Origin of the sequence: Dyadobacter sp. OTU695, from assembly GCF_038440355.1 — a bacterium.
Lineage (GTDB): Bacteria > Bacteroidota > Bacteroidia > Cytophagales > Spirosomataceae > Dyadobacter.
The window spans coordinates 57,672-115,342 of the sequence record NZ_JASATN010000005.1 but is presented as its reverse complement, the minus strand read 5'-3'; the positions used below and the strand labels follow the sequence as shown (position 1 = coordinate 115,342).

Below are 57,671 nucleotides of genomic sequence, written 5' to 3'. Positions count from 1 at the left end.
ATAAAGATCCCCACCTGACGCACGTCGTGATCCGTGAAGTGGAACTGGACGACTGGGGTTATGCGGGGGAACAGGTATCGGTACTCCGTGAAAAAGGCATTACAGCAACAAGAAAACAATAACAGACCTGACATATCATCATGAAAACGCAAACGATCATTGTAACCGGTGCTTCCACCGGCATTGGGAAAGCAGTAGCAAGCTTGTTCCTGGAACACGGCCATAATGTGGTCATCAATTCGGCCAACGAAGACAACCTGGCGGCAACGTATAACGAACTGGGTAACCACGACCGGCTCGTTATGGTAACGGGCGATATCAGCAAAAAAGCTACGGGCCAGTTACTGGTCGACACGGCGGTAAGTAAATTCGGCGGGGTCGATGTACTGGTAAACAACGCAGGGGTGTTTGAGCCGCGCGGTTTTCTCGAAGTAGACGAGGAGCATCTGGACTATTTTCTGGACATCAACCTGAAAGGGACCTATTTCACGAGCCAGTCGGCGATCAGACAGATGTTGCAGCAAGGCGAAGGGGCGATCATTAACATAGGTACTGTGCTGGTCGATCACGCGATTGGCGGTTTCCCTGCCACCGCGCCCATTTCGAGCAAAGGGGGCATTCACGCATTGACCCGCCAGCTTGCCGCGGAATTTGGCAAGAACAATATCCGTGTCAACGCCATCGCACCGGGCATTATCCGCAGCCCGCTTCAGGCGAAAACGGGCATTAGCGACGCCGACAGCCTAGCAGGCCTGCACCTGGTTGACCGTATCGGAGAAACAGAGGACGTTGCACAGCTCGCATTGTACCTGGCTGGCAGCAATTTTATCACCGGCGAGGTGATCAATCTTGATGGTGGGCACGTTGCGGGGCACCATATTGGTTAACAACCATGGATGTGAATGTAATTCAGGCATGCTGGCTTTGCTCCGGCATGCCTGATTTTTTTGGCACGAAATTTGCTATGTCTTCACCTGATTTGAATTATACCTTACCCATTCATGCACCTAAACTCCGACCTGATTTTCCGCAACCTTCCCGAAGGTATTTTTATGTTGGACAAAGCGGGCAGAATAACGACTTGTAATGCAGCCGCAAGCGCCATCACGGGTTATGAAGATACCGAAATAGAAACAAAGCCATTTTATACGATTGGCGACGGCCAGGACGATCCCATTAAATACCGGCATGAGCTGGCCCTGGTGCAGAAAAAGAAGAGGCTGGTGGTGGAAGGCTGGAAGCTGAGGAAAGACAGCACCAGGTATTGGGCAGAAACGTCCTATTCTGCCGTTTTTGACGAATCGGAACGGCTCACCGGTTACTGCGTACTGCTGCGCGACATCACCGAACAAAAGAAAAAGCAGCTTGATCTCCTCGAAAGCGAAGAGCGCTACCGGCTGATGGTCGAAGCGATAAGAGATTATTCGATATTCATGCTGGACCCGGATGGCTATGTCGTTACCTGGAACGACGGCGGAACATTCATTCACGGCTACACCGAAAGCGAAATTCTGGGCAAACATTTTTCGGTGTTCTACCCGTCCGCCGACCTGCTCGAAGATAAGCCTAAAAAGAAGTTGCAGATTGCCCGCGACAGCGGTTCGTACCGCGAGGAAGGATGGCGGGTTAAAAAGGATGGTTCCTTGTTTTGGGCAAGCGTTGTCCTAACGGCGTTATTCAACGACCGGAATCAGCTTGTCGGGTATTCAAAAGTAACCCGTGACCTGACCCAACGGTTGAAAGACGAAGAATTCCTGCGGCAGAGCGAAGCCCGCTACCGCTCGCTGGTGGAGCAGGTCGGCGACTATGGGATATTCATGCTCGATACGAAAGGCCGTATCGTCAGCTGGAACGAAGGGGCCAGACGCATCAAAGGTTACAGCGCCGATGAAGTGATCGGAAAGTACTTCTCCATTTTTTACCCGGAAGAGGATATTCTGAACGGCAAGCCTGCTTGGGAGCTGAAAATCGCCCGGTCGACGGGAAAGTATGAAGAGGAAGGCTGGCGTTTGCGGAAAGACGGCACCCGTTTTTGGGCAAATATCGTCATTACCGCAACATATGACGCCGAGGGCCGGCTGAGTGGCTTTTCCAAAGTGACCCGCGACCTTACGGAGCGTAAAATGAGCGAGCAGGCCTTACAGGACAGTTCTGACAAGTACCGGCAGCTGGCAGAAGAACTTTCGGTTACCAACAGCGAGCTGTCTTCCGTAAACCGGGAGTTGGAGCAATTTACAGCCATCGTTTCCCACGATTTAAAAGAACCCCTGCGGACGGTACGGAGCTTTTTGCAACTGATGGATCGCCACCTTGACCAGCAGAGGTTTGACCTCATGAAGCCGAGCATTGGAAAAGGCATCCTGGCGGCCCAGCGCATGCACGATCTTATCGATAACCTGCTGCATTATTCCCAGATTAGTAAAATAGGGTTGCAACGCCAGAAACTGAAAGTCGGGGATGTGATCGGTGAGGCGATCCAGAACCTGAATGACGCGGTCGAGCAGTCGGGCGCGCAGATTCGTGTGAATAGCGACGTGCCATTTATCTACGGCGACCGTGTACAGTTGGTACAGCTTTTTCAAAACCTGCTCGCGAATGCCCTGAAATTTACCAACGGGAGCAAACCGGAAGTAGTAGTGAAGTCCTGGATGGAAAACGGCAGCGTGCGGTTTGTGGTGGAGGATAACGGTATCGGTATTTCACCAGATAATCTGGAAAAGATATTCGAGATTTTCAGGAGGCTGCATTTTGCGAATCAATATGCCGGGAATGGCGTCGGCCTGGCTGTTTGTAAGAAGGTCGTCGAGCGGCATCGGGGCAAAATCTGGGCCGAATCGGTGCCGGGAAGCGGCGCCAGTTTTCATATTGTTTTACCCAAGATATAAGTCCGGAGTATGAGAACATTCAGACTTGCCATTGTTGAAAATGATGAAGACGAGCGTTTCTTTATGTCCGAAGCGTTCAGGGCTTCCGGGGAATTCGAAATACTCGGGGAATTCGGGAACGGCGACCAGCTGACCGAATGGCTGCACGGCTCGCCGCGGGTGCTTCCCGAACTTGTTCTGTCGGATCTGAATATGCCCGGCAAAAACGGCTATGACATTATCGATGAGCTAAAAGCGACTTATCCGGATATTGCCGTTTTCGCGACCTCGACTTCTTCCGTCATGTCCACGCGCGAGAAGTGCGTACGCGCAGGCGCAAAGGACTTTATCGCCAAGCCCGATATATTCATCGCCTACGATTCCTTCGTTACCGAGTTTTACGAGCTGGCTTGCCAGCACCTGGGCGGTTAATCGCTATTGGATGATCTTATTATTGACTTTCACGTTCGTGAGCTCAAAGCCGTCGACCACAGATTTATCGTAGGCGGCGTTTTTTGCCGTAATATCGAGGTTTTCAAAATTGAACTTCGATAATTTGTCGTATTCACCCGGGCTCACGTCGAAAAATACCTCACATTTCAGTTTGATGTTTTTCAGACTGATATGGTCGGAGTAGGAGAGCGGGACGTCCTTTCTGCCTTTCAGGTCGAAGAACTGTTTCCAGGGTTTTACATAAATGAGGCTGTAAGCGTTACCATCCACGTTTTCAACACTTATAAATTCGTATTTCTGAGGGGTATCCGGGCGCATTTTCAACCAGAGGACCCGCATGGCGTTCTCGATATGACAGTTCCGCATCACGACATTTTTGTTGTGAATTGCCTCGCTACCACACGTTAGCGCCGCGTGGCAAAAGCCGAAGCGGGTGTCCTCGATGATGATATTGGTGTTGGCACCGTTACCGGGGTCCTGATCGGCATAGGGGCCTTTTCCGCCTTTCAGCGCGATCGCATCGTCGTTCACAGCGAGGTAGCAGCCTTTCACGAGCACGTTATTGCACACATCGAGGTCGATGGCATCCGTACTCGGTGCCTTAACGGGCTCGTGGGGCGCGGTGATTCTTACATTCAGAATTTTGATGTTGTTGCACTGATAATAATGGCTCGTCCAGAACCCCGAGTTTTGCAGCGTCACATCCTGGACCTGCACGTCGTTGCTTTTCCAGATGAAAACCAGCCGCGGGCGCGACACTTCCAGATTGGTACAATTCGGATTTTCCTTGCGTCGCTGCCAGAACGCCTTCCAGTAATTGAGCCCGTTGCCGTCGATCGTTCCCTTACCCGAAATCGAAAAGCCGTTCACGCCGTAGGCATTCACCAATGCAGGGAAATAATCCAGGTTTTGTCCTTCCATGCGGGACGGCATGATCGGATAATCGGCGATCTTGTCGGACCCTTTCAATACGGCGCCTTCTGCCAGGTAAAGGTGTGTTTTGGGTTTGAAAAACAATGCCCCACTGAGAAAAGTACCTTTCGGGACAACTATGACCCCTCCGCCCTGTGCACTCGCCTGGTCGATTACCCGCTGGATTTGGACGGTCTGAACAATATTGCTATCCGTAGAGATGCCGTGCCGGGTGATCACATACTGCTTGCCCAAGTTTTTTAGAACAATTTTGGATGTATCTGAAAACCAGGAAGGTATTTTCGTTCCGTCGGGAAAATCAGGCGATTTTCCGGATTGAGCACAAGCAACCGCTGCAAGTAGTTGTAGCTGAAAGAAAAGAAAGCAGTACTTTTTCATACCCCCTTGAAGGCGCGCCCCGCCTTCTTTTACTCTCCTTTGAATGTGGGAAAATCAAAACCGCTGTCCGCCCGATTCGATCGCCACCATGGATTGTTCTTAAAGATCCCGAAAGCCGAAAAAAACCGCCGGTAATCCAGCGGCCGTCCGGCAGTTTTTAAAAGGAAAGTATTATATGTTTAGTACTTTTTAAAAGTGTTATTTAAACCCGAAAATCAGCGGGAAGAGGAAGATAACAATAGCACTCCATATGCTGTACAGCGGAAGGAAAACCGTCAGCGACGCGCCAACTGCCGGCAGACCCGTCTTTTTGCTTAGTACTGCGAAAAGTTTGAGCCCTACATAAAACAAATGGGCGAGCATCAGCACATTGGCGCCCAGTACCGCGGCGCGGTTCGGCGTCAGCCCCCATTCCGAAATCCGGAAGAGAACCGCCGACAATGCAATGCTATTCACCAGCAGTGTTACCGCCGATAGCAGGAAGAGCAATACAATCTGAGCACGATTACCGCCCGATTGGTCGGTTTCGGCTATCGAAAAGAATATCAGGGCCATTACACCAACCAGCAGGCCATTGAAAAGTACCAGGAACTCACGGTCGTGATAAGGACTTTTGCCGGCAACAAGTGTGGCAACGAGGTACACGACCAGCATAACCAATGCCACAGGGCTGAACAGTTTTGCAATAATCGGTGGTATCTTGCTCACGAGCGTCGGCTGCACCCGGGTGATGAATGTGGCGACAATGGGTACGGCAGCAAGTCCGCATATGACGATATATTTAAAGTAGAATTCCTGAATATTCCAGCCGATCAGTCCGAAAAGCCCGATGGTGATGGCGGTAGTCAGGCCGCCTGACAATACGAGTAGTCCCGACATCACGACAAGCTCGCCGGTGTAGCGAAGGAATTCCAGCCAGTTTGCACCGTTTCTCCACTTGCCACCGTTGTACGCCGCACCCACCAGCGACCACAACCACAGCGGCAGGTGAATGCACGACAGGATCAGCGTGTCGCTCTTTTCATTTTGGGGGAGCCAATTGATATACACGGCCGACGCTGCCAGAAGCAGGATTACTATACCCCGTGTTTTCCACGAAATCGCATTTTTCCAGGCAAAATAGGCCATGAGTACCGGCGCGACGATGAAGCCGATGTTGCGGGGATAGAAAAAGTCGTCGCTGATCGAAAACATTTCGGGCAACTTGGCGATCAGCGCGGCGAATAGCGAAGCGGCGACCACAAAGGTACGCTCGGCGGGGGTGCCCCACCCTGTGGTGCCCAGGGAAAGGTCGTCCTGGCTGAAATTAAGCCGCTGGTACCATCCTTCCGCAAGCAGATTGCCGGGTAATTCGGGGTATAATGCATTAAAAGCGGCTTTAAAGCCCGGTTTGTTGCCCCGATACAACCTTTCCAGTTGGCGGGCATTGTTTTGATTCAACAGGATTTCTTCGCGCATACAACAAGAATTGAAAGTTGTGACTAGCTTTTTTCAGTGGTGATCGGGTGTTATTTGTGGTGTTAAAAAGTACTTTGTATTTCAAAGTTAAAAATGAATTCAATTTCTGCAATGCGGTCGGGGTAAATTTTTTTCAATATTCCGATTTTTGGCCGTTTACTAAATTGGATAACCGGTTAATTGATAACACTTTAATACCAGGCCCGGTCGTTTTTAATTTGTGTTGAAAATTAAATCGATACAAAAATGGAATGGACGATAAGCATGTGGGCAGGACTGGTCCAGCTCGGGATTGCGGTAACAATTGCCGGCATAGGCATCAGGATCGTACTCGAACTGCGGAAGGCCGAAATAGCCGACCACGCCTCCAAGTAGGCAGAACCCGTCGAACTTGAACTGACATTGGGGCGGGAGCCCTTTTAAGACGCTGAATACGTAAGTAAGGTCTGTAAGCCAAAGTGCTTACGGGCCTTATTTTTTTATTCTACTCCTGAACGTCTGCGAAGTAACGGTTGGTTTTTACCGTGCGTTTAATCATACTTCATTTCAACCGCTTTGATTTCGCTTTTCCCATTCTGCATACCCGTCACGCTGATACCCACTCTCGGTGCCCGGTCCCAGCGGGGCAGCCAGGGGGCTTCCAATTGCACAGAACTGGTCAGCGAGTCGATTTTCTGGCCTTTTACAGCCCAGCTGAATTCGTAGAAGCGGCCGTAGCGGCTTCGCAGTTCCAGCCGGATGTTCCGGTATTTATCAGGAATGTCCTGCGTGTTGAGGATTTCCCGTTTGCCGTCCTTCACTTGCCATAGCTCCACGCGGTTCTGGCCCGCACCATAGCCTATGGCGTTTTGCGCATCCCCGTACAGGACAATATTCTGGAAAAGATCGTCTTTGATCACGAACTCCGTCGCAAAGGTATAGCTGCCATTTTTAATAGTGTGACCCAGAAAGTTGCCCGTCGCGGCCGGATTCTCGCATTTGATTTCCAAAGCTGCCGCCCGGATATTAAAATTAGGCTTCGGCTGACTGGCGTCGAACACCCAGGGCAATCGCAGCGTATCACGCTCATAGTTAACTAAAAAGCTGAAACCCTGTTGCGGTACGGTCCCCGCACCGGTAGGCGACTCGGCCTGCGCGGGCGTTGTCTTACCATATCTGAATGCCGGCCAGCGGGTAGTTTCGTCCCAAACCAGCTCGCTCAGCACACCCTGCCGGCCGGCGAATGTGAAGTCGATGCCGTTATAAGCGTGGTGGAGGTAAAAATAGCGGCGATCGGGTGTTACTACCACGGTACCATGGCCGGGGCATTTCCACGCATTATCCCCAAAAAGCACGGGGTTTCCTGCATATTTGATCCAGGGGCCTTGTAGCTTTTCGGCCCTTGCCAGTCCCACCTGGTAGTCACAACGGTCGCCGCAGCAGGCATTGCCGGAATAGAGCATATACCAATAGTTGCCTCTTTTAAATATAGCCTGCCCCTCGGCCCCGCCGGCTTCCCAACCTGTGGGATCAGCTTTGATGAGGCTAAATTCCTTTCCGGTCACTTTCAGGCCATCCGCCGACAACTCGGCGCCAAGCAGCTCAATGCTGCGGTCTTTGTCCAGGCCATAGGCTTTCCAGGTAATGAACAGTTTTCCCTTATCCTCTATCACAAAAGCGTCGATGGCCTCTTTGGTCCACTCGATGATTATGCCGTGGTCTTTGAATCCCTTTGTGATATCCTTTGTACTGGCTACTCCGATCACCGATTGCTTGTCGGATTTCCGTCGTGCGGTATAATAAACGTAAAATGTACCGTTCCGGAAAAACAGCTCCGGCGCCCAGTAGCTTCCCATTGTCCATTTGGGTAGTTCGGTGAAAACCGGACCGACATATTCCCAGTTCACAAGGTCTTTGGAACTATAAATAGGATAGGCGGGCCCCCATTCCGAAGAAGTTCCGGCCGCATAGTACGTATCGCCCACGCGGATGACGGAGGGATCTGCAAAGTCACCCGCAATGACGGGATTCCGGTACGTGACTACCCGCGTGGGGGAGGGCTTCTGGGCTATGACCTGAGCTGCAAAGAACCACATAAAAAGGAGTAAGCCAGGCAGCAATTTCATGATGGCATGGATTGGTGAAGATGCGAATAAAGGGATTTATTTCCGGATAAGAAACCTGCCGAAGGGCAAAGAAGTAGCAGATGCTTCATGCAAATGTTGATATGATGCGGAATAATTGAAATATTGCAGTTCTTACCTGACCTGAACGATGCACTATTTCAAAACCTTTCTGGAAGTCGCCGGCACGCTGATCGTATTGATGTCGCTCATCCCTTTGATCCGTAGCGACTACTGGACATTCCGGGTTTTCGAATATCCCAGGTTGCAAAAACTCGTTCTGAGTGTGGCCGTTGCAGGTGTGTACATCAGCCTGTATTTTTCCGCCGAATTACAGACGTTGCTACTTTCCGGGGCATTCGTTTTGAACAGTATTTACCTTGGCTACTTGATTTACCCTTTTACACCCTTGGCGGGAAAGGTGATCCTCACGGCTGAGAAACATCTGCCGGAAAGCCGGGTATCGATCCTGTCGTCCAATGTTTTTCAGGACAACAGGAACACTGCCGGCTGCCTGAACCTGATCAGGAAACACGATCCTGACATCGTGCTTTTGCTGGAAACCGACAGCTATTGGCATACAAATACGCTGGCATTGCGTGATAACTATCCCTATGAGGTGCCGGTACCGCTGGAAAACACCTACGGCATGCTGCTTTATTCGAAACTGGCGCTTTCGGAAATACAGGTGCGCTACCTTGTGGATGATGAAATACCGTCGATAAAAACGTTGGTTACATTACCTTCCGGCAAGAAAGTGCAGCTATTTTGCGTACATCCCACGCCACCGGTACCCGGCGAAAATCTGCATTCCACCGAACGGGACAAGGAGCTTTTGCTGGTGGCGAAGGAAGTGAAGGCCAGTCGTTTGCCGTGCATTGTCGTAGGTGACCTCAACGATGTGGCCTGGTCGTACACAACCGATCTTTTTACAAAAATCAGCGGGCTGCTGGACCCACGGGTAGGCCGGGGCTTTTACAACACTTTCCATGCGAAAATGCCGGTTTTGCGCTTTCCGCTCGATCATGTGTTCTGTTCGACGGATTTTAAGCTGGTAGAACTGGCGCGGCTGGAAAACTTTTCATCGGATCATTTCCCCATCCTGCTCTCCCTGCAGTATGAGCCGGCGGCGAGCATTGAGCAGGAGGAGCCCGAGGCCGAACCGGAGGACATTGCGCTGGCCAACGAAAAAATCGCTAAGGAGCCCCCTTTATCCCCCGGAAAACACCTGTTTTTATATTCAGGTGTTTACACGCTTACACGCCGGCCCTGCTTTGCGGAACTTTGACATGTCAATCAGGAGGGGTGCTGAAAAATAACCCTGATTGGCTCTTGCGTCTGAAAATCATCAAACTAAATCACCGGTGGCGATAACGATTCGGGGAGCCTATGGTTCTCCGAATCCAGCTTCCGGGACCGCGCTTCCGCAGGACATCATTGATAGTAAACCCAACCGATAAATCGAATTAATTCTAATTTTTTAACGAATTAGTTACATCACTACCTGACCCTTAGGTATATTGCTTTCCATTGTCCGGACGCGGGTTGCTCCGGATGATCGGAAAGCAAATGCCTTTTTAAACCACTAAATCTCAGCGAGCATGCCGAAGTTCATCAGTGACGAAGTTTTTGCAAAATGGACTGCCCAGTGGCAGGCATTGGAACACAGCCAGGAGCCCTTTGGTTTTTTTAATTTGGGGAGCAAACTCCTTTTAGGTGATTTTTTCGACGGTAACGATTTTGAAACACTCGTTTCTACGCCGGGTATTTCCGTTATAAAAGTCAGGTTTGGTTTTGATACGGAGGAGACGGCGTTCAAACTCGTGCTTTTCGGTGTCGACAATGCCGGACAAATCATTACGCCGTACTATGCACATGCACCGGGTGATTTCCGTGAAGCGGGGGATGGTCCGGGCGGAAATGTCCCCGATGTTCTGGCGAAACAGTGGATCAGGTACTGGGAAGAAAAAGGGCATGCGGGCGAGATTGCCAGTCCGCTGTTCCGTACGCAATATGGGTTTCTGAATGGCTATAATTATCCTGTGAAAGAACTCCTCGCCGCGCTTTTCAGGTTTGAGAAAATGCCGAAGATCTACATTCGTTTTGTGTTGCACCGGTATTTCCCTGCGGCCGGCGAAGCGGTTCAGAAGGAACTGACGGGTTCGTATGCCTTCGGACTGCTGTTCCAGGGCATCGCCAACCGGGAAGGCGACGTTAGCGGCATGACCGACGACGAAGAAAGCGGCTACTACGACCTGAGCGCTCCTTGTCCGAGGACTTGTTAACGGTATGGTCAGGTATGGTCAGGAATTGTCCAGTGTTGACAAGACTTGACTACACTTGACTACTCCTGACCACACTTGACTACTCGTGCCCCCGTCATTTAACCGGCGTTGCCGCAATCAGTTTAACCGGACCGAGCAAGCCGCTGGGCAGCAGTGGCGCATCGGCCTTGTAAAATGGCATTGTTGTGTAAGTAATTTTGTTTGTCACGCCGGGTTGTGCGTCGCCGATGAGCCGGTTCACCCAGGTGTTGGTAACCTTCACCTGAATGCTGTTGGGGCCCTGCTTCAAGGCATCCGTCACATCCAGACGGAATGGTTTTTTCCAGGTAATACCTACGTTTTTGCCGTTAACGATTACTTCCGCCAGGTTTCTTACATCACCCAGGTCCAGCCTGTACCGCGCATTTTTGCTAATAGCGGGCACATTTAAGGTATTTTCGTAGGTGGCAGTTCCCGAGAAATATTTAACACCCGCATCGGCATTCTCCGAAAGCGAAGTCAAGGCATTCAGTCGTGCCTGCGCAGGAGCGCCCAGGCCTGCCTGGAAGCGGACGGTCCACGCGCCGGTAACGCCCGCGACTTCCGATTCGGCCAGGGCCGGTTCCGTATAGGAATTTGTCGTCGATTTACCGCTAAAAACAATGAAATAGGCCTGCCATGAATCAAATTTCAGGGGAATCGTCGTGCGACCATCGGCGATCTGGTAGGAGACTTTGCTGGTTTTGCCAGTTTCGGGGTTCCAGATAAGCGGGACTTTGCCGCTTACCCGGAAGCTTGCCTGCGCTTCGTTCGCGTCATTGCTGCGGTTATCGAGCCAGTAAATATCGGTATCGGCGGTCTGGCGGTGTACATACAGGATTTTGGCCTTCTCACCGGTGATGATTACATCTTTGGGAACGATGCTTTTCAAAACGGTTTCCAGCGGTTGCGTGGAAACATTGGCATTATTCCAGATCTGGTTTACCAGCGCTCCAAATGCCTTAGCATCGTCGCTCAGGCTGGGCGATCGCTCCGGTTTCACGCCCGCGATTTTCATGCCCGAAGCTACCAGTTCGCCGATCTTTTGAAGTACCGGCAAAGTCATATTGCGTGCCGTCGAGTCGAGTACAAGCAACCGGTACTGCTGGCCGGATGGCGTCACAATCATCCCTTTTTCCACTTTCAGCATGTTCCTGACTACGCTTGAATTAGCAAAATCGAATGCATAACCTGCCGGGATAGCTGGCAGTTTTTGGGTAGAAATCTGCGTGATATTGGAATTTTCTCCATAATAATACAGCACGTCCACCACCGGTTTGCCCTGTTGGAGCATAAAGCAGCTTCTGCCAAGGTAATTCATCCAGGCGCTAGCCGGCTCGGCCCAGGTCTCCTGGCGGGTAAAATACTGCCCGAACGGCCCCAGCGAAAAGCCGGGCTTTTTGTCGTCGAGTGGTTGGTGGACCGAGGTGTGGATCACGAACCGGTTCAGTCCGGAGGCCATTTCAAGGTCGGCAGTGCGTTTGAGTTTTTCGGGATACCAGGTAAATGCATTGCCGACGGAGGTCATTGATTCCGCCGCAACGAGGTTTTGTCCGTAAATATGTGCCACCGACGCCGATTCGCGGATATCGGCCTCACTACGGACTTCTTCGTCGGTACCACCGGCCAGGCTGCCGGGCGTCCACATGGCCGCCATCGGGATGTCAGCCTTACGCTTCACATCCATGCCGTCGGCCAGGTAAATGCGCCCACCCTCGTGTGACTCGGTGTAACGTTTCATTCCGCGCGCCTTCAGTGCATCACCGATTACCTCGTAATGATTTTCGACGATCAGTTCGCCGATTGTTTTGCGGAAATCCCACAAAAACCGGTCACTTTCGGCCGCACTTTTCACAATTATGCCCGTGAGTACGGGAATCCAGGGTGTAATGTCATAACCGCGCCGTTTTTTAAACTCGGCAGGCATGGTTTTCGTCCAGGTCATATGCCCTGCCTCGTAGCTGTCGAGTACCATATATTGCAGCCCTTTGGCACCCATTTGGCCGCCCGTAGCGTCTTTGTACATATCGAGGTAGGTATTCATGTATTTGGTAACAGCTTCCCTGTCCAGCTTGTCCACTTCCAGGCCGGTCGCTTCCGGCGACGCGGGGTGGTTTTTACGGCCGGTGAGCGAGTATCCCAGCCGTAACACCACCCAGTTACCGGCCGGCGGCGTCCAGTTAAGGATGCCATCGGCATTCATTTTAGAGGTTAGGTCGATCACATCGGTGAGCGGCACAGCATCGGCATTGGTTTGCACAAAAGACGCGGTATTCTCTCTCCACGGGCTGAAACCGGCTTTTTCTTCAAATTGATCCATCCGGTCGGTGTTATGGAACACAATTTCGGCTACTTGCACGCCCTCCGGCTTGGCCGGCTCTGTGTTCCCGCCTCCAAACATCGACGCAAAGGGATTAAATGGCGGCGGTAATGTCTTGAATGCGATGCGATAGAATCGGGCTGTTACGGGTGCAAATGCCAGCGTGTTTTGAGGAACGGTACTGCCTTTAATTGGCGCCACATCCCGGAAGTTCACGCCGTCGTCGCTGACTTTCAAAGTCCGGTTATTAGGTGCGCCATTGAATTCCGCCAATGCCCCGCCCGAGCTCGCGCCCACAATCGTCAGTGCCTTGAAGGTCTGCGGGCTGTCAAATTCATATTGGATCCACATATCCTGGCCCACTTCCATAGGTGGCAGCAAGCTGGTTTTGCCCAAATCGCCATCCGTCAGGTCGGTGACGGAGAATGTGCCGCCGCTGGCAGTGACTTTCGGGTTGAGGAAGGTCATCAGTTTGTCGGTTGCCGGCAGACGGTAAGCGATCACTGCCGCGTCGGCGTAATAATCGGGTACTTCGCCCGTCGGGCCGGTAATGCCACCTTCGGCGGGGAGGGGAACATTCTGAAACTTACCTGCTACGGGTTTGGGCTGAGGCAATTTGCCTGTAAAAGCCTGACCGCCCGAGACACGGGTTTCCGTCCAGACGTATTTCTTCATCGCATCGGCTGCCGGCACCCACGGGCCACCCGTCACGCTCCACCCGGGTGAACCTGCAATGGCCATTTCAAGGCCCAATTTTTCGGCAAGATCGGTGGTGTGTTTGAATGCGTCCTTCCATTCGGGCGTCATGAACACGAGTTTCTTTGGGGTGACGTTAGGCGTAAAAAGGCTTGCGTCAAAATTCTGGAAACCGCCTATGCCTACGCGTTTCATCCATTCCAGATCTTTGGTAATACCTTCTTTGGTGATATTGCCGTTCATCCAGTGCCACCATACACGCGGTTTGGCTGCGTCGGGCGGGGTTTGGAAGCCTTGTTGTAAGCTGGTAGTTTGTCCGAATGCGAGCGCAGGAAGCGCCCACGCGAGTAGCGCGAGTTTTTTCATAGTAATGGCCTGATTTACTGCCGGGAAACCGGTCTGTCCGGATGGTGAAGCGGCATTTGGGTAATATCTACTTATGAAATTTAACCGGGAAATTTTTAGATATTGCTAATAGAATCGATTTCACTCAACATTCCTTTTCAATGGAAATGTTTTATATTTGAACTTAACTTATAAGTGAATCGTATTTATTTTGAATTGTATTCCAGGTCTAGTAAAGTAACCGTCTATTCGATCAGATTTGAAGGTAAGCTGGCCTCCGAAACCGACGTGTTTGTAAAAGAATATCTGGAAAAAGGCTACGTCGAGGAGATTCAAGTTATTAAAAGGTGGCTACACAATATCGAAGTTCGTGGGGCAAGCGAGGGCTATTTTCGTCCTGAAAATAACGTAAGCGCCGGACCTGTAACCTTCTCGAAACTGCGGATCTATTGCATCCGATGCAGTCATAAGGTGATCATTCTGGACGGTGGGGGAGAGAAGAAAGGACAGAAAACGCAGGATGGCGCCGAAACATGGAAGGCCATGAAGCTAATGATGGCGATTGACAAGAAATTGATAGAAAAAATCAGGGACGGGGCAATTTACTATTCTCCTGACCTGACACAACTCGAAGGTGAACTATTTGTAGACATAGCATGATGAACGAGCTGGACAAAATTATTCCCGACCCCGCCATCGACAGATTTGTGGACGCAAGTTTCGATATCGCGGACCGAATTCATGAGATTCTTGAAATAAGAGGCATATCGCAAAAGGAACTTGCAGAAATGCTGGGCAAGAAGGAGTCACAGGTAAGCAAATGGATGACGGGTACACATAACTTCACGATCAAGACGCTGGCATTGCTCGAAGCGAGACTTGGTGTACCTATTTTTAAGGTGTCGAACGAAAAAATTGAGGCGAAGAAAACGGCGGAAGTATGCGCTAGTGTGCCTGCTTAGTGTCGGTGTCCTGTTTTTGATTCTATACACCAAAAAAAATCAGGACGCCCCCAACAGGAGCGCCCCGACCAATAGTGTTATAATATTCGTATTTCTTTGAAATGCTAGAACGAGTAACGCAATGTTACGCCGTAGGTGCGTTGGTCGCCTACGATACCGGCGTACTGGCCGTAGCTGCCGGGGGCTGCAAGAAGCAGTTCGTAGTAGTCTTTGTTGAACACGTTTCTTGCCCAGACAAAGAATGAAATACCGTTGGAACCTCTGAAACCGAGGCGGCCGTTGCTCAGCGAGTAGCCGTCTATGTTCAGGTATTTCGATGGCGACGGGCTGGATGAGAAGCCTGAACGCGCAAACACGTCGACGCCCAGGAAGTAATTTCCTTTCAAGCCCAGGAACGTGCCTTTCACCGTTCCTTCACCACCTGCGGAGCCCGACCATTTCGAAATCCCCGGCAGCGCACCGCCTGAAATATCCTTGAAAGCCTGCTCGCCGCCTACTTCTTCCAAAGGCACAGGTGCGTTTTTGAATTTCACATATTTACCATCGGTATAGACCACCGCCGCGTTGAACGACAGGTTGCTGAAACGGATGTTTCCGTCCACTTCCACACCTTGTACCCGAACTTTCTCGGCATTGGCAAGGTATCCGCGGTTTACGCCGGGCTCGGGCGTTTGAACTTGTGTCTGGAAATCGTTGATATCCGAACGGTACAAGGTCAGGTTAAGGACCGAGTTTGCGGTAGGTTTGGTTTTGATACCCAGTTCTTTGTGGTCAACATGCTCCGGTTTTACATTAGCCAGGTCGAGCAATACCGCCCCATTGGCAGTTGGCAAACCGCCCACATTCACACCGATAGGCTTGTAACCGATCGAGTAGGTAGCATAAGCATTGAAACGGCTGCTGGCTTTGTATTGGAGCGACAATTGCCCCGAGAAGTTACCCTGATCGTAATTGGTATTGAATGCCTGGTCGGTATACACGAGCCTTTTCAATGCGAGCAATGCAGGGTCGGTCGTTTGAAGGCCGCCATAGGTCTTTCTTTCATAGTCTACCACTTTCTTGTCGTAGTTGTAACGTACGCCCGGCAGCACATGCAGCTTGTCAGTGATAGCCCAGTCGGCCTGCGCGAACACCGCCAAACTGGTGCTCTTAATGCGGTTAGTGGTGCGGATGCCGAAGTTATCGAACAAGCCGGGTGTTTTCCAAAGCTCGCTGGTGGTGCTCTGCGCAAAGCGCCATTGTGCCGAACCTGCTTCTTCTGTTTGGACAGGATCCGATTTCAGGTCTTGCCAAAGGCCGAACAAGCCAACTACGCCGCTCAGTTTCGGAGAGATTTTACCTGAATAGCGGATCTCCTGTGACCATTGGTCGTGTGCCGAATTTCCGGAAGAAATCGTGAATACCGGCAATCCGATGTAATCGCGGTCATTAAGTGGGGTCCATTTCCAAAAGCGCCATGCCGAGGTAGCGGTAAGCGTTCCGTTTCCGATTTTGATATCCGCGTTGGCAGAAACACCGCCCAATCTGTTATCGGCTTTGGAAGGCGTGTCGAGGTCTAGTTTACGTTCGAAAGCGCTTGTATAGGGGAGTTTGTAGCCCAGATCAGCGATAATGGCGTCGAACTGGCGGTATGCTGCACGTTTGGTGGGCACTACGCCCGCCACCGGCCAGCCGTAGCCATTAGGTTTCTGGTCCGAAACGTCACCGATCACAGTGATATTTACTTTGCTGCTGGGTTGATAAAGAATCTGTCCGCGAACGCCAATATTGTTGATGTCGTTGATCGGTTGTTGCGTATGCTCGTTGAAGAACAGGCCATTGCGCTGTGTTCCGGTGAACGAAAGACGTGCAGCTAATTTCTTGTTGATCGGGCCGGTGAAAGATCCCTTCGCCTGAATATACCCGAAGTTTCCATAGCTCAATTCGAAGCTGCCGCCCGGATCGAAGCTTGCGGCGCGGGTGGTGATATTGAATGCACCGGCCGTGGTGTTTTTGCCAAAAAGCGTTCCCTGCGGCCCACGGAGTACTTCAATGCGTTCGATGTCAATGAAATCAAGGGCGGTAGCGGCCGGACGTGCATAGTAAACGCCGTCGACATAAAAGCCGACACCCGGGTCGATACCGTCGTTGGTCAGACCGTAGGTAGACCCCAGACCGCGAATGTTCAATGTGGTGTTACGTGCGTTGGAAACATAGAGCTGCACCGTAGGCACCAATTCTTTCAAACGGTTTACATTGAACGCACCGGCATCTTCCGCTGTCGACCCGCGGATGACAGAAATCGGGATAGGCACTTCCTGTGCCGATTCCTGGCGGCGACGCGACGAAATGATCACGTCGTCAAGATTCCCGGCCGAAGGGTCCAGTTTGATAGTTACTCCGCTGCCGTCGATCACGGTCTCTTTTTTGATATAACCTAGGAATGAAACGACCAGTGTAAATGGAAGTTTCTGACCTGTTACAAGCTGGAACTGCCCGTTTGCATCTGTTGCCGCTCCGTTGGTCGTTCCCTTGATGGTCACGGTCGCGCCGATGAGGGGCGAATCGGTAGCAGCATCGAGAACCGTTCCCGAAACCGTGGCATTCACGATCGGCGGGTTCTGGGCATGGGCAACAAATGAGATGAGTAGAATTGCTGAACTGAACAGGGCCTTTAAAATTGTCTTCATAAACGAGGAATTGCTTTACTGTTTTCGATGGTGTTTTTGAGTGGTGGTTACTGCGAAACAGCCTGTCCTAGTGCTGCTTTCGGGGCGTCGGACAACAACAGCAAGGTATAATCGGTGGTTTCATAAGCAGGGATTATAAGTTCGGGGACAAAGCTACTGATATTATTTAGTATATAGAAATAGTAGAGTAATATTTTTTTGATTTTATAAATAAAAGGGGTCGGAACATCGTCCCGGCCCGCCATTGAGAGGCTGTATTGCATTATTATTTTAAATCGGCGATCGATGCGCCGAAGTTGATATGTAATACATTGCCATTGGGGGTAAGCAATGCAGGAATATTTTTGAGTGATTGATGACACAAAACTGGCCTGAAACCAGAAGCTGTGCAGGAGCAATCGTGCCCAAGTGGACACATCGGGCCGCGGACTGGACGGCGTACGTGGTGACATTGGCAAAGTAACGAGCCCTTTTGGAATGGTTTTTTTAATTACAACGGGCAAAAAAACAGCTCAGGCTTATGTTGAGAGAAGGGAACCCGATCATCCGCAACCATTATACTGCCGATCCAACGGTGCTCGTCCATGAGGGAACGGCCTATTTGTACACCGGTCACGATGAGCCGCCCGCAGGTATTGACGATTACCGGATGCACGATTGGCTGTGTTTTTCATCCACCGACCTGGTTCATTGGACCGAACATCCCTCGCCGTTGAAAGCGACGGACTTCCAATGGGCCAGCGGCGACGCATATGCTTCGAAAGTGGTGGAGTACAAGGGCAAATTTTACTGGTTCGTGTCTGTAACGCATGCGGGTGGGCCTTATAAGGCAATAGGCGTGGCCGTCTCGGATACCCCGACCGGCCGGTTCAGAGATGCAAAGGGCTCGGCACTCGTCACACACGACATGCTACCCGCTACGGACAACAACAAGGCCAACCTCGACCCGACTGTGCTCATCGATCATGACGGTGAGGCATATCTGTTCTGGGGGAACGGACAATGCTATTTCGCCAAACTGAAAAGCAATCTCCTGGAACTCGACGGTCAAATTACCGTGCTGGACCTACCGGGCTTTGCAGAAGGAGCGCATATCCACAAAAGGAACGGTATGTATTACCTTTCCTACGGCTATGGCTATCCCGAAAAAGTCGCTTATGCGATGAGTACGCAGATCATGGGCCCCTGGGAGTTCAAGGGAATATTGAATGAAATTGCTGGGAATTGCGCTACCAACCGTCCGGCGATCATCGAGTTTAACGATTCCGCCTATTTTTTCTATCACAACGGCGCATTGCCGGAAGGCGGCAGTCATCGCAGATCGGTATGTGTGGATAGGCTGTATTATAACGACGACGGCACGTTACGCAGGGTAATTATGACCTCGGAAGGGATTCAGACTTGGGATTAGTGGTTGTGTAGTGTGTTGCCGTCGTCGCTGCGGTTGCCGTTGTTGTTACATGCCTAACGGCATTTGCGGATTTTGATTCCGGGAGGCGTTACTACCAATATTTCATCGCTAACGCGATTTTTCGGCCTGATTTTATGATTTTGATACTCATATCGCTGTTCGAGTGCCACATCCCTGAGCGCGATTTTTAGACTAATACCTTGCCGGATTGCGCAACCCGGCAAGCAAATCCAAGTGCCGCTAGGCACGTAACATCGGTAGCAGATGAGCCGTAGTCGGACAATTCTCAATGCCGTAGGCATGTAACGACATCTCTGATTGACCATCACGGCCCAATACATACCGGATTTCACAACCGACCAGAAAGCCAAGTGCCGCTAGGCACGTAATATTGGTAGCAAAAAAGCCATTGTCGGACAATTCTCAATGCCGTAGGCATGCAACAACATCTACTATCATTGATTTAAATAGGACAAAGCATCACCAGAAACAAGTTTTTTTAATTACTATATAAAATACATAGAATAAATATATTTTTGTGCCAGACATCGCATTGTATACCTTTTTTCAAAATCATGAAAACCTCTGCATTCTTCGTACTGGCACTGATGACTTTCTCCGGTGTAGTGGCCCAAAAGAAATCCGCGCCGAAAGGCCCTGACCAGCGTCCGAATATCATATTGATCATGGTCGACGATCTGGGCTATTCCGACATCGGTGCTTATGGCTCCGAAATCAAAACCCCCAATATCGACCAGCTCGCCGGCGAGGGCATCCGCTTTCGCGAGTTTTACAACAACTCCATTTGCGCCCCCACACGTGCATCGCTCATTACGGGCCAGTACCCGCATAAAGCAGGAGTAGGGTATTTTAATGTGAACCTGGGCTTGCCTGCCTACCAGGGTTATCTCAATAGGGAGTCGCTGACATTCGGCGAGGTGTTGCGGAATGCCGGTTACAGCACATTACTATGCGGCAAATGGCACGTCGGTAACGATAGCATTGCCTGGCCTAACCAGCGGGGGTTTGACCGTTTCTATGGTTTTATCAATGGCGCGAGCAATTATTACGATATCGGTCAATACGGCAAAGGCCCAGCTGTGGAGCTGGTTGAAAACAACAAACGCATTAACCTGCCGCCCGACAAATACCTGACCGACGAGATCACCGACCACGCGCTCGGCTTCCTCGACGAGCAAAGCAAAACTGCCAAGCCATTTTTCCTGTACCTGGCCTATAATGCGCCCCACTGGCCGCTGCAAGCGCCCGAATCGGACATTGCCAAATACAAGGGGCGGTACAGCATAGGCTGGGATTCGCTGCGCCAGGAACGGATCCAGCGGCAGAAGTCGCTTGGTATCGCCGATCCGAAACAGGCCGTAGCTGTTCGTGATAAGGATGTAACGCCTTGGGATAATGTTCCTTATGATGAAAAATTGCTTTGGGAAAGGAAAATGGAGATCTATGCGGCGATGGTCGACCGGGTGGACCAGAACATCGGCAAGCTCCGCGAGAAACTGAAAGCATTGGACAAGGATGATAACACATTGATCGTATTCATTTCCGACAATGGCGCGCAGGGCGGTTACGCGGGCGCATCCCCACGCAGGCCGCAACGTAACGCAGGTCCCGCAGGAACGGCAGGCTCGTACGTGTATCAGGATCAACCCTGGGCGTACGTTTCGAACACGCCGCACGCAGCATATAAGAACAATATGCATGAAGGAGGTATCTCCGCTCCATTCATTGCATGGTTTCCAAAACAGATCAAAGCCGGACAGATCGTGAAAGGTACCGGGCACCTCATCGACCTCGCGCCTACTTTTTATGACCTGGCAAAAGCGGTCTATCCAGCCACTGAAAAAGGCGTTAATATCAACCCGCTTCCCGGTAAGAGCCTCGTACCTGTGCTCACGGGCAAAGCAGGCGAGGTGGATCGCGGCGGCGAACCGATTTTCTGGGAACGCGCCGGTAACCGGGCAGTGAGAAAGGGCAAATGGAAGATCGTTTCGACCTACCCGTCTTACAAATGGGAACTGTACGACCTTGAAACCGATCGTGGCGAAACGACGGATGTGGCTTCGGCGAATCCGAATGTTGTAGACCAACTTTCTGCCGATTATTTCCGCTGGGCTGAAAAGACCGGCGTTGTAGACTACGATAAAATCAAGCCGGCTACGCCGATCGGTGCTCCGGCAGAGCGGCCCAAACGCACACCGCCTACTTTTTGAAACTCGATAGCATGATCGTGTAAATCTCATGATTTGCACACACTATTCGCAGGCCTACGGCCGGTCTTTACCGCAAAACTATTGCATATCGGACCGGCCGGAGGCCTGCGGATAACTGGTCACGAAGGCAGACCTTCGCGTCATTTACATGCGCATTCACTCCGTCGGCTCGTAGCCGAAATGCCTCTTGAATGCATACCTGAAATGCGAGAGATTTTCAAACCCGGCTTCGAGATAAATTGGTATTTCAGGGTCTGTGAATGCACCTGCCATCTCTGCATCGGCGAGATGAAGCAGACGTTAAAGCTGGTGGTAGGGGGCAGATTTTTGACGGATGATAACCGGGGCGTTGCCGCCTGGTAAATGGATTCTGCAGGGGTCATCGAGGTGAATAAATTGGGTTTTCATCCTAACTCTACCTCCCATGCTTGCAGTAGTTATAATCCTGATTATCATTACATTAATCGTCCTGTTTTTACGGGCCGGAAGGAAACGCACTGTAATTTATAGAAAAAAGGTCGCGCCGACTGAGCGTGGCTGTTCGATAACTGACCATCCCGGCGTTTTTAGTGCGTCCCAGTATTCCGGTCACAGTTTCACAACTGCTACTGAACCCGATGCAGCCATTTATAATGCCCTGGCATTTGATGGCGGCGAGTTTGGCGGTGGTGGTTCGGGCGACTCCTACGATTCCGGAAGTGGCTTCGAAAACGACTCGGGAAGCGGGGAGTCGGGTGGTGGGATAGATTCCGGCGGGAACGACTCTTCGATTTTTTCGGGTGAATAAACTTGCCCTGCTGCTCAATCCATCCAATACTTTCCCAATAATGAAGGTCACAGTAGCAGTAGAATTGGGGCTAGAAGCGAAGCTAAGACGTCCCGGTTGCCGGTTGCGACCGGTCTCCGAATGCCAGCAACACCGATATCAGCCCAAAAACAAAAAAGCAGAGGACAAGCGGAAATACACTATGGGCCATCAAATGGCTCGTGACTGACCCCAGCGACGCGCCTACAAAAAAGAAACAGGTACCATAAATTGCCGAGGCCATTCCAGCCATATCGCCCATCGGTTCCAGGGCAAGTGCGCTGCTGTTGGGTTCAACGGCCAGATTAATGGCGAGCATCATGGTTACTGCGATGAAAAATAACGGCATTTGAGGAGGATCGCCCAATGCCCAGGTAAGTACCAGAAGAGCCGTTCCGATGGCCGTGTAAGCCGCGAGAAGCCATTTGATAGTCCGCCGGGCACCAAACAGCGAGGAAAGCCGCGAGTTCAGCAATGCGCAAAGTGACATGGTTGCGCCCATACCCGCGAAAATCCAGGCAAATAGCTCCGGTTTGCCGTATATCTCACCGACAATATGTTCTGAACTGGACACATAGGAACTCAAAGCCGTAAAAAGTAAGGTAGTGACAGCCGTATAGCGCAAAAATGTGCGGTTGCTAATCACGCGCATCACCGAGCGTCCCACGTGGGCGCGGCTGAGCGGCGTGCGCTGTGCAGCCGGGAGCGATTCTTCCAGTCGTAGTGACCATAAGAACACGACTACCGCGAACAGCGGCGGTGCGAGGAATACCATTTTCCAGGTCCCAACCGACATGATAGCCAGCCCCAGAAACGGTGCAACGACGGGTGTGAAAAGAAATATCGTGAAGATCAGCGACAGGATGCGCGCCATTTCGTCACCTACGAAACGGTCGCGAACACCTGCGATCGTCGTCATAAATACCGCCGAGGCGCCCATTCCGGCGACAAAGCGTGCAGCGAGCATGGCAGGCAGGTTGGGCGCCATGGCCGCGACAATGCCACCGATGATGTACAGGGGAAATCCGACACGCAGGATGGCAATGCGCCCGAAGCGGTCGGAAAGTGCGCCGAATATGATCTGCGCCACCTGGCCCATGAAAAAGAAAGAAATGATCTGCGCCGTATCGGTGGAAGCTGGGCTGAGACCAAAATGCTTCCGTACTTCACCAAAGGCCGGTAGCATGATATCGATCCCTAGCGCGGTAAGCGTCATGGTGCAGGCCGAGAGGGCGATAAACTCGCCGGTTTTCATCTTCATGGTGGGAATGTTTTGACAAAGTTACCTCTTCGAGTGGCTGCGTCTGGTGTGTGGAATGGACTTTTACGAGGGGGAATCCGGACAAAATCATCGGCCTGAGTCCTTGAATTCGCTTGTATTAAATAAATAAGTAATAGGAAAAATATTATTGTCTTAAATATAGACAATAAATAAACTTCTTCTTTACATTTGTGTTATGGCGACAGCGGGCGCGTGTAGTGCTGCGGCCGGAAGGTTTCATTTCTTCACCAAAAAACAGATTGACTATGAGAAGGATTAGCTCTATGCTGATGATCCTGTGCCTGCTGGGCGCAGTTTGCACGAGCATTGCCCAGACAACGGCCCCGGCCGACTTCTTCGCCGGCAAATGGGAGATTACAGTGGTCGGAACGCCTAACGGCGATGCCAAACTCGTTGCGGACCTCGCACGGACCGACGGCAAGCTGACCGGCCAGATCACCAATGCAACCGATCCCAGCGCCGAAAAAATCGCGATTACCAGTGTCGACGAAGCGGCCGATAAGATCACAATCGGCTTTTCGGCGCAAGGCTACGACGTTACCCTCGACCTATCGAAGGTTGACGACGATAATCTGAAAGGCAACATGATGAGTATGTTTGACGCCACTGCCAAGAGAGTGAAGTAAGTACAGGACTGCCGGCAGCCGTTATTTTATCTTAGGCATGTAGTAGTTCGCTATTGATCCGGCACGATATTCAAATAGTCGCGGCATCCAAATTGATCATCAACAGTTTAACTGTTTCGGCGGTGAGCCTGTTGGCGGCGCTGCTAAGGCGTAAATAAGAAATGCGGCCGGCCTCAATTCCAGGCCGGCCGCATTACTTATTTTTAGTTAATTCAACATCACCTGCACGGCAGGCTGGAATTGCATCATTGCCCGGAAAACCGGCTGTCCGGAATTGGTACGAAAGCCGTCCCCATCGAATTTATAGACCTGGTAACGGTCGGTAAAAACACCGTTCCCGGCGTAACTGAAAGTATCTATGTCGGCAACGCGGTAACTCTTGCCGTTTACAAAAACCTTGCTTTGATCTTTGTAGAAGGAGGTTTTTTGCCATTTGCCAATATATCTGAAATGGCTGGCGTCCTCGGAAATCACCTGGTCGTCGAAATAGACGCGGTGACTGTCCTTGCTCAGACGCTCGTCAAGGCATTTGAAGTTCCGGGCATCGGAGGAGATCAATTGGTATGCTTTGAAAACATGCCGGTCGTCGCGGGCGAGGTCGGCTCCCAGAATTTGGAAATAGACCGGATTGGCGCCAGGGATGTTTTTACCACGAAAATAGACATGCTCAAAATCGCGGGCGTAGAGCGATGGTATCGGCTGAGTTACAGCTCCGACCGTCAGTACTTGGAAGGTTTTCGCGTGTGCATCGGGTATGGCTGATCTGTGGCCGCCGTTTTCAATGTAATAAACTACTTTGTTTTCAATCTCATACGTGTCAAATGACGGAGAAGGCGCGGAAGATTCGGCAGCAGGCCGGAGTAGGAAAGCGCTTGCAAAGACCAGGGTGACGCAAACGCTGGTGATGAGAAGCAGGATGAGCATGAGAGTATAGGATGAGGTTGAGTGTGATCAAGATTATTTTTCATGGGCAGGGATTCGAGCCGCAAAAGTGCATACCTGGACAAGCAACGTCTACTTAAAATGATGTAACGGCAGGTATTGACTATTTACCGGTAAATCAATGATTATACGGTGCCTTAAAAAACCGCATTTCAGCCATTCTGAGGGGGTTGCGGGTTTTTACCGATAAATAAATGAGGTAGTACAGTTGTATAGAATTGACGTATTTGGTCTTCAGATTGCGCATCGTCAATGAAATCCTGTAAGCAGTGATGTTTTTCTTTAAAAGGCTGGGCTTTGTATTATCCGTTGTAGTTCTCTGTTTATCCGGCGAACCACTTTCGGCGCAGACGCTTTTTCAGAACATCAGATGGCAGGACGGATTGAGTGCCAAGCAGGTGAGATGTCTGTACAAAGATTCTTCCGGTTTCCTCTGGATAGGTACCTCGGCAGGGCTTGACCGTTACGACGGGGCTGTCGTAGAGCGTTTTCACGATACTAATGGTGGGCAGAAACACTTTGTGAATGCTATTTTGCCCTTTCGGGGTGAAGATACGCTCATGATCGGGCTGCGCAAGGGAGTCCTGCTGTTCGATAAAAAGTCAGGAAGGTTCCTGCGCGATCCCAGGTTCGCAGAACTGGCGCAGAAATACATCGTGCGCATACGTGCTGACGACCAGGGGCGCATCTGGATAGGTACGTACGACGCACTATACATGTATGACGGCCAGAGATTGCGACCATTGACGGCCCTTTTTCCCGAAGCCAGGAGGTTCGACTTTTCGCGTTTTCAGCTCACTTTCATGACCTACGACACGCTCAGGCGCGGGTTGTGGGTAGGAGGGAGCAGACCTTTCTTTGTGGATTGCAAAGCCAACCGGCTCTATTTTAAAGGCAATAACCCGCTGAATAGCCCCCTGCTGGAATCGGAACATGTGAACGCCATTGCACTCGACCGGCGCGGTAATGTGTGGTATGGCTGTGATAAGGATCAAACGCTCAACTACTGGGATTATCGCACCGGCAAGCTCGACAAATATTACGAGCTGGACGGTAAGCTGATCGGGGAGGGGTGTAATTTTGTTTTTATAGACCGGCAGGACAGACTCTGGGTTTCTACCTGGTTGTTTGCCGCGTTCCTGAAAGAGCCCGGGCAGGTATTTCGTAAGGTGGAATATAGCCAGGATCAGGCGTATACGATTGGGTACGGGCATTTTCGGGATGCGATTTCCGACCCGCAGGGCAATGTCTGGCTGGGTACGATCAACGGCGTGAGCAAAACGCTGCCCAAAAATCCCATCGAGGCTATTTACAAATTACCCAGTTTTCATTTTTTCCTGGAAACCAATTTCGCCCATGCCAACTCGATCTCCGTAGAAGATAAAATAATCATCGCTTGCAAAGAGGACGGCGTCGTGTTTTATAATACGGTCGATCGCACCTATCGCAAATATCTCACCCCAAGCAAAAGACTGAGGAATAACCGCTTTGTGATGGTCGCCAAAGCAGGCGAGAACTGGTGGTTTGCAGGATTCGACGGCATCTATTCACTTTCTCCCGGGCAATCCGTTTTGCAGCGTTTCGATCAGATGAAGAAGGGGTTGTCGTCTTACCAGGCACCATTCGTTTTCCTGGATAAACAGGGTAATATCTGGTTCGAGATCGATGGTGATGCATTTTACCGCTATAATCCCACGACCAAAATCTGCACCCGCTTCGATGGTACCGATCCGAAATATGGGTTGTTTGAATACGCCGATGCGCAGGCGTTTGCTCTGCTGGCCAATGGAGACATCCTCTTTGCCATGCACGGAAAGGGATTATTGCGCTACGATTACAATACCGGGCGTTTCATTCCACTGGCAGCTCCCGCCCTCGCAGAAGAGCGTCTGTATGCAATGCGCCAGAGCAAAACGGGCGATATCTGGGCCGCGTCCACAGCCAACGGCCTGATGAAAATCAATGCCAACGGCCACATACTCCGGAGCATCAGTACCAAAAATGGCTTGCCGTATGATCAGGTTTCTTCGCTGGATATTGACGACAATGGCGTGGTTTGGGCAGCTACCCGCGAGGGGCTAGCCGCTTACGATCCCGTCAGCAACACCGTCAGCAAGGTGGAGCTCGATCTGGGTAAAACTTTACAAGACTACTGGAACTGGGTAACTGTCGCCGGAGGTAAAATTTATACGGTAATGCTCGATCACGTAGTGGTGATCAACCCGCAGCATTTTGCCTCTGTTCCCGTTCAGAAGCCGCCGGCCATCACTTCCATCAAGGTTTTCGGGCAGGAGCGGATCAGGGAGTTGAAAGGCGATTTGCTGGAACTAAAACCCGACGAATCCTTCGTCGCATTTCAATATGCTTCGCTGAGCCACCGGGATATTCCTTCACTTCAATACAGTTACCAGCTCGTCGGGCTGGACGCCGACTGGGTGATGGCGGGCCGGAATATCAGGGCGTCCTATACCAACCTGCTTCCCGCCGAGTATGTTTTCAAGGTGAGAAGCACTGACGAGAACGGCCGGTGGATGAAAACCGCCCAAACACTTCGGATCCGGGTGTTGCCGCATTGGTGGCAGACATGGTGGTTTATCGTCGCTTGCGCACTGGCCGTCATGGCTATCTTGTATTGGTTTTATACGCTTTATACGAAAAGACTCCGGAAGAAGGACCTCGACGACACGATCGAGTATTTTGCCAACAGCGTATACGGCGACAACTCTGTTAATGAAATATGTTGGGATATCGCCCGTAACTGTATTTCCAAGCTGCATTTTGAAGATTGTGTCGTTTATCTTCTCGACAAAGAAAGCGGTAAGCTAATTCAGAAGGCCGCCTATGGGCCGAAAAGTCCGAAGGAGTATGAAATCCTCAACCCCATCGAAATTCCGGTGGGAGAGGGCATTGTGGGAACCGCTGCGGCGACCGGAACACCCCAGATCATCAGCGACACTTCGAAAGATCCCCGTTATATTGTCGACGATCAGGCACGGTCATCCGAACTGGCGGTACCTATCCTGCATGAAGGGCAGGTGATCGGGGTTATCGACTCGGAGCATCCCCGTAAGAATTTTTATACCCACGACCACATCCGCGTGATCTCGACGATCGCGGCGATCAGCGCCAATAAGATTACCGAAGCCATGGCCCGCGCGCAGGCGGAAAGGCAGGAGATTATGTTGCTGCGGATCAATAAAATGCTTGCCGAGAGCCAGCTGATGGCCCTGCGTGCGCAGATGAACCCGCATTTTATTTTCAACTGTCTCAACAGCATTCAGGAATGCATAGTCACCCGGAAATACACCGAGGCGAGCAAGTACCTCAATAAATTCGCCAAGCTGTTCAGGCTGGTGTTGAACAACTCGGGCAGAAACCTGGTGACGATCGCCGAAGAGCGGGATGTCCTCGAACTCTATCTCGAACTTGAACTGATGCGTTTCGGACAGGGATTTACCTATTCCATCGAATTGGATCCCGAGCTGGAAGACGATTACGTGCGGTTGCCGTCGATGCTCCTTCAACCTTTTGTGGAGAACGGTTTGTGGCACGGATTGATGCACAAGCAAGGAGAAAGGCATATGAGTATCAGGTTTTTACTTATCGGGCCGGAGTTGTTCGCCTGTGAAATCGAAGACAATGGTATTGGCCGGAAAAAGTCTGCGGAAATCAGGCAAAATTCCTCCCGGACGCGGGAACACGAATCGCGGGGAATACGTATTTGTGAAGACCGGATCGACGTCCTCGCACGCCAGGGTAACCATGCCTCCCTGGAAGTGATAGACCGGTACGATGCCGCCGGGAACGCGACCGGAACGCTTGTCAGAATAGAATTATCTACCTATTTATATCAGACTTAGACAATGATCAAAGCACTAATTGTTGACGACGAGCCTAAATCAAGAAACGTGCTGGCGCATTACATTGAAACTTATGTTGAAGAGATCCGTGAAGTAAAGCAAGCAGAATCAGTGGATATTGCGCTTGAAACCCTGAAAACGTTCCGTCCGAACATCGTTTTTCTCGATGTGGAAATGCCCGGTAAGAATGGTTTCGATTTCCTGAGGGCCTTGAAAGAGCCTGCCTTTGAGGTGATATTTACCACCGCCTACAATCAATATGCGGTGCAGGCGATCCGGTTCAGTGCGCTGGATTATCTGCTCAAACCCGTCGATCCGGACGAGTTGCGTGCGGCGGTGGACCGTTTTCTGAAAAAGCAGACCGTGCATCAGAACCCCGTACTCTTCGACAACCTTGTACGCAACATCGCCCACAAACGGGCGAGCGAATTCCGGCTGGCGGTGCCCTTTCAGGATGGCGTTTCCTTTTTTACGCTGGACCAGATCATCCGTTTACAGGGAGAGGGAAATTATACCAACATCTTTATCAAAAGCCGCAAACCTGTTCTGGCCAGCAAAACGCTGAAATATTATGAGGAAATGCTGACAGAATTCGGGTTTATCAGGACGCACAAATCACATTTGGTTAACCCGAAATTTATTGCAAAACTCATGGCTGACCACGATCTGGTAGAACTGCTTGATGGTAGCCGCGTAGAAATATCAAGAAGGAAAAAAGAAGAAGTGCTTTTACAATTGCCACTCGGAAACCAGCCACTTGATAAGTGATAATGTCCGTTAAATCACTATTGTCGCACTTTGGAACATTGCGTCTTTTCTTTGAAGCCATCGAATTCTATTGGCTATGGAGATATTGGCGATACGTGCAGGGCAATTGTTGCTCATTTTATTACTGGCATTTCTGATCATTGGGGGACTTTGGTTTGCGCTGAGGTTTCGTCGCGCGATGTTGTTACTCGGCGGCACCACTATCCGGGACGGGCAGGTTGCCGACGCAGTAGTACTGCTTTCGGAGGAGCATCCAGGCTCTTATCTCCAGGGAGAAACCTACTACACGTTCCAGGTGCATGTGAAGCCGGCGAGGGGCCGCAATTTTGTAACGGAGGTCCACGTGTTGCGTGAACAACTCACCCGCATACCCCAGGCCGGCGACCGTATTTCGGTCAAATACAACTACTCGGGTCGCAAACCTATGGTATCGTTGAACCTGGACAGTATTCAATCAGCCTAGCATTTTCCGGTTATCGGGTAATCCTAAACCAATCATAACGGCATATACGGAATCGTTCGTCTGGATATCACGGGTGCAAAAAATTCCTGTTTTGGCACCGATCCATCTTCCTGGTTAGGTCTGGAAAAATTCACCGGTCCTTCTGTGCAAATGCAGCCGCCGCCAGCAGTGCGCCGGCGACCCAGTAATACTTATTTACTTTCATGAATAACCAGGCTTTTCTCCTGCGCCCCCTTTGAAAATTCCTTTATTTTTTGCGCCTTCGAGGCGTCGGTATGCGTGATGCTGATGTTCTGGCTGCGTTCGCCGTTGACCGAGATCAGCGTTTCGCTATGGTCGTTGTATTGGAGGTTATCGAAAGTGATATTAGTGGCATTATCAGTGAAAATAACTGGTTTGGAATGTTTGGTGATCAGTTTTACATTCTTGAAACTAATCTTGTCCGCATCGGTGAGTTCGACACCTGTTTCAGCTGAAAGTACGATATTTTCCATCACAATATTCCTGACCGGCATTTCCGGCAAGCCGCGCACAAAAACACCTTTGGTAGCGCCATTGCATACAATATTTTCGAAATGCATGTCTTTGAAAACCGGGGTACCCTCGTTTACGACCGGACGCATATCCCGCTCGCCGTCGGTAGCGAATTTGACGAAATAATAGAGATCGAAGAAGATTGCTTCCTGACGAATGTCCTTCATATTAATATTCCTTGCGTAAATTTTCTCCACCACACCGCCACGTCCGCGCACCGATTTGAAACGCAGGCCCTTATCGGTTCCCATAAACGTGCATTGCTCCACGAAAATATTCCGGGCGCCGCCGCTCATTTCGCTTCCCACAACAAACCCGCCATGCCCCTGGTACACGATATTGTTACGGATCACGCCGTTCTCGGTTGGTATTCCGCGTTTGCGGCCTTCCTCGTCCTTGCCGGATTTAATGCAAATCGCATCGTCGCCCACATCGAGCACGCAACCTTCGATGAGGAAGTTTTTGCAGGATTCGATGTCCATGCCGTCGCCATTATGTGCGTACTCGGGGTTTTTCACGCGCACATTGCGGATGGTGAGGTCCTGGACCATCAGCGGGTGAAGGCACCAGGCGGCAGAGTTCTGGAATGTGACGCCTTCCAGCAAAACCTTTTTACAGTTATTAAAAACCACCAGATTAGGCCTGAGAAAATCTTTCATTTCTGCGAAATCCGCCGGCTTTTTGCCGCCCGTCAGCAGCATACTTTTGTTCTCGACGCTGGCCTTTTTAAATTGCTCGCTCGGGTACCAAACTTTTCCATCGTCTTTCAGCACTCCGCCTGAGGCTATCTTTTCCTTCCATTGCGGCTCGGTAAGCTGGTTTTTATTGACAGCCCGCCATACATCGCCGTTTCCGTCGACAATGCCTTTTCCGGTAATAGCCACGTTTTCAAGATCTTTCCCTGAAATCGGAGACTCATTCCGGGCCGCGGCTTTGCCTTCGTAAAACCCTTCTGTAATGGCATACTGCGACTTGTCCGTCGTAAAAAGCAACAGGGAGCCCTCGCTCAAATGCAGGTTTACGTTGCTTTTCATCACCACCGGCCCCGTGATCCAAAGCCCGGCAGGTACCAGCACTACGCCGCCGCCTTTTTTGCTGCAACTTTCAATGGCCTGGTTAATGGCCCCGGTGTTGAGCGTGTGGCCGTCCGCTACGGCGCCGAATGCGGAAATACGAACTGTGTCCTGACGGAAAACCGGCTGCTGGATCTTCGGCAGGTTCGACCAGCTGTATGCTTCCTGTGCCGATGCGTCCGGTGTGGACGCACCCAGGCATGTCAATGCGATGGTAAACGCTGCAATTTGTATTGTGTAGGTCATAGCAAAAGCGTCTTCCTGCTTTTCGGGCAGGGAAGACATTTAAAATGAATTATTGATAACCGGCATTCTGTTTGAACTCGTTTTTGTTCACCACCGCATCCAGCTGCGTTTGGGGGATTGGGCGGACGGCATGGTGTTCCTGGATATTACCATTTTTTGAAATTGTATTTTTCCTATAAAGGGCCGATGCCCTGGTTATAGCCCGGACTTAATTTGAACCCGTTTTTAATCGTGACCAATGCAAGCGGCCGATTTTTTTACGCAGACGTTGCCGGGAACGTTGTCATCCGGGATTTTTATAGGGAAAGCCATACTTTTTCCCGGCAATACCAAATTGTACCGCCACATTTGTCAAACTGCCATTTGAAATATTACAAGAATAGTTTGTCCAAAATCGGCGGTAAAAGTCCACGAAAACCTGCTTTGGTTTGCGTTAATCATCACTTTGATAGGTCATGACTATTTCCAGAAGAAAATTCATCCATACCGCGACGGCCGCTGCCGGCGGCGCAGCCTTTTCTCCCATCATCACCGACTTTGCGCATGCAAGCCGACTGGTCCGTTCGGCGGCCGACAAGATCCGCGTCGCGGCGATCGGCATTAACAGCATGGGGTGGGCGGACGTCAACGCGGTGATTAAAAACCCGGGCGTGGAATGTGTGGCGCTTTGCGACGCGGACCGCAATGTGCTGGACAAGCGGGCGGCCGAATTCGCCTCGAAAGGAATTCAGGTGAAAACCGTCGGCGATTACCGGAGGATTCTGGACGACAAAGAGATAGACGCGGTCGTGATCGGAACGCCCGACCACTGGCATTGCCTGATGATGGCCGAGGCATGTGAAGCGGGCAAGGACGTTTACGTAGAAAAGCCCATCGGAAACTCCATTGCAGAATGCAGGGCCATGGTAGCGGCCCAGGGGCGGTACCAGCGCGTGGTGCAGGTGGGGCAATGGCAACGCAGCCAGAAGCATTTCCGTGATGCGGTGGATTTTGTGTATTCCGGGAAACTCGGGAGAATCGGGCTGGTGAAAGTCTGGGGGTATTTTAATTATGGTAACCCTATTTTAAAACAGCCCGACAGCACAGCCCCGGCCGGTGTAAATTATGATATGTGGCTCGGCCCGGCCAGCAAGCGGCCATTCAATCCAAACCGTTTCCATGGCTCGTTCCGTTGGTATTGGGATTATGCGGGTGGTATTATGACCGATTGGGGCGTGCATTTACTCGACTATGCGCTGCTGGGTATGAAAACGGCCGGTACCGCGCCCATACGTGTGAGCGCCAGCGGGGCAATGCTGCGTAACCCCGGCGCGGAAACACCCGATACGCTCACAGCACTCTTTGAATACGACGGTTTTAACATACAATGGGAACATGTGATCGGCTATGGTGCGGGTATCTACAACCGCCAGCACGGCATCGCGTTCCTCGGTGAGAATGGTACGTTGATCGTCGACAGGCAGGGATGGGAAGTGGTACCGTACGAAAAACGTATGCAGGTCGTCCCATTGCAGCCTTCGGTAGACAATGGTCTCGATGAACATGCTAAAAACTTTGTGGAAGTGATCCGTTCGCGGCGTATGGACGACCTGCATGCACCCATAAGCGTAGGTGCGGGGGCGGCAATCCTTTCCCAAATGGGCAATATCGCATATCGCACGGGCAGCTCACTAAAATGGGATGCACAGAAAGGCGAATTCGATAATCCGGCCGCCAACAGGTTGATGGTTAACGAATATCACAACGGTTATAAAATGCCACGAGCCTGATTTTCAATGGTGTGCGTTTTTTTTAGGCCGATGGCGTTACCGGTGCTGCTTTACTTATCAGCCAGCCAAATATCACGCACCCGAAAATCCCGACACCGGGATAGAGGAAGAAATGTACCCAGCCATTAGCCTGAACGAAATACAGTAGCACGGCACTCAGGAAGAAGCCGGCGAGAATGCCGGTACTGTTAATGGAAGGAACGAATATTCCGGCCACGAACATCCCGGCCAGGCATCCGCCGAATATCCCGATCAGTTTCAGGTATTGATCCCAGATGCTGTTGTTTTCCATAAAAACAAGCCCGATGGCAATGCCGATTCCGGCTGCGCCTAATACGAGCGTCGTGTAACGTGCAAAGCGGAAACGTTGCAGATCGGTGGATTTTGGCACGAAATGCTGGAAAAAATCCGTAGTGACTACGGTTGCAATGGAATTCATGGAGGAACTGATAGTCGACATGGTAGCAGCGAACAGCCCGGCAATTACCAATCCGCGCAGCCCAGCGGGAAGTTGTGTGGAGATAAACCAGGGGAAAATATCGTCGGTGCGTGCCATCGGGTTCAGCAGGTGAGGTGCTTGTTTGAAATACACCCATAATGCGGTCCCGACAAGGAAGAATATCAGTGTAGCCGGAATAACGAGAAAGGCATTGGTCCAGATCGAACGCCGTGCCTCCGCTTCCGTTGAAGTCGTAAGATACCGTTGCACCACCACCTGATCGGATGTATAAGTGACGATTTGCGTTAGAAAATTTCCCACTAAAACTACCCAGAGTACTGGTTCGGTAATGGCCCAGCCGCTGTTCACCATGTGGAATTTACCCGCGTCGCCCGCCTGTGTCAGCAGTGAATTAAACCCGCCAGAGGCATTTGCAATGAAAAACAAGCTGAGAAATGCCCCGCCAAGCAATACGCCAACTTGCATGACTTCCGTCCAGACCACCGCTTCGATCCCGCCGGAAATGGTATAGGCGGTGGTAATGAGACTGGTAAGGATAATGCAGAGCATGAGGTTCATGCCCGTCACGGTACTTAGCACCAAAGCGGGCAGGTAAATGACGATCCCTAATCTCCCTACCTGGAAAATGACAAATGTAAGACTACCGACCAGCTTGACCGTTTGGTTGAACCGGAACGCGAGGTATTCATATACACTCGTGATTTTCAGCTTGCGGAAATAGGGCAGGAAAAACCAGATCACAATCGGAGCGACGACGACGATCATCGCATTGGCAAAGATATAGACCCAATCGGTAGCGTAGGTTTTCGCGGGAATGGCGATGAAGGTGAGCGCGCTGAGCTTGCTTCCGAAAATGCTCAGCCCGGCCGCCCACCAGGGAATGTTCTGGCCGCCGAGGAAAAAATCGTCGGTACTGGCGCTCATTTTGCGGGAAACGTAAATGCTGATGCCGAGCACAAGCAAAAAGTACACCGACACCACTCCCCAATCGATGCCATTGAATGTACCTGTGCTCACCACCGGACTACCTGCGACCACCCGCGGCGTGCGGATACCGGGCCGGACCTCGCCCGAAGGAATTACCACCAGCCCATTCCAGTTCACAAGTGGTGTAGTAACCGCGGCGAGCGCCGCTTTACCTTCTGAAAATGTGCCAAGAGCCGCCCAGCTATCGGTAATGCTGTGGTAAGCCATGATTTCGTTGCGGAAACCGGGATGGTTTTCTTTAAGCTCCATCACCTGCTGCGCATTTGCCCCATCATCCCCACCGACGACGAGCAGGTGCGATTGTCCTGCCGTATAGGCCGGGGAAGGTGCGGCAGCTACCGGATGCGGCAGATCAGTAATGCGTTTCCAGGTTTTTGACACCGGATTATACGCGAGACACTCTTTTAGATAAGTGCGCCGGACGCCACCCGTAGCATTATCGTGTAACGCAACGCCGCTGAACAGGAAAAAACGGCCATCCTGCGCACCGGCAACAGCCAGCATCCTGCCATTTCCGGGGACCGGTGGCAGTTCGTTCCATTGTTTTCGTTGTAAATCAAATTCCCAAAAACGGTTCAATGCATTGGTGTCGGACGGCGTAGAAGTGCCACCTGCTACATAAATTTTGTCGCCCAGCAGCGCGCCCGAAGCATAGGCAAGAGGAATGGGCAGGTCGGGCAGGGGCGTGGTAGCAATGCGGCCATTTTGCCATTTGATATAAAATGCCTGACTATAATGTCGGGTCCCATCGGCGCCCCCCAGGCAGAATATACCTTCAGGGGTAGTGAGTGAAACGCCGTAACCCATCGCATGGGGCAATTTGCCTGCTTTTTTCCAACTTCCGGATATATTTTCCAGCACAAAAATGTCGTCATACCAGGTCTTGGGCGAAGTACCCCACGGCCCTGTGTTACCCGGGAAGTTGGCGCCGCCCGCGACGACCAGCGCATCGTTGCTGACGCCGGCATAAGCGCCTGCAAACCCGACGGCATCGGGAAGGGGCAGAATGCTTTTCCATTGCAGCGGCGAGGGGCCGGCCTGTTGGGCATCGGAAGTCATGGTATGCAGGAAAATGGTCAGAAAGAAAAGAAAGCGGGTCATTAGGTCTGGGATTGTCAGGTGTGGTCAGGAGTTGTCATGCGTTGTTGCAGCCTCTCCGGTAGGTAAGCGGTCAAAAAAGCCGATGTCGGTCAGCTGGCGGTACAGTGCTCCGTACTGTTCGTCGGCCAGGGCCACGAGCGGCAGTCGGCAAGGCCCCATATCGAAACCGAGCATTTTCATGACGGCCTTCTGGGCGGGGATCGGCGGATATTGCACGACGATCCGCACCATTTCGACGCAGAACAGCATTTGTTTCCGGGCCTTTTCCATCTCACCCGCTTCGAAATACTGCCTTACCTTTAAATAGAATGGAGCCGCGAAGTTAAAAGTACTGCCAATGCATCCTTTGGCTCCCATAGACAAAGCAGGCAAATGATTTTCATCAAAACCATACAGGACATCGTATTTGCCGCCTGCGTAGTTCAGGCATTCCTGATATTCCCAGAGCGTCGCCGCTGTATATTTCACACCCGCGAAATTCGGGATCTGCTTTTCGGCAATGCGCATGAAATCCAGAACATCCACCGAAAAACCGGTAAGGGAGGGGATATGGTAGTAATAGAACGGCAACTCAGGAGCGCCGGCCGCGATGTCGGTCATGCAGTCGGCGAGGTTCTGCACGGAAGTAGGTTTGAAATAGAAAGCGGCGACGGACGAGATGGCGTCGGCACCCGCTTCCTGCGCATGATGCGCCAGCTTGCGAGCCTCCGCGATGCTAGCGTGCCCCACGTGTACGATCATGCGCAGGCGGCCGTTGCCGGCATTGATCACGGTTTCCGAAACCCGCATGCGCTCGTCGAGTGTCAGGTTCGGGCCTTCGCCATTACTGCCGCAAATGAAAATACCGGAAATGCCGACACTGACCAGATGTTCGACCAATGCGGGCAGCAGCTCGTAATGTACGGAGCCGTCGGGGAGCAACGGCGTGAAAAGTGCGGCAATGAGGCCGTCGGTGTGTTGGATCGTATGCATAGGAATTGATAAACTTAAAATCAGCTATTTATGGTCTCCGAACAACCACTTCGGGGTGATGGTTTGTAGCACGATCTGCTCATAGGGCCCGGTTTTGCCCGCCTCATAAAGGCAGAGGATATTGCCGTCGGGTAGGGCGGCCATGCTCGAATAGGCCGACGGACCCGGAAAAATGGTTTTGATAACGGGCCACGTTTTACCCTCATCGAAACTGGCTCTTAATGTTAGGTTGTGGCGCCTGGTGGTACTTGCGGGATTGAGGAAAAGCAGGGTGCCGGTTACTTTGGCATTCGGACGCCGATACCGGATGATGGACGCCTGGCAGACAGGTTCCACGAGCTCATCAATGTCTTGCGGCGCCGTCCAGCTTTCACCGCCATCGTAGCTAAGCGACTGCGCCCGCCGACCGTGACCGAAATAGGAGCGCATATTCATCAGTAATGTGCTGTTGCCGTCGGCAATTTCAACCACCTGGCATTCATTCATTTTAGGTGTGATTGTCCCGCCCAGCTGCCATGTCTTGCCGTGGTCGTCGCTGTAAATGGCGTGGGCGCCGTATTCGAACGGACCGTTACGGACTTTTCCGTTCGGGTCGTCGTAGCTGAAATCGCAGGGTATCACCAGGCGTCCCTGGCGGGGCCCGTTTTTGATTTGGATGCCCACACCCGGGCCGGTTGCGTACCAGCCCCACTCGGGTTTCTTCGTAGTTTGGGTTATTTCAACCGGTGTTGCCCAGGTGGCACCGTTGTCGGAGCTGCGGGAAAGCCATACGGTCCGGGTAAAGCTTGATTTTTTGGTGATAATATCTTTTTCGGGCACATCGCCCCTGTTGTGGGTGAGTAGCAGGAGGATTTCGCCGGTTTGTTCATCGAGTACCGGGCAGGGATTGCCGCAGGTATTCTTCCCGTCATCCCAAACTACCAGCTGCGGGCTCCACGTTTTGCCATTATCCGTCGAACGTTTCATGAGGAGGTCAATATCTCCCGCATCGCCCGCGCCTTCTTTCCGGCCCTCGCAAAAGGCGATCAATGCACCGTTTTTGGCTTTGATCAATGAGGGGATGCGGTAACTCTTGTAGCCCTCCTCACCCGCTCTGAACAACGCACGGGTTTCTGGAACATCTTGCGAAAACGCCCGGCTCAGGACGATCAGGATGAGGAATGTCTCTTTTATCATATCGAAATATTAAAAACTCTTGAAACACGTGGGGACCAGAATTTGGCAATGCAGGGCTGGCTGGTTATGAGATTTAAGGGCCTGCTACTGGCTATGTTTATTAGTAGTTATGTACTACATATTAGTAAATGTAAGAGCAATAATACTCAACATCCAAATATTTATTCAGAAAATAATGCAACAGTTTTGGTTGCGGTGCGTACAATCAGGGTTGAAAATCACGCAGCGATGTAATATTGGTAGCAAGTTGATCGAACCGGAATAATGCCGAATGCCCTTGGGCATGTAACAACAATACGAAAGCCTCTTGACATGGCGCGCGCACGTCTCAGGCCTTTAACCTGTCAAAATGGGGTTTCAAATGCGCCTTCATGCCGCGGCGAAAATCTTCGGCGTCGCCGTTTTTCAGGATTTCAACCAGGTCTTGGTGCGTGACTTTGCCGACGTCGGCCTGGCCGTTGACCTGGATTTCATAATCAAGCACATATTCAAAAACCGGTAACAGCATTTTCTGAAAACGCATATAGGTGTCGTTTCCCGTCATCTGGTAAAGCTTGCCGTGGAAGGCGATTTCGTGTTCAACGCGAAAAGGTTTCTGCTGCTTGTTGACCTCCTGCGCGACAATGGTTTCCAGCTCGGTAACGTCTTCCGGTGTTTTGCGAAGGTAAATGAGGTCGGCCAGACCCATTTCCAGCACCAGCCGCAGCTCGAAGATATCCTTCAATGTGTTTTTACCGAGGATCAGCGGATCGAGCACTCGTTCGAGCGAGCCCAGGATGTCGGGTTGGGTGAGCACCATCCCGCGTTTTTTGCGCGTATCGATCATCCCAAGCATACGAAGACGGCTGAGCGCCTCGCGTACGACATTTCGGCTCACGCCCAGGGCGTCGGCAAGTTCCTGTTCCTTTGGTAATGCGTCTCCCGGCACGAACGATTTCCGCTTCAAGTATTCACGCAATCTCGATTCGACCTGGTCGGTCATCGTAGAAGCCTCCAAAGGCCGGATGTCGTTTTTCAGATCACTCATAATATAGACAGCAAGGGACATTCGCATACAAAACTAATAATTCCTTTTGTAGTACATAATAAGCGCGCTGACAATTTAAATGCGATCGGCGACCCATGACTGGCGGCCAGTTTCAAAGCGCCTCCTTACTCTTCCAGCGCAAATTTTGCCGTTAAATAAGTTTAAAAGTAGTATCAGTTTGGTTACAACTTATTTGGTCAAGTTTGTCGAAATATAAAACTAGTTCTATAAAAACGACATGGTGAAATCCCGATCGGATGAGTTGTGGCAGGTTAGTAACGATCGGATTGACAGGCCATGAGCGCCGGTACGCATTCTCTTTTTTCACTAAAACCATCATACACCATGTTAAAAGTTACTAGCAATGCCCTTCAAACCACCCGTTTAGGTGGTTCTCCTGCTGAAACCACCTCAATGTTCGGTCCGCTGACGGACCTGATCGGTACCTGGGTGGGTCGTAAAGGCTGGAACCTCGTTGCCGTTCCCAACCAGCAAGGCGGATTCATTCTCCTCGTGCAGCCCTACACGGAAACGCTGACCGTTACGCCGTTGAGCACGCCTACGCCCAACCGGGGAACCCACACCGTGCAGCAAGTCCCTACTTTGCTGTATAGCCTCGCCATCCACAGCAATGTCGATGGCAGTTTGCTTCATGCCGAAAACGGTACCTGGTTGCTGTTGCAGGATTGTCCCGACGAGTTCAGCATTGCACGCCAGGCTTCGGTACCGCACGGAGATTCGTTGCTGGCCCTGGGCGGGTCGTCGGTGACCCCTGGTGCGCCCAATATCCCGGCCATCAGCACGTTGCCTATAACGGGTCCGGGTACCAAGCCGCTTGGCTACACCGATCCTTACCTCACCCCGTTGGATGGTTTCAACAAAGTGAACCCAAATGCCACTTTGCAGGACGCAATCGCCGGGCAGACGATCACTTCCACTACCAGTATTTCGGTCAGTACAGCCAACAAAGGCGGCATTACCAACATTCCGTTCATCGTTCAGAACGCCAATACGACCAGTTTCGAAGCGACTTTCTGGATCGAAACCGTGCAAAATCCGAACACCGGCGGCTCGTTCCTGCAACTGCAATACTCGCAAACTTCCATCATCGAATTTATCCCGCAGTTCCACGACCCTTCCAAACTGATCCAGTGGCCGCACGTGAACATCAATACCATGGTGAAACAATAAGTAATACATCAAAACTCTACGACAAACATGGCGCAACCAGCAGATCATCATTTTGATGTGATCGTGGTCGGGGGAGGGGCAATCGGCCTCTCCACCGGTTACCATCTGGGAAAACGAAAGGCTAAAACACTGGTTTTGGAGCAGTTCAACTTCAAAAACCAGCTCGGCAGCTCAGCGGGCGTTTCGCGGCAGTACCGCATTCCTTATCCCGAGGAGTATATGGTCCAAATGGCCCTGGATGCACAGCCGTATTGGGAAGAGCTGCAAACCCTGACACCCAAAACCTTGCTCGACAAGGTCGGTACACTTTGGTTCGGCGATCCTTCCGTACATTCAACCGAAGGCAATATCGCAGAGGCGGAGCAGGCTCTCAAAGCATTGAATGTGCCTTATACGAGCCTTACAGCGAAAGAAATTGAGTCGCAATACCATTTCCGAAACCTGCCCGACACCTACACCGGCCTTTTCCAGGCCGACGGTGCCAGCATCGATTTCCGTGCTACTATTGAAACCCTGTACCAGGCATGTGAGCGAGATCCGTACACGAGCCTCCACGAGGAATCGCCGGTGACGGGTATTGAACAGGACGGAAAGCTTTTCAACGTAACGACGCCGAAAGGGGTTTTCAGCAGTGAGAAACTGGTACTCGTGCCGGGGCCGTATATCGATAGCGTGATCAACCTGCTCGGGTTTACAATCGAGGCCACTTATTGGAATATGTCTTCTTGCTATTTCAAAAAGACGGACCCTAAGATCCAGTACCCGACCTGGTTTGTTTTCCAGAATGCGATTGGTTCGAACGGTAACCAGTTTTACGGCTTCCCGGGCGTAGTTTGGGACCATCCGGAGTACATCCGAGTGGCGCCGGATTTTGTGATCGACCCGCTCGAAAGTCCCGAGCAACGCACGCTCGTGCCCAACCCGAAAGAGCTTGCGTACACGTCGGAATGGGTACGCGAGCATATGACCGGCCTCGATCCGACGCCTTATTTCACTTCGACCTGCCTTATTGCACTGAGCAAAATCGCGAACAAGGAACTGCTTATTGATTTTGCGCCGCCTTATGTGCCTAATCACCACAATATCGTGGTGTACGCCACCGGCTGGGCGGCCAAGTTTACGCCGTTTCTGGGCAAGATATTGACCGAGCTGGCGCTTGACGGCCATTCAACTTTCGATATCTCGCCATTCAAATTGGGTTACAATTATTTCAAAGCCATTTAAAACCATCAACATGAACAAAAACACGCCACTAAACAATGGGATGAAGCCCGGATTGCAGACGGAAGTCGCGATCATCGGTGCGGGAACTTCGGGCCTTTACAGCGCCTTCCGACTTACTGATGTGTGCAAATACACCGGCGAGCAGGTCCAGATCTTCGATATGAGCGAACGGCTCGGCGGCCGACTCGAATCGGTGATCCTGCCCGGGATGAACTTCTGGGGCGAGCTCGGCGGAATGCGTTACCTTACGTCCCAGGAAATCGTGACCACGCTCATTGAAGGTTACCCGCTGTCCGAAAAGGACCTGAGCAAACGCACGCCCGTGCTGAAAGACCACATGACGCCCGTTCCATTCCCAATGGGCGATCCGGCCGACCTGCTTTTCTACCTTCGCAAGCAGCATTTCAAACAGAATGCGTGGAATGTGGCCCAGGACAAAGGCGAAAAACTCGTAACCCGCTATTATCTCAATGACGACGACATTGGTTTCAGCTCCGACCAGCTTTTCAACAAGATCATCTACGACGTGCTCATGGCCGATCCCTGGTTCGTGGCCAATTATTCGGACAAGGTTACAAAAGGGCCGACAGAATATGACTACGGTTTTAAACTGACCAGCGAGGACTGGGACCAGGTGAAGCCTGAACTCACCTACAATTTTCCCGGATCGCCTTACGACGGCCGCAAGGTGAATGACCTCGGATTCTGGAACCTCATTAAAGACCAGGTTTCACAAGAAGGGTACCAGTTTGTAGCGAATGCAGGCGGTTATTATTCCAACACAATCAACTGGAATGCGGCGGAAGCATTTCCTTACATGGTGGGCGATTTTTCGGCCGATGTGACTTACAAGACGATCGAGGAAGGTTACGACAGCATTGCCTATGCGCTTGCTAACCAGTATATGGGCATCGAAGGCGCTTGTATCTGGTCGGAAAACAAGCTGCTGACTTTTTCGAAGGGCCACGAGTTGCGCGACCAATACCGCTACGAGCTGACGTTCCTTAACATTCCCAGTAACACCCTTTGGCACGCCTATGCCAACCATATTATACTCGGTATGCCGCGGAAGTCGCTCGAACTGCTCGACCAGCAGAATTTCTTTTTCAATTCCAATGAAAATACCGCGCTCGACCGGAATATCCGATCGGTGATCATGGAGCCTGCATTTAAAATCCTGATGGGCTTCCGGGAGCCTTGGTGGAAAAAGCTGGGCATCGATTCGGGACATTCCATTACTGACCTGCCGATGCGGCAATGCTACTATTTCGGTACCGATCCGCAGAACGACAACTCGATGTTGCTCGGAAGCTATGGTGATATGGAAACCGAGACATTTTGGAAGGCGCTTTCGGATGATACGGTGCTGTTTAAGGTGAGTGCGGCAGCTTCGGCTTCGCTTGTGGAACTGAAAGCACTGGAGAGGGAACAGGCTACGCAGTTGATGGTGAATGAGGTAATGTCGCAGTTGCGCGAGTTGCACGGCGCGGAAGTGGAAATCCCTGAACCATACGTGACCTATTTCCGCGACTGGACCGACGATCCTTTCGGCGCCGGGTACCATGCCTGGAAGGCCGGTGCGCCGGTTTGGAATGTAATGCCTTACATGCGCAAGCCGGACGCCGACGAGGCGATCCACGTCGTGGGCGAAGCCTATTCCGACCAGCAGGGTTGGGTAGAAGGTGCGTTTTGCGAAGCGGAGAAAATGCTGGAAGAGCACTTTCACCTGCTCCGTCCTTACTGGCTGAGCGATACCTATTATATGGGCTGGTAAGGATTGCCGAAAAGGGCTGGAATTTGCTTATTCTAGCCCGAATAGGCCATCACTTCGTCGAAAAGGACTTTTTCGGCGGCTATCAGGCTATCCTGTTCGACAACGTGCGGAAAATTTACCACGGGGCTTCCGAGATGCGGAAGGATGGTCAGGCGGCAGGTTATTAGTATTGTGGATTGAACTGCTTTAAGTCTGCGGCATAGTTTTAGTAAATCCGGCCGGAATCAAATTACCACAGATTTCGAAATGATGATTCGCAGCACAGGCGCACGCTACTCAGCCGGACAATGCAAATTCACGGTTTGGGCCCCGGAAAAAGGCACAATGCAACTGGTAATCGAAGGCCGCCCGGTTATTTCCATGCAGAAAGACGACGACGGTTATTTTACTGCTGAACTGAACGACATTACGCCCGGCAGCCGTTACCGTTTCGCTCCCGACGATGGTGAATGTTATCCCGATCCGGCCTCTCATTACCAGCCCGACGGTGTCCACGGGGCTTCCGCCATTGTCGATCATAACGCTTATGACTGGAAGAATACCGAATGGAAAGGCCTGCCACTGAAAGAGCTGATTTTTTACGAAATCCACGTAGGCGCTTTCACGCCGGAAGGGACGTTTGAAGGCGTAATTTCAAAACTGGACTACCTGGTAGCGCTTGGTGTGAATGCCATCGAACTAATGCCCGTGTCGCAATTCCCCGGTGGGCGCAATTGGGGGTATGATATGGTATTTCCTTATGCCGTTCAAAACAGCTACGGCGGCCCGGACGGCCTGAAAGCGCTTGTCGACGCTGCGCACGCGAGAGGGATAGCCGTCTTTCTTGATGTGGTGTTCAATCACATAGGTCCCGAGGGTAACTATTTGCGGCGGTTCGGACCTTATTTTACGGATCAATATGCCACACCCTGGGGCAATGCAATCAACCTGGATGGTGAATGGTCGGACGGTGTGCGTTCCTATTTCTGCCAAGCGGTGTTGCATTGGTATGAGAACTACCACATCGACGGCCTGCGGGTAGATGCGGTGCATATGATGTTCGACAACGGCGCGGTGCACTTTTGGGAACTGGTTTCGGAAGAACTTAACGAGCTGCGCCAGCGAATGGGCCGTAACTTCTACCTGATTGCTGAAAGCGACCTCAATAGTCCGCGCGTTGTAAGACCACCCGAAAATGGCGGCTGGGATTTTGATGCGCAATGGCTGGACGACTTTCACCACGCTTTATATGTGCTCCTCGACCCGGACGGCCGCGACCGCTACGAGGATTTCGGCAAGATCCGGCAATGGGCCAAGGCTTACGCCGACGGTTTCGTGCATAGTGGAGAATATGTCAATTTCCGCAAACGCAGGCATGGAGCATCGTCCGCAGGGATTTCAGGTGAAAAGTTTGTAGTGTTCAACCAGAATCACGACCAGGTAGGCAACCGGGTAGGCGGTGAGAGGCTCAGTATGCTCGTGAATTTTGAAAGACAAAAACTCGCTGCCGCGGCAATATTGCTCTCGCCATACCTGCCGTTCCTTTTTATGGGCGAAGAATTTGGTGCCCAAACGCCATTCTTCTACTTTGTAAGCCATTCCGATGAAGAATTGATCCAAAAAGTCGTCGAGGGCCGTCGCAGGGAATTTGAAAACTACAAATGGGAAAAAGATCCGCCCAACCCACAGGATGAAGAGACTTTCAGGCAGTCGAAACTGGACTGGTCGCAGCCAGAAACTGACCGGCATGCCCTGCTACTTCGCTGGTACCGCGCATTGATCGCCTTGCGGAAATCGCATCCCGCATTACGCCATTTTGCCAAAAACGAGGTAGATGTTAATGTTGTGAATGACGCATGTCTGGTCCTTCACCGCCGGAGTGCCGATCAGCGGGAGGAGCTGGCTTGTGTGTTTAATTTAGGAGAGGAGGTAGCCGAGGTTTGTTTACCTGGGCCTGGCGGAAAATGGGTGAAAACGTTGGATTCCGGCGATGCTGAATGGCAGGGTGGTGGGGATTCGAATGAAGAGGTGGGAAAGACTCTAACTTTGGAAGCCGGGAGGGATTTTATAGCCAGTTCGAGTGTCGCGGTCTATGAGCGGTAGCTTGGATGTTATTCAATTTTTTTGTATTATTGTGTCGGGATTGGGGTGTCCCCGGTCGGCAAAAAGAGTCATTCTCAATGGAGAGTGGCTCTTTTGCTTTTAAGGAAATTTTTTGAGTCCGTATCTCTTCCCGCCTTTTAAATAGAATTTATCCGCTATAAGATCGAAGGCCGGATTGGCACGTTCGGGATACATGATGTAGTTAGAAATTGGATAGGCAATGAGGTCGGACACTTGCAAGCCATTAATGTTTTCTTTTTTGTCTCTGAACTCGATCTTAATATCGTAATGTTGTATCCGCTCGCGCGACACAAACCCCGTACCTCTGACTTTGATTTTTTCGAAATGGCTGGCCAGCTGTTGATCTTCTTTCCGGCCTCTCTTTTCAATTACAATTTTGATGGTTTTGGGATCGGCCTTAACCTCGTCAAGTAAAAATATTGACCTTTCTATGATGAAAGACAGGGCGATCTCGTAAGGGTTATCCGCTATCCGTCCATAGGTTTGCACATGCCTGATTTTATCAATTACAGCTGATACTACTCGATAGCTGCCGTTTTTCAGACAGTTATTTAACTTTTCATAAAATTGCCGTTTAACTTCCAAGTCGAGTAGTACCGAAAACTCCTTATTGCATTTCCGGATATCCCGTGAATGGAAAATAACCTCCTTGTCGTCCCAAAAATGATGCTTGATATTGTCGAGACATTCCTTCATCTGACGGTATCCCGGATTGCTGAACATAATTCCGCAAAGCGTAAAAACCGGGAAACCCGGATCTATCCGGTCCAAACCGTGATCACCGCTTTCATCCAGGTATAGCGTAAATTCCATTTAACCGCCAGATAACTTTCGATTTATTTATTTTCAATAGCCGGACGAGTATGTTATATGAATTTTTAAATATATAATTGATATATCCAAGTGTCAAATTCGCTATTCATGATTAGGTGTATCAATTACCTTGCGGCAATTCTCTATGCGGCGTCCCTCACCTTACCCGCCTACGCGCAGGACAAAACCCACTCCACCCGCAGAAGCGCCAATACGCCGGAGCAGGAGCTGGCAGGGTTTCATGTGCCCGAAGGATTTGTGATCGAACTGGTTGCCAGCGAGCGGGATAGTGTCGTGAACCCGATCGACCTGACGTTCGATGATGCAGGCAGGTTGTGGACGCAGACGGCCAGGATGTACCCGCTCGATCCGGTTTCGGACATTCACTGGGAAGATCTGCTCAAACTCATGGACGATGAGCATGCGCAACGCAACCACCCCAATTTCAAACGTGTTTTGCAGCTCTACAAAGGCGAAACCAAGGGCACCGACAAGGTGATCGTGCTTTCGGGCATTTACGGTAAGGGGCCCGTGAAACCGATGGTTTGGGCCGACGGCCTGACAATCCCGATGAGCATTCTGCCCTACCGTAATGGCGCGTATATCGCCCAGGGATCGGAACTGTTTTTTATGGATGATACCGATAACGACGGCAAAGCCGACAAACGGGTACCACTTTTTACGGGTTTCGGGTTCACAGACACCCATACGATGGCCCATGCACTCGTGCGGGCGCCGGGAAACTGGGTCCATTTCAGCCATGGAGCGCTCAACAAAGGGCGTGTAAAGTCGCTCGTGAGTGGTGATAGCCTGAAACTTGATTTCAGTAAAATCGCCCGTTTTACGTCCGATGGTCGCAAAATGGAACTGGTGAGCGTGGGACTCAATAACATATGGGGCTTTCAGCTGCGTGGTAATGGACAGTGGTACGGGTCGGAGGCAAACGACCAGGGCTACTCGGTGGTCCCTATGGAGCCGGCGACCGCCTTCCCCGGGATAGGAAACGAGAAGTTAAGGCCCTATCAGCCATTTATGCAGCCATTACACTCGTTCCGCGTCGGTGGTACGGGCATTTCCGGGACGGCATTTGCCGACGATGCAGCCGGGTCGTTTCCGGAAGCGTTTCGCGATGTGGCGTTCCTGGCGAATCCGATCACGAGCTCCGTTAATGCCGTGAAAATAGTGCGAAATGCGGATGGTACCGTTTCCGCCACGCATTTGCCCGATTTGCTGACTTCTGACGACGACTGGTTCAGGCCGGTGAATATGGAGTTCGGGCCGGACGGATGCCTGTACATCGCCGACTGGTACAATAAAATTGTCTCACACAACGAAGTGCCCACTACGCATCCTGACCGCGACAAGACGCACGGCCGTATCTGGCGGATTCGCCATGTGAGTCAGGAACCGAGGGAAATTCCTGATTTTTACAAAATGCCTGTTTCTGCATTGCCGGGACATCTACGAGCGCAGTCGCTTTGGGCCAAAAGGGCGGCCTGGCACCAGATCGCCGACAGGCCAAAGCAGGAAACGAGTGCGCTGATACCAGCTATCACCGCAATTGCCGCCGATCGGACCGCGGACGACATCACGAGGATCCACGCCCTTTGGTGCCTCGAAAGTTTACTGCACTACGATCCCGTGTTGATGAAAAACCTGCTTGCCGAAGCGTCTGGTGACATCCGGCGCGAGGCGGTGCGGTCCCTGAGTAGTTTTAAATTAACCGGTAATGAAATCGGAGCGCTTGTGAAGGTTTCGGCGGACGACTCCGATCCCATGGTGCGCTCGCAGGTGCTGCGGACGCTGGGCGAGGCCGCGGAGCTGGATACGGCGGGCATCGCCATACTCATTGCGGCATGTAAGCCGGAGTTGCCTGGGGAAGCGCTGGGTGGACCCTATGAGCGGCGTTTTGAAAGGTTTTTAGCAAGAATGGCCCTCGAAAAACACCAGCAGGCACTGAACCGCTTCATTTCCGGGCCTAATGCGGCTGCGGCACCGGTTGAAAATCTGCTCTGGGCGACGCAGGCATTGAGTAAGGACGACCGGGAAGAGGCGTTCCTGCGTTTCTGGCCCGAAGCAGGGGTCGAAAAATTCGACGAACCTACTTTCATCAGCGTTGCGGGAATGCTATCCAACCGAAATATTTTGGCGACGATCAAGTCGGTATTCGAAGCGCCGCAGGGGACGGAATATGTTCGTTTTGCGATCCGTAACCAGGCCCAGGTGCAGTCGGCCGAATTGAATACGCTGCTGGCTACCCCGGTGTCGCGGCTTTTGAAAAGTAATGATCAGGCAGAAATTGATCTCGGGCTGGATGCAGTAGGGAGATTTGGAATGCGTAGCCTGGTTGGGCAGGTGTTGACCGTGTTGGACCGGGATATGCCGGCGGCGTCGGTGAAGCTGGCCATGAAAGCCATCGACGCGAACCCGGCCCTGGCGAAAAATGCATTGGTTAAGGTGGTTAATAATAGTAGCCAGGGTTTTGATGTACGTGCTGGCGCATTGACGGCACTCGCGAAGACCGACCCGGCAACGGCAAAGTTGGCGGCTCAAAAATGGGTACCCAGGCTGGATGGCACTGAAAAAGCGGAGTTGACGAGAATGCTCCCGTCGTCACCCGCGGGGGCCGATCTTTTGATTTACCTGATTAAAAACAAACAACTCAGTGGAAACTTGCTGGATGTCCAGACGGCCGACCGGCTGGTGTCCGTCCGCCGGAATCCGGAAACGGTAGGTTTGCTCAACCGTGCCAAATCGATCGAAACGGAGAAAAAGAAGGCATTTAAGACCAGACTACACAAATATATGGTCGTGGCCTCGCAACAGAAAGGCAATGCGGAGGCTGGCAAAGTACTCTTTCAAACCTGCTTGAATTGCCATCAGGTGGGCGGTGAGGGGCAGCACATCGCTCCGTCGCTGGACGGTTCGGCCAGCCGGGAAAATGAAGCATTACTGACGGCCATTCTCGATCCCGATGCGGCCGTGGAAAGCGGATACACTATTTATAGGGTTAGCAAAAAAGACGGGACGAATTTCGAAGGCTATCTGGTGGGGCAGGACAAACGCGGGACCACGCTCGCATTCATGGGCGGGGCCACCACGTTCATCCCGGCGGAGGAGATCAGGAGCCAGGGCGCGCTCGCCGGCAGATCGTTTATGATCAAAGGGCTGATCGACGCGTATTCAGATCAGCAGGTTGCCGATTTGCTGACCTATATTCGTACATTGAAATAGCAATGAATACAAATCAGAACGAACCACGACTGGCGCTGGTGCAGTGCCATTATTTTGCTATGAATAAAATTTTTAAATGTCTGATAACGAAAGTATTATGTATTACTTGCGTGGCATTTGCTACCCCATCGCTTGCCGCGGATATCTATGTTGCGCCGGGCGGTAACGACAGCAACCCGGGATCAAAAGAAAAACCGCTGGCGACCTTTGAGGCAGCACGCAATAAGGTGAGAAGCATACGCGGTGCGGTTGCTGTGTTTGTGAGAGCTGGTACATACTACCTTGCAAAACCGGTTGTTTTCGGGCCTGAGGACTCACGGGAGACCGGCCAGGAAGTAACCTATAAAGCCTACCCCGGCGAAAAAGTGACCATTAGCGGGGCGGCAGTTGTTCCCGTTAAATGGTTGGAATACAAAGGCAATATCAAAAAGGCCATCATCAAAGGCGATTATATTTTCGATCAGCTTTTTATCGGGAAGAAAAAGCTGCACATGGCGCGCTTCCCGAACTTCGACCCGTCGGTCAGCCATTTCGGGGGCTATTCGGCTGACGTGCTCTCACCTGCGAAAATCAGCTCGTGGAAAAAGCCGGAAGGTGCATTTATCCATGCCATGCACAAGCACGAATGGGGCGATTATCATTACCGCGTAACGGGCAAGACCAGCGATACTACGCTGGCGCTGGAAGGAGGTTATCAAAACAACCGGCAGATGGGTATGCACGCCAGGTACCGTTTCATCGAAAACCTGCTGGAAGAGCTCGACGCTCCCGACGAGTGGTACTATGATGCTCCTTCACACACGTTGTATGTATATGCGCCTGCGGACGCGCGGCAGGTACTAACACCGCAGATCAGGCACTTGTTCGAATTCCGCGGCTCCGGGCAGAAACCGGTGCGAAATATTCATATCGAGGGTTTTGAGCTGGCGCACAGCCTCCGCACTTTCATGGATACCCGCGAGCCGTTGCTACGGAGTGACTGGGCTATTTACCGTGGAGGTGCCGTCTTGCTGGAAGGTACGGAAAATTGTTCCGTCAGGAAGTGCCATTTCGATGCTGTGGGTGGTAACGGGGTGTTTTTTAGTAACTATAACCGCGGTGGCGAGGTTTCGGGATGCCATTTTGAAGAAATCGGGGGCAGTGCGGTTTGCTTTGTGGGAGACCCCGAGTCGGTGCGTTCGCCGAGTTTTGAATACAACGAGGCGGTGCCTTACGACCGGATGGACAAGACTCCCGGGCCGAAAACCGATAATTATCCGGCACAATGCAAGGTTTACGACAACCTGATGCACGGTCTGGGGCGCGTGGAGAAGCAGATCGCCGGTGTGGAAATTTCGATGAGTATGGACATTACCGTGAGCCATAACACGATCTACAACATTCCGAGGGCAGGCATTAACGTAAGCGAAGGCACCTGGGGCGGGCATTTGATCGAGTTTAATGATGTGTTCAATACCGTGCTGGAAACCGGCGATCACGGTTCGTTCAATTCCTGGGGACGCGACCGTTTTTGGCATCCCGTGCGCGAACGAATGGATAGCCTCACCGCCGCCCACCCGGAATTGATCCTACTGGACGCAGGGAAGACAATCGTCATCCGCAACAACCGCTTCCGCTGCGACCATGGCTGGGATATCGATCTCGATGATGGTAGTTCTAATTATCACATTTACAATAATTTATGCCTGAATGGCGGTTTGAAGCTGCGGGAAGGGTTTCAGCGAGTCGTGGAAAACAATATTATAATCAACAACTCCTTTCACCCGCACGTATGGTTTGCCAAAAGCGGGGATGTGTTCCGGAAAAATATCGTGACTAAGCCCTATGCGCCAATCCGGGTAACCGACTGGGGCAAGGAGGTGGATTACAACCTCTTTCCCGATCAATCGGCGCTCGAAAAGGCCCGCCAGAATAGTACCGACGCGCATAGCCTGGCCGGGGATCCGATGTTCGAAAATCCGGCAAAGGGCGATTACCGCGTGAAACCAGGCAGTCCGGCATTGAAAACGGGCTTTGTGAATTTTGCAATGAATGAGTTCGGCGTCGTTTCGCCCGGGCTTAAAAACAAGGCCGGACAGGTTCCGCTCCCGGTCATCAAAACACTTGCCGATAATAGTGCCGTGTCTGAAACGGCCTGGCTGGGCGGTAAATTGCGGAATGTAAACGGGCTCGGCGACCGGTCAGCTTACGGCCTGCCCGATGAAAAGGGCGTGGTGGTCGAAGCGGCACCAGAAAACAGCCTGCTCGCACGTGCGGGCATGAAGCCGGGAGATGTGATCCGGATCCTGAACCACCGTGATGTTGCCAATGTGACGGAGCTGATGGACGTTTTCCAGGAGATCAACTGGATGGGCGAGGGGGAAGTCGCGTTTTTCCGGAACCAGGCTGTGCAGAAGTTGAAGGTATCCTTTAAATAGTCGGCACCGATTCTGTTATATTTGAAGTTCCGCCCATGAAAAAAGGGTAGGGAAGGATCGCTTCGTGTCGGAAATATGTCAGAAAAGAGGGTTATGCGGGTGATGAAACGCGTATTTTCAAATTTGTTTACAGCCTTGTTGCCGGTGCTGTGCTGCCTGGCTTTTACCGGTCAGGTTGTTGCAGGTAGGGTTGCCGACAATGCGGCTGGCCGGGTGCTGCGCTATTCGATCCGTGAGGGGTTGTCTTTTGGTGTGGTGAACAGCATCGCGCAGGACAACGATGGCCTGATGTGGTTTGCAACGGGCGATGGCGTGAGCCGGTTCGACGGCACGGCGTTCCGGAACTTTAAATACGACCGCAACGATCCGCGCAGTTTGCCGGGTAACTATGTCAAATCCATTCTCCGGGACAAGAACGGCACGATCTGGGTTTCCTCGCGTGACGGTATCGGTGAGTTTGTGCCTGCAAACCAAAGCTTCAACCGGTATAAACCTTTTCAAAATAAAAGCGGCGTCGGCAATGATGTGAGCGACATCAGCCAGGGTTCCGGCGATCGCCTTTGGCTTGCACTGAACGGTTCCGGCTTTGCTTCCTTTAATACACAAACCCATCGGTTTACACTTCATAACCAGCAGACGCTGCCCGGGCTTTTCACGAATTCGATTCTCATTGTGTTTGAAGATTCGCAGGGAATGCTGTGGCTCGGCTCGCGCGACAGCGGTATCGAAGTCTGGAAACGCGATGGTGCCGGAAAGCTCGTCAGGGTCGCGATGGACCCGGGCAACGTGCCCCGTGCCCGGATCAATGCTATTTACGAAGACCATCTTCGAAATGTCTGGATCGCGTCTTCGCGTGGACTGATTCTCTTCCAAAGGGCCGAAAATCGGTTTTATGATCTGCATATCAATACTTTCCATCGCAGCGACATCTATCTTTCGCTCATCGAAGACCGGAACCAGAACCTGCTGATCGGTGTGCAGGATGGCGGGATTTACAGGCTGGCATTATCGCAAATGGCTACGAAATCTCCGGATGCGCTCTTATTTGAGCAAATCCGGGACAAGGATAACAGGGGTATTACCCAGCGCTCCGTTCAGTCGCTTTACATCGATAAGGACCGGAACGTATGGCTCGGAACGTACGGGGAAGGAGCATATCTGATTAGTTCGATACCCGAGAAATTCAGGAAGTTTGAACAGAAAACCATCGATTCCAGGGCCGAAAGCTATCTGCGCTACTACGGCATGTGTGCGGATAAGGATGGCAACCTGTGGATCGGTACCGATGGCGACGGTATCTATAAAACAACCGCTTCCGGGGAAGTTTTAAAACATTACGCCGCCTCCACAGGGCCTGGGCAGCTGCCCGACGGAGCCGTAATTGCCGCGCACCGCGACCGGCAGGACAGGTTATGGTTTGGAACCTATTCCAAAGGACTTGTTCGCTATGACCCTGCCACGGACACTTTCAGACGATATGCGCACGACCCAGCCGACCCGCATTCGCTCGGTACTAACGACGTCCGCGTGATTTATCAGGATCGCCGGCATCGCATTTGGGTGGGAACGAATGGGGGAGGGTTGAGCCTGCTTGATGAACCTACCGGCAGGTTCCACAATTTTATTCCTTCCAATAGTTCCATCAATGCCAACGATGTGCGCGCGATTGCCGAGGACAAGTATGGAAACCTGTGGGTGGGTACTTACGGGGGCGGGCTCAACTACCTGAATACGCGCACAATGCGGTTCGAATCCTGGTTCAATGCAGCGGGTAAGGAGCCGTATTTGTCGAACCGGATTGTTTTCTCGCTATATATGGATGGCCTTGACCGCCTTTGGATTGGGTCGGAGGGAAATGGGCTGTTACTGTTCGATACCCGCGGGAAAACGGTGCGTTTTTTTGATGAGAAGCGCGGTTTGGCAAGTAATGTGGTCAACGCGATCCAATCTGAAAGCGCCGAGAAAGTTTGGATAAGTACCAATAAAGGGCTTTCGAGAATCGATGCGGCAACGGGCACGATCGAGAATTTTGACACGAGCCATGGGCTGCAAGGCGGGCAATTCAACCCCGGTTCTACACTTTTCAACGCCCAAAGCGGCCTGATGAGCTTCGGGGGAACCGAGGGCTGGAACCTTTTCGACCCTAAACAAGTGAGGGCGTCGCGGTACCAGCCCAAAGTGATGATCAGCGGGATCAGGATATTTGGCAAAGACAAAGAGGGCAACGAGGCGATTTCCCTGTTTGAATACCTGGGAAAGGCGCGGCGGTTTTCCATCAAACCCGACCAGTCGGTGTTCTCGATCGATTACACGGCACTGAACTACGCCTACCCGGAACTCACGCGCTATGCCTACATGCTGGAAGGGCTGGACAAGGACTGGAGTTACGTTGAAAATGAGCGTTCGGCAACATACCGTTACCTGCCTTCGGGTAATTATGAGTTTAAGGTAAAAGTAGCCAATCAGGACGGCATCTGGTTTGAAGATTTTGCCTCGCTGCCCATTCGCGTGATGCCGCCCTGGTACCAGACCTGGTGGGCATATTTTCTGTATATCCTGACGATCGGGCTTGTGCTTTACTATTACCAGCAATACAAGCTGGGCCAGGAAAAAATGAAGTACGAGGTGCAGCTGGCACATCTGGAAACGCGTCAGCAAATAGAGCTGAACGAGAAGAAGCTTACTTTTTTTACGAACGTTTCGCACGAATTCCGGACGCCACTTACATTGATCATCAATCCGATACGGGAGATGATCGTGTCAGCCAACGAGACGTTGGCAACACCGGGGAAGAGCAACGGTGCGGGGACAACGGCCCCATCATCCGCCAGTATGCATATCATTTACCGTAATGCAAAAAGGCTTCTGAGCCTCGTGGACCAGCTGCTTCTTTTCAGGAAGGCCGATCAGCAAACCGACCAGCTCAAACCGGCCGTGCACAACCTTCCGCAACTCGTGACGGAGGTATTTCAGTGCTTCCTGCACCAGGCGGAACAAAAGCATATCCGGTACGAACTGACCGTGCCGGAAACGGAGCTGGAAGTGACCTGCGACTGGGAGAAGATCGAAATAGCGGTTTTTAACCTGATTTCCAATGCATTGAAATTCACGCCGGAGCATGGGGCCGTGGTAGTGAAGGTGCTGGACGTCGGGGAAAAGGTCGAGATCGTAGTAAGCGATACCGGGCCGGGGATTCCGGCGGATGCAGGAGAGGATATTTTCAAGGTTTTTCATCAGTATGCCGACCGTCGTTTTGCTGCCAAAGGGGGCTTTGGAATCGGGTTGTATTTAGCGAAGACATTTGCGGAGAACCATTTCGGGCAATTGTGGTATGAGTCGGAACTGGACCGCGGGACGACCTTCCATATTTCGCTTTGGAAAAACCATCCAGACCTCGTTTCCCACGCACTTGGTGGGGAAATGCGCGGTTCGGTATTGCTCGAAGAGCTTTCGGAAGGTGTAGTGCCGGTAAAGGCACCTGCAATGCCCGACTGGCAAAGCGAGCTGCTGGATATGAAAGAGCCTTCGACTGAAAGCCATACGATGCTGGTGGTTGACGACGATCCGGAGATCAGGCAGTACCTGGGCTCCATTTTCTCGGGAAAATACAAAATGTTCGAAGCCGGAAGCGGGGAGGAGGGGCTTGAACTTGTGCGCCGGCATTTGCCCGATATTGTGATCAGCGACGTGATGATGGGCGGTACTTCCGGCATCGAATTGTGCCGGCAAATGAAGCTTGATATGGCGTTGAGCCACATTCCGGTGATCTTGCTCACGGCCAGTACCTCTCAGGATGTCCGCCTGAAAGGCATTGAGGGCGGGGCCGACGATTACATCGGCAAGCCGTTCGACAAGGATATTCTCGTGGCGCGGGTGGCCTCGATCCTGCGCAACCGCAACGATCTGCAACGGTACTTTTATAACGAAATCACCTTGCAGACGAGCGATTTCAAGATCTCGGCCGAATACAAGGAGTTCCTGAATGAATGTATCCGTATCGTAGAAAATCACATTACCGATCCGGCATTCAATGTAAAAGTGCTTGCCTCAGAGATCGGGATGAGCCATTCGACCCTGTACAACCGCATTAAATCTATTTCAGGGCAGTCGGCGACGAGTTTCGTCCGTTTCATTCGTTTGCGCAAGGCCGCTCAGCTGCTCATTACTACCGACATTACGATCAGCGAAACGGCATTCAGCGTCGGTATTAACGACATCCGCTATTTCCGGGAACATTTTCAGAAACTATTCGGCATGAAGCCTTCGGAATATGTGAAAAAATTCAGAACACCCTTCCACGAGCAAATGACGATTGATAAGGACTTTTTCCGAAAAAGGTCCGGGTAAACCGGTTGATTATTGGAGTTTCCCTAGCTTTTCATGCCTGATTCTAACAAAATCAGGCATTTTTTGTGAATTCACCCCCTCTTTAATGCGAAAATGTCCCCCTATGGCCGGGTTGAAATAGTCCTACTTTTGATTGATCAATTTATAAAAATGGCGTACCGATCCCTGGATTATGATTAAATCAAGATTTCGGGCCGCTACTGATCTAAACTGATCCGGCAACCAATTATTCAACTTTTACAGCTGTATGAAAAAAACTTTTTACAGAGGTGATGGGCCAAGCGACAGGCCAGCCCTCCGGGCGGCCACGCACACCGTTAGTCGGCCCACCGCATGCTTAGACGTCCGTTCTGCCTTTCAGGTGGCGTGTTTTATGCTGCTTTTCGCCTTAACCTCCTTTTCAGCGTTTGCACAAAACACATTTAACGTGAAAGGTACGATCACTTCCGAAACCGGCGAGGGATTGCCTGGCGCGAGCGTGATCCTGAAAGGGACTTCCACCGGTACTACTACCGACGTGGACGGCAAATATTCCCTGAATCTGCCGGACGGCAACGGCACATTGGTATTCACTTACATCGGCTACCTGAACCAGGAAATCGTAATCGGCAACCGCTCGCAACTGGACGTGAAACTCGCTCCTAACGACAAAACGCTGGAAGAGATCGTGGTGGTGGGGTATGGTACCCAGAAAAAAGCCACATTAACAGGCTCGGTTTCTGAGGTTAAAGGGGCCGACATTGTGAAAAGCCCGCAACCCAACCTTTCCAATTCACTCGCAGGCCGTTTTTCGGGCTTTGTGGCCAACAACCGGGGCGGTGAACCAGGGTACGACGGGTCGAGCTACACGGTGCGCGGTTTCGCCACGACCGGTAACAACGATGTACTGATCGTCGTCGACGGAATTCCCGGACAGGTTGGGGGACTCGACCGCCTCGATCCGAACGATATCGAGAGCATTTCGATCCTGAAAGATGCTTCGGCAGCCGTTTATGGTAGCCGTGCGGCGAACGGGGTTATCCTGGTGACCACCAAGCGCGGTACCACAGGCAAACCGGTCATTTCTTACAGCTTCAACCAGGGTTTTTCATCGCCTACACGCCTGCCCAAGCTGGCAGATGCGCCTACGTATGCGACGATGATGAACGAGATTGATTACTATAATAACCCGTCGGGCGGAATGAACCAGCACTATTCGGCGGAAGAGATCGAGAAGTTCCGGAACGGTTCCGACCCTTTGAACTATCCGAATACCGACTGGCAGAAAGAAACCCTCAAGAATTTCGCGTTGCAGAACCAGCACAGCCTGGCCATCAACGGCGGTACCGACAATGTGAAATATTATGTTTCGC

Annotated in this window: 39 protein-coding genes (2 of these 39 cut by a window edge); 26 read left to right on the top strand and 13 right to left on the bottom strand. The window is 51.6% G+C overall.

The window, feature by feature from the left end:
- The 4 genes from AAHB90_RS12120 to AAHB90_RS12105 all read left to right on the top strand — a co-directional run.
- Window positions 1-122, top strand: partial view of a tautomerase family protein gene (locus AAHB90_RS12120; RefSeq protein WP_342085373.1) — the 3' portion only. The gene continues 100 nt to the left of window position 1, outside the view; 122 of the gene's 222 nt are visible here — the last part of the coding sequence; its start codon lies beyond the left edge, outside the window; the stop codon is at window positions 120-122.
- An 18-nt stretch (window positions 123-140) separates the two neighbouring features.
- Window positions 141-887, top strand: coding sequence for an SDR family NAD(P)-dependent oxidoreductase (locus AAHB90_RS12115; RefSeq protein WP_342085372.1), 747 nt, complete (start codon window positions 141-143; stop codon window positions 885-887).
- A 114-nt stretch (window positions 888-1,001) separates the two neighbouring features.
- Window positions 1,002-2,885 (top strand): PAS domain S-box protein, encoded by a 1,884-nt coding sequence (locus AAHB90_RS12110; protein ID WP_342085370.1) that lies wholly within the window; start codon window positions 1,002-1,004, stop codon window positions 2,883-2,885.
- Window positions 2,886-2,894: 9 nt separating this feature from the next.
- Window positions 2,895-3,296 (top strand): response regulator, encoded by a 402-nt coding sequence (locus AAHB90_RS12105; RefSeq protein ID WP_342085369.1) that lies wholly within the window; start codon window positions 2,895-2,897, stop codon window positions 3,294-3,296.
- A gap of 3 nt (window positions 3,297-3,299) precedes the next feature.
- On the opposite strand, the gene AAHB90_RS12100 is transcribed toward AAHB90_RS12105, so the two are convergent.
- Together AAHB90_RS12100 and AAHB90_RS12095 are read right to left on the bottom strand one after the other, a co-directional pair.
- Window positions 3,300-4,628 (bottom strand): rhamnogalacturonidase, encoded by a 1,329-nt coding sequence (locus AAHB90_RS12100; RefSeq protein ID WP_342085367.1) that lies wholly within the window; start codon window positions 4,626-4,628, stop codon window positions 3,300-3,302.
- 198 nt (window positions 4,629-4,826) lie between these two features.
- Window positions 4,827-6,086 (bottom strand): hypothetical protein, encoded by a 1,260-nt coding sequence (locus AAHB90_RS12095; protein ID WP_342085365.1) that lies wholly within the window; start codon window positions 6,084-6,086, stop codon window positions 4,827-4,829.
- A gap of 246 nt (window positions 6,087-6,332) precedes the next feature.
- Between AAHB90_RS12095 and AAHB90_RS12090 the strand changes: the two genes are divergently transcribed.
- Window positions 6,333-6,461 carry a hypothetical protein gene (locus AAHB90_RS12090; RefSeq protein WP_342085363.1) on the top strand — a complete coding sequence of 43 codons (129 nt, stop codon included), beginning with the start codon at window positions 6,333-6,335 and terminating at the stop codon, window positions 6,459-6,461.
- Window positions 6,462-6,616: 155 nt separating this feature from the next.
- Here AAHB90_RS12090 and AAHB90_RS12085 read toward each other — a convergent pair whose 3' ends face one another.
- The gene (locus tag AAHB90_RS12085; RefSeq protein WP_342085361.1) at window positions 6,617-8,191 is read right to left on the bottom strand and encodes a glycoside hydrolase family 43 protein; all 1,575 of its coding nucleotides are present in this window, start codon (window positions 8,189-8,191) and stop codon (window positions 6,617-6,619) included.
- Window positions 8,192-8,339: 148 nt separating this feature from the next.
- Here AAHB90_RS12085 and AAHB90_RS12080 point away from each other — a divergent pair, with 148 nt between their 5' ends.
- Window positions 8,340-9,476: an endonuclease/exonuclease/phosphatase family protein gene (locus AAHB90_RS12080; RefSeq protein WP_342085359.1), complete on the top strand. Its 1,137-nt coding sequence runs from the start codon at window positions 8,340-8,342 to the stop codon at window positions 9,474-9,476.
- A 313-nt stretch (window positions 9,477-9,789) separates the two neighbouring features.
- Window positions 9,790-10,473, top strand: coding sequence for a hypothetical protein (locus tag AAHB90_RS12075; RefSeq protein ID WP_342085358.1), 684 nt, complete (start codon window positions 9,790-9,792; stop codon window positions 10,471-10,473).
- A gap of 94 nt (window positions 10,474-10,567) precedes the next feature.
- Here AAHB90_RS12075 and AAHB90_RS12070 read toward each other — a convergent pair whose 3' ends face one another.
- Window positions 10,568-13,873, bottom strand: a complete 3,306-nt coding sequence (locus tag AAHB90_RS12070; protein WP_342085356.1) for a glycosyl hydrolase — start codon at window positions 13,871-13,873, stop codon at window positions 10,568-10,570.
- Window positions 13,874-14,047: 174 nt separating this feature from the next.
- Between AAHB90_RS12070 and AAHB90_RS12065 the strand changes: the two genes are divergently transcribed.
- A complete protein-coding gene (locus tag AAHB90_RS12065; protein WP_342085354.1) occupies window positions 14,048-14,512 on the top strand; it encodes a hypothetical protein in 465 nt (154 codons plus the stop codon).
- On the top strand, window positions 14,509-14,814 hold the full coding sequence (locus tag AAHB90_RS12060) for a helix-turn-helix domain-containing protein (protein ID WP_342085353.1): 306 nt from the start codon (window positions 14,509-14,511) through the stop codon (window positions 14,812-14,814). The genes AAHB90_RS12065 and AAHB90_RS12060 overlap by 4 nt, the downstream gene beginning before the upstream one ends.
- A gap of 104 nt (window positions 14,815-14,918) precedes the next feature.
- Here AAHB90_RS12060 and AAHB90_RS12055 read toward each other — a convergent pair whose 3' ends face one another.
- The gene (locus AAHB90_RS12055; protein WP_342085352.1) at window positions 14,919-17,483 is read right to left on the bottom strand and encodes a TonB-dependent receptor; all 2,565 of its coding nucleotides are present in this window, start codon (window positions 17,481-17,483) and stop codon (window positions 14,919-14,921) included.
- 520 nt (window positions 17,484-18,003) lie between these two features.
- Here AAHB90_RS12055 and AAHB90_RS12050 point away from each other — a divergent pair.
- The 3 genes from AAHB90_RS12050 to AAHB90_RS12040 all read left to right on the top strand — a co-directional run bounded on the left by AAHB90_RS12050 (window position 18,004) and on the right by AAHB90_RS12040 (window position 21,912).
- Complete coding sequence (locus AAHB90_RS12050) at window positions 18,004-18,894, top strand: glycoside hydrolase family 43 protein (protein WP_342085351.1); 891 nt, start codon at window positions 18,004-18,006, stop codon at window positions 18,892-18,894.
- Window positions 18,895-19,469: 575 nt separating this feature from the next.
- Window positions 19,470-21,125 (top strand): arylsulfatase, encoded by a 1,656-nt coding sequence (locus AAHB90_RS12045; RefSeq protein ID WP_342085350.1) that lies wholly within the window; start codon window positions 19,470-19,472, stop codon window positions 21,123-21,125.
- A gap of 424 nt (window positions 21,126-21,549) precedes the next feature.
- Window positions 21,550-21,912 (top strand): hypothetical protein, encoded by a 363-nt coding sequence (locus tag AAHB90_RS12040; RefSeq protein ID WP_342085348.1) that lies wholly within the window; start codon window positions 21,550-21,552, stop codon window positions 21,910-21,912.
- Window positions 21,913-21,994: 82 nt separating this feature from the next.
- On the opposite strand, the gene AAHB90_RS12035 is transcribed toward AAHB90_RS12040, so the two are convergent.
- On the bottom strand, window positions 21,995-23,191 hold the full coding sequence (locus AAHB90_RS12035; RefSeq protein ID WP_342085347.1) for an MFS transporter: 1,197 nt from the start codon (window positions 23,189-23,191) through the stop codon (window positions 21,995-21,997).
- A 266-nt stretch (window positions 23,192-23,457) separates the two neighbouring features.
- Here AAHB90_RS12035 and AAHB90_RS12030 point away from each other — a divergent pair, with 266 nt between their 5' ends.
- Entirely contained in the window at window positions 23,458-23,838 is a 381-nt protein-coding gene (locus AAHB90_RS12030) for a hypothetical protein (protein ID WP_342085345.1), read from the top strand.
- A 207-nt stretch (window positions 23,839-24,045) separates the two neighbouring features.
- On the opposite strand, the gene AAHB90_RS12025 is transcribed toward AAHB90_RS12030, so the two are convergent.
- Window positions 24,046-24,762 carry a DKNYY domain-containing protein gene (locus AAHB90_RS12025; RefSeq protein ID WP_342085343.1) on the bottom strand — a complete coding sequence of 239 codons (717 nt, stop codon included), beginning with the start codon at window positions 24,760-24,762 and terminating at the stop codon, window positions 24,046-24,048.
- 290 nt (window positions 24,763-25,052) lie between these two features.
- Between AAHB90_RS12025 and AAHB90_RS12020 the strand changes: the two genes are divergently transcribed.
- The 3 genes from AAHB90_RS12020 to AAHB90_RS12010 all read left to right on the top strand — a co-directional run bounded on the left by AAHB90_RS12020 (window position 25,053) and on the right by AAHB90_RS12010 (window position 29,871).
- The gene (locus AAHB90_RS12020) at window positions 25,053-28,640 is read left to right on the top strand and encodes a two-component regulator propeller domain-containing protein (RefSeq protein WP_342085342.1); all 3,588 of its coding nucleotides are present in this window, start codon (window positions 25,053-25,055) and stop codon (window positions 28,638-28,640) included.
- Window positions 28,641-28,643: 3 nt separating this feature from the next.
- On the top strand, window positions 28,644-29,408 hold the full coding sequence (locus tag AAHB90_RS12015) for a LytR/AlgR family response regulator transcription factor (protein WP_342085341.1): 765 nt from the start codon (window positions 28,644-28,646) through the stop codon (window positions 29,406-29,408).
- Window positions 29,409-29,484: 76 nt separating this feature from the next.
- The gene (locus tag AAHB90_RS12010; protein ID WP_342085340.1) at window positions 29,485-29,871 is read left to right on the top strand and encodes a hypothetical protein; all 387 of its coding nucleotides are present in this window, start codon (window positions 29,485-29,487) and stop codon (window positions 29,869-29,871) included.
- Window positions 29,872-30,062: 191 nt separating this feature from the next.
- Here AAHB90_RS12010 and AAHB90_RS12005 read toward each other — a convergent pair whose 3' ends face one another.
- Window positions 30,063-31,763 carry a glycoside hydrolase family 28 protein gene (locus AAHB90_RS12005; RefSeq protein WP_342085339.1) on the bottom strand — a complete coding sequence of 567 codons (1,701 nt, stop codon included), beginning with the start codon at window positions 31,761-31,763 and terminating at the stop codon, window positions 30,063-30,065.
- A gap of 416 nt (window positions 31,764-32,179) precedes the next feature.
- Between AAHB90_RS12005 and AAHB90_RS12000 the strand changes: the two genes are divergently transcribed.
- Complete coding sequence (locus tag AAHB90_RS12000; RefSeq protein ID WP_342085338.1) at window positions 32,180-33,493, top strand: Gfo/Idh/MocA family protein; 1,314 nt, start codon at window positions 32,180-32,182, stop codon at window positions 33,491-33,493.
- Window positions 33,494-33,515: 22 nt separating this feature from the next.
- On the opposite strand, the gene AAHB90_RS11995 is transcribed toward AAHB90_RS12000, so the two are convergent.
- The 4 genes from AAHB90_RS11995 to AAHB90_RS11980 all read right to left on the bottom strand — a co-directional run bounded on the left by AAHB90_RS11995 (window position 33,516) and on the right by AAHB90_RS11980 (window position 39,216).
- Window positions 33,516-36,041 carry a sodium:solute symporter family transporter gene (locus AAHB90_RS11995; protein WP_342085337.1) on the bottom strand — a complete coding sequence of 842 codons (2,526 nt, stop codon included), beginning with the start codon at window positions 36,039-36,041 and terminating at the stop codon, window positions 33,516-33,518.
- A gap of 24 nt (window positions 36,042-36,065) precedes the next feature.
- A complete protein-coding gene (locus tag AAHB90_RS11990; protein ID WP_342085336.1) occupies window positions 36,066-37,013 on the bottom strand; it encodes a dihydrodipicolinate synthase family protein in 948 nt (315 codons plus the stop codon).
- Window positions 37,014-37,037: 24 nt separating this feature from the next.
- On the bottom strand, window positions 37,038-38,189 hold the full coding sequence (locus AAHB90_RS11985; protein ID WP_342085335.1) for a sialidase family protein: 1,152 nt from the start codon (window positions 38,187-38,189) through the stop codon (window positions 37,038-37,040).
- Window positions 38,190-38,517: 328 nt separating this feature from the next.
- Window positions 38,518-39,216: a FadR/GntR family transcriptional regulator gene (locus tag AAHB90_RS11980; protein WP_342085333.1), complete on the bottom strand. Its 699-nt coding sequence runs from the start codon at window positions 39,214-39,216 to the stop codon at window positions 38,518-38,520.
- A 345-nt stretch (window positions 39,217-39,561) separates the two neighbouring features.
- Here AAHB90_RS11980 and AAHB90_RS11975 point away from each other — a divergent pair, with 345 nt between their 5' ends.
- The 5 genes from AAHB90_RS11975 (at window position 39,562) to treZ (ending at window position 45,487) form a co-directional block, all read left to right on the top strand.
- Complete coding sequence (locus AAHB90_RS11975) at window positions 39,562-40,407, top strand: heme-binding protein (RefSeq protein WP_342085332.1); 846 nt, start codon at window positions 39,562-39,564, stop codon at window positions 40,405-40,407.
- Between the two features lie 27 nt (window positions 40,408-40,434).
- On the top strand, window positions 40,435-41,631 hold the full coding sequence (locus AAHB90_RS11970; protein ID WP_342085331.1) for an FAD-dependent oxidoreductase: 1,197 nt from the start codon (window positions 40,435-40,437) through the stop codon (window positions 41,629-41,631).
- Window positions 41,632-41,641: 10 nt separating this feature from the next.
- A complete protein-coding gene (locus AAHB90_RS11965) occupies window positions 41,642-43,405 on the top strand; it encodes a flavin monoamine oxidase family protein (RefSeq protein ID WP_342085330.1) in 1,764 nt (587 codons plus the stop codon).
- 23 nt (window positions 43,406-43,428) lie between these two features.
- Window positions 43,429-43,572 carry a hypothetical protein gene (locus tag AAHB90_RS11960; RefSeq protein WP_342085627.1) on the top strand — a complete coding sequence of 48 codons (144 nt, stop codon included), beginning with the start codon at window positions 43,429-43,431 and terminating at the stop codon, window positions 43,570-43,572.
- A gap of 79 nt (window positions 43,573-43,651) precedes the next feature.
- On the top strand, window positions 43,652-45,487 hold the full coding sequence (gene treZ / locus AAHB90_RS11955) for a malto-oligosyltrehalose trehalohydrolase (RefSeq protein ID WP_342085329.1): 1,836 nt from the start codon (window positions 43,652-43,654) through the stop codon (window positions 45,485-45,487).
- Window positions 45,488-45,586: 99 nt separating this feature from the next.
- Here the strand turns inward: treZ and AAHB90_RS11950 are convergent, their stop codons facing one another.
- The gene (locus AAHB90_RS11950) at window positions 45,587-46,321 is read right to left on the bottom strand and encodes a DUF3800 domain-containing protein (RefSeq protein ID WP_342085328.1); all 735 of its coding nucleotides are present in this window, start codon (window positions 46,319-46,321) and stop codon (window positions 45,587-45,589) included.
- Between the two features lie 108 nt (window positions 46,322-46,429).
- Here AAHB90_RS11950 and AAHB90_RS11945 point away from each other — a divergent pair, with 108 nt between their 5' ends.
- From AAHB90_RS11945 to AAHB90_RS11930, 4 genes are all read left to right on the top strand, one after another.
- On the top strand, window positions 46,430-49,555 hold the full coding sequence (locus AAHB90_RS11945) for a PVC-type heme-binding CxxCH protein (protein WP_342085327.1): 3,126 nt from the start codon (window positions 46,430-46,432) through the stop codon (window positions 49,553-49,555).
- 59 nt (window positions 49,556-49,614) lie between these two features.
- Window positions 49,615-51,972, top strand: a complete 2,358-nt coding sequence (locus AAHB90_RS11940; RefSeq protein WP_342085326.1) for a PDZ domain-containing protein — start codon at window positions 49,615-49,617, stop codon at window positions 51,970-51,972.
- A gap of 75 nt (window positions 51,973-52,047) precedes the next feature.
- On the top strand, window positions 52,048-56,319 hold the full coding sequence (locus AAHB90_RS11935) for a hybrid sensor histidine kinase/response regulator transcription factor (protein WP_342085324.1): 4,272 nt from the start codon (window positions 52,048-52,050) through the stop codon (window positions 56,317-56,319).
- Between the two features lie 247 nt (window positions 56,320-56,566).
- Window positions 56,567-57,671: the 5' portion of a SusC/RagA family TonB-linked outer membrane protein gene (locus AAHB90_RS11930; RefSeq protein ID WP_342085323.1), read on the top strand. 2,081 nt of this gene lie beyond the right edge of the window; only the first 1,105 of its 3,186 coding nucleotides appear in the window; it begins with the start codon at window positions 56,567-56,569; its stop codon lies beyond the right edge, outside the window.

Coding starts and splice junctions, on each gene's coding strand:
- AAHB90_RS12115 (WP_342085372.1), top strand. CDS start 141: ATGAAAACGCAAACGATCATTGTAACCGGTGCTTCCACCGGCATTGGG.
- AAHB90_RS12110 (WP_342085370.1), top strand. CDS start 1,002: ATGCACCTAAACTCCGACCTGATTTTCCGCAACCTTCCCGAAGGTATT.
- AAHB90_RS12105 (WP_342085369.1), top strand. CDS start 2,895: ATGAGAACATTCAGACTTGCCATTGTTGAAAATGATGAAGACGAGCGT.
- AAHB90_RS12100 (WP_342085367.1), bottom strand. CDS start 4,628: ATGAAAAAGTACTGCTTTCTTTTCTTTCAGCTACAACTACTTGCAGCG.
- AAHB90_RS12095 (WP_342085365.1), bottom strand. CDS start 6,086: ATGCGCGAAGAAATCCTGTTGAATCAAAACAATGCCCGCCAACTGGAA.
- AAHB90_RS12090 (WP_342085363.1), top strand. CDS start 6,333: ATGGAATGGACGATAAGCATGTGGGCAGGACTGGTCCAGCTCGGGATT.
- AAHB90_RS12085 (WP_342085361.1), bottom strand. CDS start 8,191: ATGAAATTGCTGCCTGGCTTACTCCTTTTTATGTGGTTCTTTGCAGCT.
- AAHB90_RS12080 (WP_342085359.1), top strand. CDS start 8,340: ATGCACTATTTCAAAACCTTTCTGGAAGTCGCCGGCACGCTGATCGTA.
- AAHB90_RS12075 (WP_342085358.1), top strand. CDS start 9,790: ATGCCGAAGTTCATCAGTGACGAAGTTTTTGCAAAATGGACTGCCCAG.
- AAHB90_RS12070 (WP_342085356.1), bottom strand. CDS start 13,873: ATGAAAAAACTCGCGCTACTCGCGTGGGCGCTTCCTGCGCTCGCATTC.
- AAHB90_RS12060 (WP_342085353.1), top strand. CDS start 14,509: ATGATGAACGAGCTGGACAAAATTATTCCCGACCCCGCCATCGACAGA.
- AAHB90_RS12055 (WP_342085352.1), bottom strand. CDS start 17,483: ATGAAGACAATTTTAAAGGCCCTGTTCAGTTCAGCAATTCTACTCATC.
- AAHB90_RS12050 (WP_342085351.1), top strand. CDS start 18,004: ATGTTGAGAGAAGGGAACCCGATCATCCGCAACCATTATACTGCCGAT.
- AAHB90_RS12045 (WP_342085350.1), top strand. CDS start 19,470: ATGAAAACCTCTGCATTCTTCGTACTGGCACTGATGACTTTCTCCGGT.
- AAHB90_RS12040 (WP_342085348.1), top strand. CDS start 21,550: ATGCTTGCAGTAGTTATAATCCTGATTATCATTACATTAATCGTCCTG.
- AAHB90_RS12035 (WP_342085347.1), bottom strand. CDS start 23,191: ATGAAGATGAAAACCGGCGAGTTTATCGCCCTCTCGGCCTGCACCATG.
- AAHB90_RS12030 (WP_342085345.1), top strand. CDS start 23,458: ATGAGAAGGATTAGCTCTATGCTGATGATCCTGTGCCTGCTGGGCGCA.
- AAHB90_RS12025 (WP_342085343.1), bottom strand. CDS start 24,762: ATGCTCATCCTGCTTCTCATCACCAGCGTTTGCGTCACCCTGGTCTTT.
- AAHB90_RS12020 (WP_342085342.1), top strand. CDS start 25,053: ATGTTTTTCTTTAAAAGGCTGGGCTTTGTATTATCCGTTGTAGTTCTC.
- AAHB90_RS12015 (WP_342085341.1), top strand. CDS start 28,644: ATGATCAAAGCACTAATTGTTGACGACGAGCCTAAATCAAGAAACGTG.
- AAHB90_RS12010 (WP_342085340.1), top strand. CDS start 29,485: ATGGAGATATTGGCGATACGTGCAGGGCAATTGTTGCTCATTTTATTA.
- AAHB90_RS12005 (WP_342085339.1), bottom strand. CDS start 31,763: ATGTCTTCCCTGCCCGAAAAGCAGGAAGACGCTTTTGCTATGACCTAC.
- AAHB90_RS12000 (WP_342085338.1), top strand. CDS start 32,180: ATGACTATTTCCAGAAGAAAATTCATCCATACCGCGACGGCCGCTGCC.
- AAHB90_RS11995 (WP_342085337.1), bottom strand. CDS start 36,041: ATGACCCGCTTTCTTTTCTTTCTGACCATTTTCCTGCATACCATGACT.
- AAHB90_RS11990 (WP_342085336.1), bottom strand. CDS start 37,013: ATGCATACGATCCAACACACCGACGGCCTCATTGCCGCACTTTTCACG.
- AAHB90_RS11985 (WP_342085335.1), bottom strand. CDS start 38,189: ATGATAAAAGAGACATTCCTCATCCTGATCGTCCTGAGCCGGGCGTTT.
- AAHB90_RS11980 (WP_342085333.1), bottom strand. CDS start 39,216: ATGAGTGATCTGAAAAACGACATCCGGCCTTTGGAGGCTTCTACGATG.
- AAHB90_RS11975 (WP_342085332.1), top strand. CDS start 39,562: ATGTTAAAAGTTACTAGCAATGCCCTTCAAACCACCCGTTTAGGTGGT.
- AAHB90_RS11970 (WP_342085331.1), top strand. CDS start 40,435: ATGGCGCAACCAGCAGATCATCATTTTGATGTGATCGTGGTCGGGGGA.
- AAHB90_RS11965 (WP_342085330.1), top strand. CDS start 41,642: ATGAACAAAAACACGCCACTAAACAATGGGATGAAGCCCGGATTGCAG.
- treZ (WP_342085329.1), top strand. CDS start 43,652: ATGATGATTCGCAGCACAGGCGCACGCTACTCAGCCGGACAATGCAAA.
- AAHB90_RS11950 (WP_342085328.1), bottom strand. CDS start 46,321: ATGGAATTTACGCTATACCTGGATGAAAGCGGTGATCACGGTTTGGAC.
- AAHB90_RS11945 (WP_342085327.1), top strand. CDS start 46,430: ATGATTAGGTGTATCAATTACCTTGCGGCAATTCTCTATGCGGCGTCC.
- AAHB90_RS11940 (WP_342085326.1), top strand. CDS start 49,615: ATGAATAAAATTTTTAAATGTCTGATAACGAAAGTATTATGTATTACT.
- AAHB90_RS11935 (WP_342085324.1), top strand. CDS start 52,048: ATGTCAGAAAAGAGGGTTATGCGGGTGATGAAACGCGTATTTTCAAAT.